Origin of the sequence: Bdellovibrio sp. NC01, assembly GCF_006874625.1 — a bacterium.
GTDB lineage: Bacteria > Bdellovibrionota > Bdellovibrionia > Bdellovibrionales > Bdellovibrionaceae > Bdellovibrio.
In genome coordinates this window covers 57,672-114,984 of sequence record NZ_CP030034.1, presented here as the reverse complement: position 1 = coordinate 114,984, position 57,313 = coordinate 57,672, and the positions used below count along the sequence as shown (strand labels likewise).

At 44.1% G+C, this 57,313-nt stretch carries 59 protein-coding genes and 4 tRNA genes (2 of these 63 only partly in view); 23 read left to right on the top strand and 40 right to left on the bottom strand.

Annotation, left to right across the window (positions count from 1 at the left end):
• From DOE51_RS00605 to DOE51_RS00535, 15 genes are all read left to right on the top strand, one after another.
• Window positions 1-1,260, top strand: the 3' portion of a protein-coding gene (locus DOE51_RS00605) for a methyl-accepting chemotaxis protein (RefSeq protein ID WP_142694679.1). Its footprint begins 207 nt before the window's first position; only the last 1,260 of its 1,467 coding nucleotides appear in the window; its start codon lies beyond the left edge, outside the window; the stop codon is at window positions 1,258-1,260.
• A 26-nt stretch (window positions 1,261-1,286) separates the two neighbouring features.
• Window positions 1,287-1,592: a hypothetical protein gene (locus DOE51_RS00600; RefSeq protein ID WP_142694678.1), complete on the top strand. Its 306-nt coding sequence runs from the start codon at window positions 1,287-1,289 to the stop codon at window positions 1,590-1,592.
• A 145-nt stretch (window positions 1,593-1,737) separates the two neighbouring features.
• Entirely contained in the window at window positions 1,738-1,926 is a 189-nt protein-coding gene (locus tag DOE51_RS00595) for a Flp1 family type IVb pilin (protein ID WP_142694677.1), read from the top strand.
• A gap of 31 nt (window positions 1,927-1,957) precedes the next feature.
• A complete protein-coding gene (locus DOE51_RS00590; protein ID WP_142694676.1) occupies window positions 1,958-2,140 on the top strand; it encodes a hypothetical protein in 183 nt (60 codons plus the stop codon).
• 1 nt (window position 2,141) lies between these two features.
• Window positions 2,142-2,390, top strand: coding sequence for a hypothetical protein (locus DOE51_RS00585; RefSeq protein WP_142694675.1), 249 nt, complete (start codon window positions 2,142-2,144; stop codon window positions 2,388-2,390).
• Between the two features lie 61 nt (window positions 2,391-2,451).
• The gene (locus DOE51_RS00580) at window positions 2,452-3,084 is read left to right on the top strand and encodes a hypothetical protein (protein WP_142694674.1); all 633 of its coding nucleotides are present in this window, start codon (window positions 2,452-2,454) and stop codon (window positions 3,082-3,084) included.
• The gene (locus DOE51_RS00575; protein WP_246845208.1) at window positions 3,078-3,593 is read left to right on the top strand and encodes a hypothetical protein; all 516 of its coding nucleotides are present in this window, start codon (window positions 3,078-3,080) and stop codon (window positions 3,591-3,593) included. The genes DOE51_RS00580 and DOE51_RS00575 overlap by 7 nt, the downstream gene beginning before the upstream one ends.
• A 7-nt stretch (window positions 3,594-3,600) precedes the next feature.
• Window positions 3,601-4,530: a Flp pilus assembly protein CpaB gene (gene cpaB, locus DOE51_RS00570; RefSeq protein WP_142694673.1), complete on the top strand. Its 930-nt coding sequence runs from the start codon at window positions 3,601-3,603 to the stop codon at window positions 4,528-4,530.
• A gap of 45 nt (window positions 4,531-4,575) precedes the next feature.
• Entirely contained in the window at window positions 4,576-6,093 is a 1,518-nt protein-coding gene (locus DOE51_RS00565; protein WP_142694672.1) for a BON domain-containing protein, read from the top strand.
• 119 nt (window positions 6,094-6,212) lie between these two features.
• Window positions 6,213-8,429, top strand: a complete 2,217-nt coding sequence (locus DOE51_RS00560) for an ATPase, T2SS/T4P/T4SS family (protein ID WP_142694671.1) — start codon at window positions 6,213-6,215, stop codon at window positions 8,427-8,429.
• Between the two features lie 3 nt (window positions 8,430-8,432).
• Window positions 8,433-9,308 (top strand): type II secretion system F family protein, encoded by an 876-nt coding sequence (locus tag DOE51_RS00555; protein ID WP_142694670.1) that lies wholly within the window; start codon window positions 8,433-8,435, stop codon window positions 9,306-9,308.
• Between the two features lie 31 nt (window positions 9,309-9,339).
• Complete coding sequence (locus tag DOE51_RS00550) at window positions 9,340-10,992, top strand: DUF6531 domain-containing protein (protein ID WP_142694669.1); 1,653 nt, start codon at window positions 9,340-9,342, stop codon at window positions 10,990-10,992.
• A gap of 13 nt (window positions 10,993-11,005) precedes the next feature.
• Window positions 11,006-11,287 carry a hypothetical protein gene (locus DOE51_RS00545; protein WP_142694668.1) on the top strand — a complete coding sequence of 94 codons (282 nt, stop codon included), beginning with the start codon at window positions 11,006-11,008 and terminating at the stop codon, window positions 11,285-11,287.
• A gap of 175 nt (window positions 11,288-11,462) precedes the next feature.
• Entirely contained in the window at window positions 11,463-11,657 is a 195-nt protein-coding gene (locus tag DOE51_RS00540) for a hypothetical protein (protein ID WP_142694667.1), read from the top strand.
• Window positions 11,658-11,904: 247 nt separating this feature from the next.
• Window positions 11,905-12,099 carry a hypothetical protein gene (locus DOE51_RS00535; RefSeq protein WP_142694666.1) on the top strand — a complete coding sequence of 65 codons (195 nt, stop codon included), beginning with the start codon at window positions 11,905-11,907 and terminating at the stop codon, window positions 12,097-12,099.
• A gap of 21 nt (window positions 12,100-12,120) precedes the next feature.
• Here DOE51_RS00535 and DOE51_RS00530 read toward each other — a convergent pair whose 3' ends face one another.
• The 3 genes from DOE51_RS00530 to DOE51_RS00520 are packed head-to-tail and all read right to left on the bottom strand — an operon-like array spanning window position 12,121 to window position 13,988.
• On the bottom strand, window positions 12,121-12,381 hold the full coding sequence (locus DOE51_RS00530; protein WP_142694665.1) for a hypothetical protein: 261 nt from the start codon (window positions 12,379-12,381) through the stop codon (window positions 12,121-12,123).
• Window positions 12,368-12,760 (bottom strand): response regulator, encoded by a 393-nt coding sequence (locus tag DOE51_RS00525; RefSeq protein ID WP_142694664.1) that lies wholly within the window; start codon window positions 12,758-12,760, stop codon window positions 12,368-12,370. Before DOE51_RS00525 ends, DOE51_RS00530 begins: the two co-directional genes overlap by 14 nt.
• 43 nt (window positions 12,761-12,803) lie before the next feature.
• A complete protein-coding gene (locus tag DOE51_RS00520) occupies window positions 12,804-13,988 on the bottom strand; it encodes a hypothetical protein (protein ID WP_142694663.1) in 1,185 nt (394 codons plus the stop codon).
• Between the two features lie 78 nt (window positions 13,989-14,066).
• On the opposite strand from DOE51_RS00520, the gene DOE51_RS00515 reads away from it, so the two are divergent.
• Window positions 14,067-15,683, top strand: a complete 1,617-nt coding sequence (locus DOE51_RS00515) for a hypothetical protein (protein ID WP_246845207.1) — start codon at window positions 14,067-14,069, stop codon at window positions 15,681-15,683.
• Between the two features lie 3 nt (window positions 15,684-15,686).
• Here the strand turns inward: DOE51_RS00515 and DOE51_RS00510 are convergent, their stop codons facing one another.
• The 9 genes from DOE51_RS00510 to DOE51_RS00470 all read right to left on the bottom strand — a co-directional run bounded on the left by DOE51_RS00510 (window position 15,687) and on the right by DOE51_RS00470 (window position 22,445).
• Window positions 15,687-16,937: a hypothetical protein gene (locus DOE51_RS00510; protein WP_142694662.1), complete on the bottom strand. Its 1,251-nt coding sequence runs from the start codon at window positions 16,935-16,937 to the stop codon at window positions 15,687-15,689.
• Window positions 16,938-17,127: 190 nt separating this feature from the next.
• A complete protein-coding gene (gene groL / locus DOE51_RS00505; protein ID WP_142694661.1) occupies window positions 17,128-18,774 on the bottom strand; it encodes a chaperonin GroEL in 1,647 nt (548 codons plus the stop codon).
• A 36-nt stretch (window positions 18,775-18,810) separates the two neighbouring features.
• Window positions 18,811-19,098, bottom strand: coding sequence for a co-chaperone GroES (gene groES / locus DOE51_RS00500; RefSeq protein WP_168196500.1), 288 nt, complete (start codon window positions 19,096-19,098; stop codon window positions 18,811-18,813).
• 218 nt (window positions 19,099-19,316) lie between these two features.
• The gene (locus DOE51_RS00495) at window positions 19,317-19,877 is read right to left on the bottom strand and encodes a hypothetical protein (protein ID WP_142694659.1); all 561 of its coding nucleotides are present in this window, start codon (window positions 19,875-19,877) and stop codon (window positions 19,317-19,319) included.
• Between the two features lie 115 nt (window positions 19,878-19,992).
• Window positions 19,993-20,568 (bottom strand): hypothetical protein, encoded by a 576-nt coding sequence (locus DOE51_RS00490; protein ID WP_142694658.1) that lies wholly within the window; start codon window positions 20,566-20,568, stop codon window positions 19,993-19,995.
• Between the two features lie 131 nt (window positions 20,569-20,699).
• Window positions 20,700-20,775 (bottom strand) — tRNA-Asn (locus tag DOE51_RS00485).
• Between the two features lie 69 nt (window positions 20,776-20,844).
• Window positions 20,845-21,306 (bottom strand): hypothetical protein, encoded by a 462-nt coding sequence (locus tag DOE51_RS00480; protein WP_142694657.1) that lies wholly within the window; start codon window positions 21,304-21,306, stop codon window positions 20,845-20,847.
• 145 nt (window positions 21,307-21,451) lie between these two features.
• Window positions 21,452-22,147 (bottom strand): hypothetical protein, encoded by a 696-nt coding sequence (locus tag DOE51_RS00475; RefSeq protein ID WP_142694656.1) that lies wholly within the window; start codon window positions 22,145-22,147, stop codon window positions 21,452-21,454.
• Window positions 22,148-22,368: 221 nt separating this feature from the next.
• Window positions 22,369-22,445: transfer RNA gene (locus DOE51_RS00470), tRNA-Arg, on the bottom strand.
• A 165-nt stretch (window positions 22,446-22,610) separates the two neighbouring features.
• On the opposite strand from DOE51_RS00470, the gene DOE51_RS00465 reads away from it, so the two are divergent.
• Window positions 22,611-22,703: transfer RNA gene (locus tag DOE51_RS00465), tRNA-Ser, on the top strand.
• Between the two features lie 141 nt (window positions 22,704-22,844).
• Entirely contained in the window at window positions 22,845-23,642 is a 798-nt protein-coding gene (locus DOE51_RS00460; protein WP_142694655.1) for an alpha/beta fold hydrolase, read from the top strand.
• Between the two features lie 105 nt (window positions 23,643-23,747).
• On the opposite strand, the gene DOE51_RS00455 is transcribed toward DOE51_RS00460, so the two are convergent.
• The 14 genes from DOE51_RS00455 to DOE51_RS00390 all read right to left on the bottom strand — a co-directional run bounded on the left by DOE51_RS00455 (window position 23,748) and on the right by DOE51_RS00390 (window position 37,468).
• On the bottom strand, window positions 23,748-24,242 hold the full coding sequence (locus DOE51_RS00455) for a YdeI/OmpD-associated family protein (protein WP_142694654.1): 495 nt from the start codon (window positions 24,240-24,242) through the stop codon (window positions 23,748-23,750).
• An 87-nt stretch (window positions 24,243-24,329) separates the two neighbouring features.
• Entirely contained in the window at window positions 24,330-24,710 is a 381-nt protein-coding gene (locus DOE51_RS00450; RefSeq protein ID WP_142694653.1) for a hypothetical protein, read from the bottom strand.
• Between the two features lie 191 nt (window positions 24,711-24,901).
• Window positions 24,902-25,273: a DUF4180 domain-containing protein gene (locus DOE51_RS00445; protein ID WP_142694652.1), complete on the bottom strand. Its 372-nt coding sequence runs from the start codon at window positions 25,271-25,273 to the stop codon at window positions 24,902-24,904.
• Window positions 25,274-25,366: 93 nt separating this feature from the next.
• Window positions 25,367-25,732 carry a hypothetical protein gene (locus DOE51_RS00440; protein WP_142694651.1) on the bottom strand — a complete coding sequence of 122 codons (366 nt, stop codon included), beginning with the start codon at window positions 25,730-25,732 and terminating at the stop codon, window positions 25,367-25,369.
• Between the two features lie 139 nt (window positions 25,733-25,871).
• Window positions 25,872-27,215, bottom strand: coding sequence for an isocitrate lyase (gene aceA / locus DOE51_RS00435; protein ID WP_142694650.1), 1,344 nt, complete (start codon window positions 27,213-27,215; stop codon window positions 25,872-25,874).
• Window positions 27,172-28,779, bottom strand: coding sequence for a malate synthase A (aceB, locus tag DOE51_RS00430; RefSeq protein ID WP_142694649.1), 1,608 nt, complete (start codon window positions 28,777-28,779; stop codon window positions 27,172-27,174). The genes aceA and aceB overlap by 44 nt, the downstream gene beginning before the upstream one ends.
• A 171-nt stretch (window positions 28,780-28,950) precedes the next feature.
• Window positions 28,951-31,290, bottom strand: a complete 2,340-nt coding sequence (locus DOE51_RS00425; protein ID WP_142694648.1) for a phosphoenolpyruvate carboxylase — start codon at window positions 31,288-31,290, stop codon at window positions 28,951-28,953.
• Between the two features lie 8 nt (window positions 31,291-31,298).
• Entirely contained in the window at window positions 31,299-31,817 is a 519-nt protein-coding gene (gene queF / locus DOE51_RS00420; RefSeq protein ID WP_142694647.1) for a preQ(1) synthase, read from the bottom strand.
• A 43-nt stretch (window positions 31,818-31,860) separates the two neighbouring features.
• The gene (locus DOE51_RS00415) at window positions 31,861-33,900 is read right to left on the bottom strand and encodes a hypothetical protein (protein ID WP_142694646.1); all 2,040 of its coding nucleotides are present in this window, start codon (window positions 33,898-33,900) and stop codon (window positions 31,861-31,863) included.
• A gap of 57 nt (window positions 33,901-33,957) precedes the next feature.
• Window positions 33,958-34,425, bottom strand: coding sequence for a nucleoside deaminase (locus tag DOE51_RS00410; protein ID WP_142694645.1), 468 nt, complete (start codon window positions 34,423-34,425; stop codon window positions 33,958-33,960).
• A 91-nt stretch (window positions 34,426-34,516) separates the two neighbouring features.
• Window positions 34,517-35,560 carry a 3D domain-containing protein gene (locus DOE51_RS00405; RefSeq protein ID WP_142694644.1) on the bottom strand — a complete coding sequence of 348 codons (1,044 nt, stop codon included), beginning with the start codon at window positions 35,558-35,560 and terminating at the stop codon, window positions 34,517-34,519.
• Window positions 35,561-35,666: 106 nt separating this feature from the next.
• A complete protein-coding gene (locus tag DOE51_RS00400) occupies window positions 35,667-36,302 on the bottom strand; it encodes a DedA family protein (protein WP_142694643.1) in 636 nt (211 codons plus the stop codon).
• Window positions 36,303-36,336: 34 nt separating this feature from the next.
• Complete coding sequence (locus DOE51_RS00395; protein WP_142694642.1) at window positions 36,337-36,999, bottom strand: hypothetical protein; 663 nt, start codon at window positions 36,997-36,999, stop codon at window positions 36,337-36,339.
• A 70-nt stretch (window positions 37,000-37,069) separates the two neighbouring features.
• Complete coding sequence (locus tag DOE51_RS00390; RefSeq protein WP_142694641.1) at window positions 37,070-37,468, bottom strand: hypothetical protein; 399 nt, start codon at window positions 37,466-37,468, stop codon at window positions 37,070-37,072.
• A gap of 241 nt (window positions 37,469-37,709) precedes the next feature.
• Here DOE51_RS00390 and DOE51_RS00385 point away from each other — a divergent pair, with 241 nt between their 5' ends.
• On the top strand, window positions 37,710-38,312 hold the full coding sequence (locus DOE51_RS00385; protein ID WP_142694640.1) for a hypothetical protein: 603 nt from the start codon (window positions 37,710-37,712) through the stop codon (window positions 38,310-38,312).
• 72 nt (window positions 38,313-38,384) lie between these two features.
• Here the strand turns inward: DOE51_RS00385 and DOE51_RS00380 are convergent.
• The 4 genes from DOE51_RS00380 to DOE51_RS00365 all read right to left on the bottom strand — a co-directional run bounded on the left by DOE51_RS00380 (window position 38,385) and on the right by DOE51_RS00365 (window position 43,068).
• Window positions 38,385-38,474 (bottom strand) — tRNA-Ser (locus DOE51_RS00380).
• 87 nt (window positions 38,475-38,561) lie between these two features.
• Window positions 38,562-39,854 (bottom strand): serine--tRNA ligase, encoded by a 1,293-nt coding sequence (gene serS / locus DOE51_RS00375; protein WP_142694639.1) that lies wholly within the window; start codon window positions 39,852-39,854, stop codon window positions 38,562-38,564.
• A 17-nt stretch (window positions 39,855-39,871) separates the two neighbouring features.
• Window positions 39,872-40,180, bottom strand: coding sequence for a hypothetical protein (locus DOE51_RS00370; RefSeq protein ID WP_142694638.1), 309 nt, complete (start codon window positions 40,178-40,180; stop codon window positions 39,872-39,874).
• A 23-nt stretch (window positions 40,181-40,203) separates the two neighbouring features.
• Window positions 40,204-43,068, bottom strand: coding sequence for a tetratricopeptide repeat protein (locus DOE51_RS00365; protein ID WP_246845206.1), 2,865 nt, complete (start codon window positions 43,066-43,068; stop codon window positions 40,204-40,206).
• 296 nt (window positions 43,069-43,364) lie between these two features.
• On the opposite strand from DOE51_RS00365, the gene DOE51_RS00360 reads away from it, so the two are divergent.
• Entirely contained in the window at window positions 43,365-43,760 is a 396-nt protein-coding gene (locus tag DOE51_RS00360) for a hypothetical protein (RefSeq protein WP_142694636.1), read from the top strand.
• A 494-nt stretch (window positions 43,761-44,254) separates the two neighbouring features.
• Here the strand turns inward: DOE51_RS00360 and murA are convergent, their stop codons facing one another.
• From murA to DOE51_RS00340, 4 genes are all read right to left on the bottom strand, one after another.
• Window positions 44,255-45,508, bottom strand: a complete 1,254-nt coding sequence (murA, locus tag DOE51_RS00355; protein WP_142694635.1) for a UDP-N-acetylglucosamine 1-carboxyvinyltransferase — start codon at window positions 45,506-45,508, stop codon at window positions 44,255-44,257.
• Window positions 45,501-46,385 (bottom strand): peptide chain release factor N(5)-glutamine methyltransferase, encoded by an 885-nt coding sequence (prmC, locus tag DOE51_RS00350; RefSeq protein ID WP_142694634.1) that lies wholly within the window; start codon window positions 46,383-46,385, stop codon window positions 45,501-45,503. Before prmC ends, murA begins: the two co-directional genes overlap by 8 nt.
• Window positions 46,386-46,390: 5 nt before the next feature.
• Entirely contained in the window at window positions 46,391-47,464 is a 1,074-nt protein-coding gene (gene prfA, locus DOE51_RS00345) for a peptide chain release factor 1 (RefSeq protein ID WP_142694633.1), read from the bottom strand.
• Window positions 47,465-47,572: 108 nt separating this feature from the next.
• Window positions 47,573-47,818, bottom strand: a complete 246-nt coding sequence (locus tag DOE51_RS00340; RefSeq protein ID WP_063205867.1) for a type B 50S ribosomal protein L31 — start codon at window positions 47,816-47,818, stop codon at window positions 47,573-47,575.
• 197 nt (window positions 47,819-48,015) lie between these two features.
• On the opposite strand from DOE51_RS00340, the gene DOE51_RS00335 reads away from it, so the two are divergent.
• Both DOE51_RS00335 and DOE51_RS00330 read left to right on the top strand, forming a co-directional pair.
• Entirely contained in the window at window positions 48,016-48,723 is a 708-nt protein-coding gene (locus DOE51_RS00335; protein WP_168196355.1) for a DUF2461 domain-containing protein, read from the top strand.
• A 195-nt stretch (window positions 48,724-48,918) separates the two neighbouring features.
• A complete protein-coding gene (locus tag DOE51_RS00330; protein ID WP_142694631.1) occupies window positions 48,919-49,329 on the top strand; it encodes a hypothetical protein in 411 nt (136 codons plus the stop codon).
• 147 nt (window positions 49,330-49,476) lie between these two features.
• On the opposite strand, the gene rho is transcribed toward DOE51_RS00330, so the two are convergent.
• Window positions 49,477-50,730 (bottom strand): transcription termination factor Rho, encoded by a 1,254-nt coding sequence (rho, locus tag DOE51_RS00325; RefSeq protein ID WP_246845546.1) that lies wholly within the window; start codon window positions 50,728-50,730, stop codon window positions 49,477-49,479.
• A 1,096-nt stretch (window positions 50,731-51,826) separates the two neighbouring features.
• On the opposite strand from rho, the gene DOE51_RS00320 reads away from it, so the two are divergent.
• Complete coding sequence (locus DOE51_RS00320) at window positions 51,827-52,195, top strand: PilZ domain-containing protein (RefSeq protein ID WP_246845205.1); 369 nt, start codon at window positions 51,827-51,829, stop codon at window positions 52,193-52,195.
• 83 nt (window positions 52,196-52,278) lie between these two features.
• Here DOE51_RS00320 and DOE51_RS00315 read toward each other — a convergent pair whose 3' ends face one another.
• From DOE51_RS00315 to gatA, 5 genes are all read right to left on the bottom strand, one after another.
• On the bottom strand, window positions 52,279-53,640 hold the full coding sequence (locus DOE51_RS00315; protein ID WP_142694629.1) for a LysM domain-containing protein: 1,362 nt from the start codon (window positions 53,638-53,640) through the stop codon (window positions 52,279-52,281).
• Window positions 53,641-53,783: 143 nt separating this feature from the next.
• Window positions 53,784-54,230, bottom strand: a complete 447-nt coding sequence (locus DOE51_RS00310) for a DUF192 domain-containing protein (RefSeq protein WP_142694628.1) — start codon at window positions 54,228-54,230, stop codon at window positions 53,784-53,786.
• The gene (locus DOE51_RS00305) at window positions 54,187-55,107 is read right to left on the bottom strand and encodes a Ppx/GppA phosphatase family protein (RefSeq protein WP_142694627.1); all 921 of its coding nucleotides are present in this window, start codon (window positions 55,105-55,107) and stop codon (window positions 54,187-54,189) included. Before DOE51_RS00305 ends, DOE51_RS00310 begins: the two co-directional genes overlap by 44 nt.
• Window position 55,108: 1 nt before the next feature.
• Window positions 55,109-56,542, bottom strand: coding sequence for an Asp-tRNA(Asn)/Glu-tRNA(Gln) amidotransferase subunit GatB (gene gatB, locus DOE51_RS00300; protein WP_142694626.1), 1,434 nt, complete (start codon window positions 56,540-56,542; stop codon window positions 55,109-55,111).
• Window positions 56,532-57,313: the 3' portion of an Asp-tRNA(Asn)/Glu-tRNA(Gln) amidotransferase subunit GatA gene (gatA, locus tag DOE51_RS00295; RefSeq protein ID WP_142694625.1), read on the bottom strand. The gene runs 691 nt beyond the window's last position; 782 of the gene's 1,473 nt are visible here — the last part of the coding sequence; its start codon lies beyond the right edge, outside the window; it ends in the stop codon at window positions 56,532-56,534. Before gatA ends, gatB begins: the two co-directional genes overlap by 11 nt.

The window sequence follows — 57,313 nt, the reverse complement described above, 5'->3', positions numbered from 1 at the left end:
TTGTTGGCAACACAAAGCACGGATGAACGCAAAAGCATCCTTGAAGAGATGGACAGCCTTAACGGCAATATCATGATCTATTCAAAGACTTTAGATCCATTGCTGGCAACGGACGCGCTTAAAAAATCTTTCGAGGACTTCCAAGCCTCATGGGATTCGTATCAATCTGAAAGCGATAAGTTTAAAGCCGCTGTTGATAAAGAAAATGCGACTTTAGCAGAACAAATTCTGCGCGGTGATTCGGACAAATTTTATTTAAAAAGTTATCAGGCCTTGAAAAGCTTAACTGACGCCAGTTACCTGGCCGGCGTTGAAAAGTCAGAAAACGTCAGTAAATCATTTAAGATGACGTTGATCGTTCTGATCTCGATCGTCTCTGTCTGTATTCTTATTGGTATGGCAGCAAGTTGGCTTAATATCCGTTCCGTACAAAAATCATTGCGTTCAGTTGCTGATGGTTTGGATTCTTCTTCGCAAGTGGTGCGCACTCGTTCATTGGAACTTGTCGACTCTAGCGAAAAGATTTCTTCTAACACGACGTCGACAGCAGCTTCGCTTGAAGAAATCGTGGCTTCAATGGAAGAGTTGACTGCGACGGTTCGCCAGAATTCTTTAAGTTCCAGCGAAGCCGCTAATCTTTCTAAGGACGGTCAATCTGCTGTGGTCGATGGCCAACGCAAAATGCAAGGCATGATCACAGTCATGAACGATATTTCTTCGAACGCTAAAAAGATCGAAGAAATTTTGACTATGATTGATGACATTGCCTTTCAAACAAACTTGCTTGCGCTGAATGCTGCGGTTGAAGCTGCAAGAGCAGGCGAACAAGGTAAAGGCTTTGCTGTTGTCGCTGATGCGGTTCGCGCTTTGGCGCAAAAAAGTGCTGGGGCCGCAAAGGAAATTAGTACTTTGATCGTCGAAGCGAATGAAAAAAGCACTTTGGGCGTGAAGTTAGCAGCTGAAAGCGAAAGCTCGTTGCAGACAATCGTTTCTAACACGCAAAAAGTATCGGAACTAATTCAGCAGGTCGCACAAGGTTCGCAGGAGCAATCTCAAGGTATCGAACAAATGAACAAAGCTCTGACGGAAATCGATCAAAGCTTGCAAGGTGTAGCGTCTTCTATGAGCACGGTCAGCAACTCTACCGGAGAGATGCAGGACCAATCAGAAGAACTAAACAAAATGATGTATGCACTACATCAATTAGTTGGTAAAAAAGAATCTAATGAAAATAACGAAGAGGAATCTTCAGCAGCATAATCAAAAGTATTAAGAAGGAGATCTAAATGAAAAAAATCACCCTATTTGTAGCCGCATCACTTTTTGCGCACATGGCTTTCGCTGGCGATTGCACGATCACTGTTGATCGCAAAGCTTGCCCTGGCAAAGAAGTTGACGCCCTAAAACCATACAATGGTAAGAACCCGACAGACGAAAGCAAAAAATTAGACAGTGCTGATGCATGCGAAAAATTCGCTGAAAAAAGCGCTAAAATCGTTCGTAAAGGCACGTTGAGCGAAAAGAAGGTCACTGTCAAATTTGATGGCAAAGACCTTGGCAAGACTTTCGACGAGAAATCTGAGTGTAAATAAGTTATCCAAAATTGGAAAACATCAAAGGGAGCCTGGCTCCCTTTTTTTATTCTCATCTTGAGACGCAGACATCCTCATAATCCCCTCTGTCCACCCTTTAGAGAATCCCCGTTTGAGCCGATAAAAACCCAAAGGGGGAAACATCATGAAAAAGTTTAAGAACTTTTCTAAAAATCTTTTTAAAAATCAATCAGGTCAAGGTGCGACTGAGTACATCCTATTGCTAGTGGTTGTAGTTAGCCTTGTGATGATTTTCAAAAAAGACATTCAGTCTGCTGTGCAAGATAAAATTGGTCAGCTTAAAGACGGCATGGGCCAAGTTACTGTTCAGTAGTTTCGCTAGCTTAAGAAGGGCTTAGAACGAAATGACAGTTGAATATGTCTTGTTGCTTTTCGCAGTGTTCTTCATTGGGCTGAAAGTTTTCATTTCAGCTCCAGCGAAAGCATTTAAAGAATCTGGTCCCCGCATGGGTGCCAGAGTCGAAATGCAACTTGAGACAGGCGGCGGTTTCCAAACCAAAGGCAAAGTTCAACAGTGGGGGGAATAACATGTTACGCACAGTTAGGAACCAACGCGGTCAATTCGTAATCGAAGGCGTTCTGCTCATGATCGTCATGGTGTCGATATTCATCGCCAGCATGAAGACTCTTCGCGAGGGCAAATACCTTGCGAACATGATCGAACGTCCTTGGGCCGAAGTTTCGGGGATGCTTGAATGCGGAAGCTGGGGTTCACCCGCTACTGCATGCAAGAACCACCCGAATCAAAGTCAACGAAGTGTGTCTTTGAAACCTTAGTAAGGGTGAAGTTGTGAAAAGGAATGCGGCAAGCAAAATCATAATTGGAAACTCCCGAGGTATGATCTCGGCAGATTTCATTTTTTCGCTCACGTTGTGTGCGGGGCTTTGCATTGTTTTGTTCTCTTTGACGTTCACATTGTCAATGGCAGAAGTTGGCCAATACATTGCCTTCTCTGCTTCGCGTGCTCACGCGGCTGCACACGTGGATCCTGCGATGCAAGCCAAAATGGGTACTGACAAATTCAACGAACTATTAAGCAAACCTGTTCTTCAAGATCTATTCGCGAAAAAAGGCGGCGGTAGTTGGTTCCTGCTTGGTGCAGAAACTGATGGCTCTGCTCCGAAGATCGATATTAAGGGCGGTTATAACGGAGAAGATTTTTCTAACATCTACTCCATTCCGAAGGCGGCTGTTGAAGCAGCGACGGTACCGATCACTGGTGTTCGTGTTGCATTCGTTCCGCGCATTCTGAATTTAAAAATCGCATTCTTGGGTACGACGGCATCTGATTCCGATTCTGGATTCAAATCCTATCTTACAGCGTTCATGATTCGTGAACCTTCCCAACAAGAATGTCTGGTGCAAATGAAAGCACGTAACGAAGCGATTCTAAATCTGTCTTCTCGTTATAAAACTTTGGGAAGCTCTGGCAACAGCAAATACGTACCACTGGAGGATAACGGATGTTAAAGTCTAAAAAATCTTCCAGATTAAATAATGAAAAAGGTATGGCCATGTTCGAGATGATTCCCGTCATGGTTGTTGTCGTTTTATTTATTAACTTCGCATTGGGTTTCTTTGGCGCCATTCACACCGGCATCATGAATTCAATGTCTGCTCGAAACTATGCGATGGGAAGTTTCTCTCACCGAGCGAACCTTACCTATTTCCGTAAAACTGATAGCGGCAATCTTCACTACAACGATTATAAAATGCGCGTACACGGTACACGTGACGAATCTGGTGGTGAAGCGAAATGGGCCGCTTCAACTCGTAAGATCGACTTCTTCGATTTCGGTAATCGTCCTGAAGTTGATATGAAAAGTAAAGACTTCCATCAAAAGCAAGTCAGTACTGTGTGTGACTACGACGTTAAAGGTAAAGATTGCAGCAACCCTCGTAATGAGAATGTTAGCGTGAACCCCATCTGGATTAAAACTTCATACGGCATCTGCTTGAATGCAGCTTGTGGAACTTAGGAGCGCTATGGGACCGAATGATACTAGAAACCTATGGTTATCGATTGGCGCAGGAGTCTTCGCGACATTCCTTCTGTACAGCTATTCTCAAGAGAAAAAAGCAGAGTACGACAAACGCTTCGGTTCAACGAAACGTGTAGTTATCGCCAAAGACGATATCGCTGAAATGCAAACGATCTACGATACGATGGTAGAAACAAAAGAACTTCCTGCTGACTTCATTCAGCCAGATGCGATCACAGTTCCTGATGAAATCATCGGTAACGTGGCTGCGGTTCCTATTCGTAAAGGTCAGATGGTTTTGAAAAATAACTTATTAACACCGGGTCCTGACACAGGGATCTCGTTGCAAGTGGCTCCAAGTAAACGTGCGGTAACGATTCCAGTGGATGAAGTCCGTGCGGTTGCAAAGCTAATCCGTCCGGGTGACCGCGTGGATATCTATGCAGCAGTTGATAACGGTAAAGGTGTGAATCAACGTCGTGAAGTCTTCACTATGATGAATGACGTTGTTGTCCTAGCGACAGGCGTGAGTGTTGTAAATAACATTCCACGTATGTTCGAATTGGACTCTTCAGGTAAAAACTTAAGTCAGATCGCTTTAACTGGTGACACGAAATATACGACGATCACGATTGAGGCGACTCCGAAAGAAGCACAAGATTTATTTTATATCTTGTCAACGGCACCGGGTAACTTGTTCTTCGCTTTAAGAAATCCAAGCGACAGAACAATTCCACCGCGTATGCCAAGCTCTACTTCTGATTCAGTAGCGGGTAAGCCTGTTGTTTCTTTGGATGGACCAGCGCCGGCGTCAGTAGCGCCACCGACGATCCTTCCACAGCAGCAAATGCCGGCTCGCCCAAGTATTGCTCCGCCTATGCAACAACGTACGGCACCTCCGCAACAGCGACCTGGTGGCTTCCATACATTGTAGTTCGTTCGGGTTTTGTTAAGGGGAATTGTTAGTTAAGGGGGAATTATGAAATATCAACTGCTCACTCTAAGCTTACTATTAAGCATGAGTGGATACGTTCGCGCAGAAGACGATCTGTCTGCCGATCCATCTGTATCGGTTGAAGATAGTGGCGCTTATCGCTCGCGTAAGTTCGTCAGCCTGACTTTAGGCATCGAACACGACGAAAAACTTCCTCCTATTCCTGAAGGCGTAGAATTCAAAGGTGATTTCCGCCGTATCGTAACAGCCTCTTTCGCTAAAGACTTGAACGTTATCCGCTTCGCCCCTAAAGCGGAAGGTTTTGCGACACTAACAATTCACGATAAGAAAAACGGCAAGATCGTTGCCGAATACCGTATTGACGTTAAGAAAAGTAAGCTTGATAAAGTCGTTCGCGAAATGCGTGCACTTCTTGGTGATATCGAAGGTATCAACATCAAGATCGTAAATAATAAAGTTGTCGTCGATGGTCAGATCCTTCTTCCGAAAGATCTTGCTCGTATCTACAACGTCGTTCAGCAGTTCGGCGATCAAGCTTCATCGCTTGTGACACTCAGCCCATTAGCACAAAAGAAAATCGCAGAGTTCATTACGCGCGATATCAACAATCCAGAAATCGAAGTTCGCGCCGTGAATGACAAAATCATTCTTCAAGGTTGGGCGAACAGTGACGATGAAAAAGTTCGTGCAGAGATCATCGCGAAAACATATCTACCAGATATCGTGATCGAAGCTGCCGAAGAAAAAGGTGTGATCAAAAAGCGTAAGCCTGCCAATGACGGTGTCATTAACTTGATCCAAGTCAAAGAGGCTGCACCAAAACCACCTTCTAAGATGATTCAACTTGTCGTGCATTACGTTGAGTTGAATAAAAACTACTCGAAGGCGTTCAAATTCCAATTCACTCCTGAATTGGGTGACAACTCGCAATTGACTGTGACTGGTGGTGGCAGCACTCCAGGCGGTATCGTCAGTTCTATCACAGGCACAGTTTCAAACTTGTTGCCGAAATTAAACTGGGCGAAACAACACGGTCATGCTCGCGTACTTGAAAGTACTAGCTTGATTGTTGAAGACGGTAAAAAAGGTGAAATCAAACAGGTAACCAACCAACCTTACGCGGTTATCGGTAAAGATAACGTTCAAGGTACTGCGTTTGCGGAAGTTGGTATCGTAAGTACGATCACACCAATGCTTCTTGGTGAAAAATCAGGAAGCGTGCACATGGATCTGTCATTCAAAGTGACAAGCATGGTGGGTCGTTCTGGTGGTGCGCCAATCACAAGCTCGAATGAAATGAATTCGTCAGTGATCGTGCGTGACCGTCAAAGTGCTGCAGTCGGTGGTTTGATCCGTAATACTGCAACAACGGACTATAATAAAATGCCTGACAACGTGAAGAACCCAATCATCAGTCTTTACGCTTCGAAGGACTTCTCGAAAGATCAAAGCCAGTTCGTGGTGTTTGTGACTCCAGTCGTTAAGACTTCAGCCAGCGCCGGTGCTGAGCAAATCAAGAAGAAGTTCCGCCTACGCGATTAGGACGCTGGTCTGCACTCCTGCTTGCGCAGGAGTAGGACTTTAGCCGGGTCCCTTAATTGGGACCTTCATCTCGTAAAAAGGTTCGACATGTTGGCCGATAAGGATGACGGAGGTCCGCATTGGCTATTAATCCTAACTGTAATCTCATCGCTGTTGTTGGTGGTAAAGGTGGCGTCGGTAAGAGCGTCTTTGCCGCGAATTTTGCCTGCGCCCTTATGACAGAGCTACGTACTCAGGTTTTGCTTGTCGATGCAGACTCTAAATCAGTCGGCGATCAAAACGTGATCATGGGGCTTAAGCCAGTCAAAACTTTGAAAGAACTATCTTCTTTCCAAGGTTCTTTAAATTCTCAACCAATGAATACTCTTGTAACGATGCATGCTTCTGGCCTTGGCTATGTCGGTGCCGTGCGTGGACCTGAAGAAAGCATGAACATTTCGCCTGATATGTTGGGCAAGTTGATGGACTTCTTCAGTCGTGCATTTAAATTCGTAGTGGTCGACGTGGGTAATGACTTGGGTCCTGCGCAAATGGCTGTTCTTCAAGAAGCCACAGCCATCATGATCGTGACAACTCCAGAAGTTCTTGTCGTCACTCAAACGCAACGCTTGGTGAATGAACTTTTATCAGCGACATTCCCTAAAGACATGTTCCAATTGGTGATCAATAAAGCTTCACCAACAGGTTTGTCTCCGCAAGCGATTTCAAATCAATTGCAACTTCCTTTCTTGGGAATCGTGCCAGCCGATGAAGCCACTTCAATGATGGCGTTACAAAAATATCAGCCGTTTGTGTTGTCAGCTCCAAAAGCTCCAGTCACAGCGGCTTACTTTGACGTTGCTAGAAAACTAACTGGCGGCGTCCTACAAAGACTTAAAACATTGGCCCGTCCTAAGCCTGTGGCTCCAGCAGCGACTGAAGGCGGCGGTAACGCTGCGGTTGTTTCTGGTTCTTCAGGCATGGACCCGCGTACGTTGACTAAAATCCGCGTGCATAACGAATTGATTCGTACTGTGGATTTGAAAAAGCTTTTGATGGATACGAAGCAGGACGAAAATAAAGAAAAAGAGATTCGCGAAAAAACAAAACGTGAAATCACTTTGATCGTCGATAAAGAAGCTCCGGATCTTTCACGTGAAGAGCGTTCAAAAATTATCAAAGAAGTTTTAGAAGAAGCATTAGGCTTGGGTCCTCTTGAAGACTTACTTGCCGATGCTGCCGTGTCAGAGATCATGGTCAATGGTTTCAAAAAGATCTTCGTCGAGAAAAGCGGTAAGGTGCAATTAAGCCCTGTGCATTTCACTTCGAATGATCACCTACGCCGTATCATCGAACGTATCGTGACTCCACTGGGTCGTCAGATCAATGACTCGACTCCTTACGTGGATGCGCGTTTAAAAGACGGTTCGCGTGTGAACGCCGTGATTGAACCACTGGCGATCGACGGACCTGCTTTGACTATTCGTAAATTTAAAAAAGGTGGTATCACACCTGAAAAGTATATCGAGTACGGAAGTATCACGAAAAACATGATCGACTTCCTTCGTATCTGTGCAGAGAACGGTTTAAACATCGTGATCTCTGGTGGTACTGGTTCCGGTAAAACATCCTTACTGAATATGATGTCATCATTCATTCCTTCGAATGAACGTGTTATCACAGTCGAGGACGCGGCCGAGTTGCAATTGCAACAGGAACACGTCGTGCGTTTAGAAACTCGTCCTTCTTCGATGGAAGGAACTCACTCTGTCACAATTCGTGACTTGATTAAGAATGCCCTGCGTATGCGTCCTGACCGTATCATCGTCGGTGAGTGTCGTGACGGCGCCGCTCTTGATATGTTGCAAGCGATGAATACAGGTCATGATGGCTCAATGACGACAACTCACGCCAACAGTCCTCGTGAATGTATCGCGCGTCTTGAAACTCTTTGTATGATGTCTGGTATGGATCTTCCAGTTCGTGCGATCCGTGAACAAATTGCGGGCGCGGTTAACTTGATCGTTCAGATTTCTCGTCTATCAGATGGTAGCCGTAAAATTTTGAGCATCACTGAAGTTGCGGGCATGCAAGGTGAGATCGTAACTCTTGCAGAGATCTTCCGTTTCAAAGAAACGGGCTACGATAAAAATCGTAAGATCCAAGGTGTGTTCCAAGCAACCGGTACAATTCCAAGCTTTATCCAAAAACTGAGCGATAAAGGTGTTGTGATTCCTCGTGAAATTTTCGCGAACGATCCAGCAGCGGCCAACCCTGCTCCGGCAGCGAAGCCAGCAGCACCAAATATCGCGGCTCCAAAAATGCCTGGAGTTATTCCTCCGAAGAAAACGGGGTAGATTATGCATTTCTTATATAACGAATGGATCATGATTCCTATATTCGGTATTTGCATCTTCGTCATCGTTCTGATGTGGGCGGAGAAAGCAATTACGTGGTTGCATGCACGCAGTCTTGGACAAAGAGAAGAAGTCGTAAAACTTCTTCGTGTGATGGGTAACGATGTTGATGAAAAGAAGATCACGATCATCATTTTATTGATGAGCTTCGGTGTGGGCGCCCTTGCCTTCTTGGCATTCTGGCCGAACGTGCTTATCGGTTCCGTCTTTGGCGCGGCCTTGACTGTCGGTGGCTGGCAGTTGCCTTTGCTGTTAGTAAAATTGATTTATGAAAAACGTTGTTCAACATTCACCGATCAAATGGTGGACGGTCTTACTATCATGGCGAACGGTATTAAAGCCGGATCGAATCCACAGGAATCGATGAAGCGCGTGGTAGAGATCATGGGCAATCCGATCAGCCAAGAGTTCTCGCAAGTTCTTTATCAAATGCAAGTCGGTGATAGTTTTGAAAGCGCATTGAATGACTTAGGCAATCGCATTCCTCGCCCTGACGTGCAGATGTTCGTAACGTCGATCAACATCTTAAAAGAGACCGGCGGTAACTTGGCCGAAACTTTTACAACGATCGTGACTGTTATCCGTGAACGTCAAAAGGTAGAGAAAAAAATTCAGGCCCTTACCGCGCAAGGCCTGATGCAAGGGATTATCGTGACTTTGATCCCGTTTATTTTGATGGGCGTATTTATGATGGTAGATCCGAACTTCATTAAACCTATGTTTACTACAACCCTTGGTCTAGTGTTGTTGTTCGTGATGCTTGCTCTTCAAATTATCGGTGGCGTCGTAATTAAAAAGCTTGTTACCATTAAAGTGTAGTTTGTCAGTTTCAAGGAAGAGGTAAGAAATAATGAAGAAAACTCTCTTGGCAATCGCAGTTCTTTTTTCTGCGCAGGCGCACGCGCTTGTCGACATGAAAAATGCCAACTATTCCAATACATGGATCGATATGGATGTTCCAGGTAGTGGTTATGATTTGAAAATCGTTAGAACTTATAACAGCCGTTCACTCTTCAACGGTATGTTCGGCTTCGGCTGGTGTTCTGACTTCGAAACAAGCATGGAAATCACGGCTGAAGGTAACTTGAAAGTGAAAGAGTGCGGTGGCGGTCTTGAAGTCACGTTCTCTCCTCGCGAAGTAAGCCGTAAAGACGTTGATAACACAATCAATGCCATCGTAGCGAAAATGAAAGCCGAGAAAAAAGTCGGCGTGACTGAAGCTTACATCAACAGCTTGAAAACTCAGTTGGTTGAAGATGACAACGCTCGTTCTGAACTAGCTGCGAAATACGGTTTGACGGCTCCAGTTAAGGAAGGCACTAAGTTCTTCGCTAACGGTCGTGAAGTTGAACACTTCGTATTCAATAAGACTTACTACACTCGTAATCTTCCAGACGGAAGCGCACAACGCTTCAGCACTCAAGGTAAACTGACTCACATCTACGATAAAAATGGTAACTTCCTGAAATTTACTTACGACAAAGACGTTATCGCGCAAATCGAAGATAACAACGGTCGTCGTCTTGGTTTCAAATATTTCCAAAACAAAAAAGTTAAATCGATCACGGGTCCAAATGGTTTGATGGCTGAATACAAGTTCGCAAACCTGGACGATCTTGCATCAGTAAAGAATGCTTGGTTGAAGACTTATACGTACGAGTACGATGATCTTCACAACTTAACGAAAGCTTCTTGGCCAGATAAAACATTCATCGCTTTGAAATACGATAAAAAGAATGACTGGGTTATCGGTTTTGCGGATCGTGACAAGTGTGTGGAGTCGTATAAATACGAATTCGCGACGAACGATCCTAAAAATCACTACTGGTCTACAGTTAAGAAAGTCTGCGGCAAAGAAACGATCGCTGATAACAAATACGAATTCTGGCATCAACAACGCGCTGATGGTCAGTTCTATTTGCAACGTGTAGCTACGACTGTAAACGGTAACGTAACTGATATCACTTACCATGAAGTATTCGGCAAACCGACTTCCATCCGTCGCAACACTGATCGTATCTCTTACGAGTACTATCCAGATGGTCTTGTAAAAGTAAAAGCAACAGCGGCAATGCGCATGGCTTACGAATATGATCCAAAAATCAAAAAAGTAAGCGAAGTGACTTCAACATTCTTCAATGCGAAGGGTGCAAAAGTTGCGACGAAACAAACGCAGTTTAAATACGATGCAAAAGGTAACTTAGCGTTCGCACAAAACTCTGATGGCCAAAAAATCTCTATGACTTATGATAACCGCGGACGTATCGCGACTATCACGGATCAAGCGAAAAAGGTTGTTAAGATTGAGTACGAAGAACGCTATGGTAAACCAGCTGTTGTAACTCGCCCAGGTCTTGGAACTATCCAAGTATCTTATAAACAGAATGGCGACATCAATAAAGTGGACAGTAAAGAAGGTCCTTCAGTGGCAATGCAAGTGGCCAGCACATTTAATAACTTGCTAGATATTATCGCTCCAGCTACAGCTGAGCTTTATCTGTAAGAGAGGTGAATGTATGAAGAAGATTTTAGTCGCTACAACGATCTTGATTTCTCTAGGTTCAGCTTTCTCTGCATTTGCACAGGACGATTCTAAACGCACTGTAAATCCAGGCGAAGACCCAAATGAAGCGATGACTTCACAAGGTGCTTCGGTGGCTTCAGTAGGCGAGTGTAAGGAATGTTTGGCTCGTCTTAAACATATGCGTATGCAAGACCCTACTGCCGCTCAACCACGCAGTGGTTCTGGCTCGAATCCTTCTTCGGGTTCAGGCGCAGGCAAAGACGGCGTAGAATAACTGTCTAGTTAGTTTTCACAGGAAGAACGAAAAAGGCTCTGGTCACCCAGGGCCTTTTTATTTTCGCCTCACACCTGCTTATATCGGCTAATTGTCTCAGTCTGATACAGATTTCATGGCATGACCGCTGCAATAGACTCCTTATGAAGGATTAATTCATGTAAAGGAGTCCCCTATGAAACTTGCGAAAATTCTAATGGCCGCTGTTGTTCTTGCGACTGCATCTATGGCGTCAGCAGATCCTAAATGCGCTCACAAGGAAAATGGCTCTTTGTTCGCTTCGACGAATCCAGTAAGAAAGGCGAAAACTTCGTCTACGGGTCCAACAAACCCAGTTGCTCCTGGAACTTCGAACGGCGCAATCAACTAACATAATATTATTGCCCCCAAGGAGAGTGGTTTCCCCCCAGCCGCTCTCCTTCCCCTTTTGTTCAAAGCTTTTTCAACAGCGGAACAAAAAAGGCGCGTCTTTGCGCAGGCAATCTCATTCTAAGAATCCCCTTGGCTAAGTCCTTGATTCAAGGTCGGCCCTATCTCATTGTGAGTCGAAAAATCTGGCACGCGTGATGCAATACCTCTTTGTGTACGACGAATTAATGAACACAAAGGAGTACCAAATGAAAGCAGCAACAATCATCATCACAGCAGCAGTAATGACAATCTCTTCAACTTCTTTTGCTGGTTCAAAATGCAAACACATGATGAGTTCACAAGGTAACAGCTTGTTTGCTCACACAGTAGCTCCTTCATCAAATACGCAAGGTACGACGACAACTGCTACTGCAGCGACTTCAAATCAAGCTATCAAATAATTTAAATCAGACGGGTGCGCTTTAGCGAACAGCTTTTTCGTGAGCGCCTTCTTGGAATCCGTCAACAGTGCTAGCCACGCCATCTTTCACGTGACCACCCAAATTTCTTAAAGCCATTGCTCCACCAGCGGCAGCGCTTTGAATCCACTGCGACACTGTTGAGTGTTGCAACCATCTGAATGAATATGATTCGATAGTTGCGCCACCAACCTTCACTTGCATCAAAACGATCATCAAGCATGTAAAGGCAAAGGTTTTAAGAACGAACTTAAGTTCTTCCATGGGTCGATTCCCCTTGTTGCGGTAATACTTTGGAAATTGTTTTTAAAATTTGATCTTTAGTAAACGGTTTCGTCAGATACGCATCGAATCCCGCTTGATGTGCTTGTTCAATCAATGCTTCATTGTCGATTGTCGAACAGCCAATGATTTTCACTTCAGGCATCAGCTCTTTCAATGCCTTCGCAGTTTCAATTCCGTTTCGCAACGGCATCACCATATCAAGGAAAACAAGATCGGGCAGAGTCGCTTGAGCAAGCTTAATGGCATCATCGCCATTTTCAGCTTCGCCAACACAAATGCCACCAGCGGAACTCACGATATTTTTTATGAGTTCTCTAAGAAAGGCGGCATCATCTACAACAGCGAAACGTATCTTCATCCAAAACAGTATATGAAGATATCAGGCGTTTGATGAGGGGATTTTAGTGACCCCAACGATAGCCTAGGTTGAACATATACAAAGAGTTGGTAACGCTAACACTTGAAGGCGTTACACCTGTCGTGGGATCTGGCAAAGACGCAGAACCTGTGAACAAATTCTTTTCCGTCGTTAAGCCCAAGTTCCACAGCATTTGACTGTGACGTGAAAATTTCCATTCTCCCCCAACATCAAAACCAATACGGATGTTTTCATCCGAAGAACCAGAGCTGACGTTAACTGCCGTCGCCGATTCTGAATGCGACAATCTTGGGAAGAACGTTCCACCAACAGTCCACGCATAAGAATCTGAAGTTGGAAAGCGACCTTTTAAGCCCACACCAAACCCCGAAGATTTCGAGCGCGGATGGGAAACGCTGTCGTTTGATACTTTAAAGTTGTTGTCGCTGTACAAAACTGCAAATTCCAAAGAATTTGCTTTACGGGAAAGGCCAAAGAACTTCCTAAAGTTCAAAGCCAAATCCATCATTTCGTACTTAGTGGAAACCTTGGATGAATTGCCATCATCAATATCAGCGCCAAAAGAAAACATGAATTGGCCCGACACACCAATCAACGGAGTCAGCCATACGTTCGCTTTCAATTTCATCGCTTCAAAGAAACTTTGATAATCGCGGAAAGAGTAATTAGATTTTGAATCGTTATAGGCCACTACCGGAGAAAACTCGACCTCGACCTTGTTGTTGCGAATGTCGTCTGGGTGAATTTCTTGGCGATAGTAATCGTAAACTTTTTCTGGGTTTGCAGAAAACAAAGACTCTGCTTGTTCAGAGATACTTGGTTCTTCCACCGACTTTTCCACAGGGGCTGGATTTGGATTTGCTTGTGCCACAAGAACTGCTTTGCTTGCAGCTTCCTCTTGTGCCTTTTTGTCAGCCGCAGCTTTTTCTTCCGCTGCTTTCTTAAGAGCGATCTGTTTTTGCTCTTCGGCCTTTTCTGCCGCCAATTGACTTGGGGTTAACACACGAACCTGCACACCATCTGCATCCGTCACAGGTTTTTGGGATTCTTCTTCTGAGGTTGGCTTACGGTTTTTCTTCGTCGACTTAGTCGTCTTGTGAAGCTCGTAACGTCCTGAAGAGAAGCCTTCTAGACTAGACTGTGCTAGCGCCGATGAGCTTCCCATGATTGCAGCAATTAACAATGAAAATGAAATAGTCGACTTCATAAAATTTCTTTCGGCACTCGGTCTGAATTTCTTGATGTCAAATTGACCAGTTTTCACTCTCAAGGCAGAATAAAAAATATGAAATCATTCCTTCTTTGTTCCTTCAGCGTGTTCGTCGGTTTTTTTCATATTCAGTTTGCTTATGCACAGGCAAATTCCCAGCCGATTGCCCAGCAAACACAGAATGTTTACGTCAGCGCTGTTGACCAAGATCTAGCTATCAAATCAATTGTACTGGTTCCGACGACAGATAACGTTGGTGGTATCTACGCAAAACCATTGGATGAAGAACTGCGCAAAGTTTTGAATGATGATAAACAGTGGTCACTAACCGATTATCCAAAAGATTTAAAAATCAAATCGGAACTTTTGGATGAACACCCTGAAGACGTTAAAAAAATTCTGCAAGCCGGAAAATCAGAAGCCGCTTTAACTACAAAACTTATCAAAGGCCCGCGTGGCATTTCAATCACGATGACTTTGTTCGTCGGTCGCGACGGTTTACCCCTTTTGCAAGAAACGCTTACTGATTACAAAGGTTTTGAAATCAACGACATCAAGTCACAAGCCGCTCGGTTGTTTGAAAATATCAAAAACCGCATGCCATTCCGTGCGACGATCTTAAGTCGCCGCGGTCAGCAAGTGACTTTGAATTTAGGTAGTAACTATGGTTTAAAACCTGGCAGCTTTGTGTCGATCGTGCAAATCATCAAAGTAAATCGTCATCCAAAATTGAAATTCATGGTTAGCACGGAAAAAGAAGTTTTAGGTCGCGTGAAACTGTTCAAGGTCGAACAGTATCTAAGCTTCGGTTACATTGAACTTGAAAAAGAAAATGGTGTGATCGCGGTTGGCTCTAAGGTAATGCCGGATGAATTCGTGAAGTATTCTACACCTGTGGTGACTCCCTCTGGGAAAGTGATGACCGATATCACTCAACGCCCAGATAAAGACGTGGCCTTTGGTGAAAATCCGCAAGAGTGGGTTCCGGAATCGGCTCCCCAATTCGGTAAAGTGGAATTGTTAGCGGGATTTTCTTCATACACACAAAATGCGAACTTAAGAACTGCGGGATCAATCAGCGGCAGCAGCAACTTTGCACCTAACATTTTAGTGCGTGGTGAAATCTGGTTGAATCCAGAATGGTTTATCGGTTTAACATTACGCCAATCGGTGTTCTCGATTGATAACGATCTTGCTGGTTCATCACCAGGCAAATTGAACATGTCGATGAGCCAATACGGCATCAACGGTGGATACAATTTCTTACTAACGAGTGATTTCTTCGGTCCAAAAATCCGCATCAACGCCGGTTACGCAGTGACTGATTTCAAAGTCGACGACAGCACACCAACGGCCTTCACATCGATGAAATACGGTGGTTTGCTTCTAGGTATCGAAGGTCAGTTCCCATTGTCCGATGAAATTCCCATCGACTTGGGCGGTAAGTTCGATTTGTACGTGAATCCAAGTCTTAGCGAAAGCAGTTCAAGCGGCGGATCTTCAGATAATAAGATCAACGCCTTTAGTTTCTTCATGGATTATAGAATGAAAACCAGATTCAAGATTCGCGGGGAATTGCTGTTTGAAAATTACAGCTCTGACTTTAGCGGAACCGGTCAAAGAACCGATCCCGCTTCTAGCATCAGTCACAAGATGACGACGCTGATGGGTGGTGTTCAGTATCTGTTCTAGTTCTTAGATCGAACCAACACTCAACATTTGAGTTTGGCCTTCAAGAACCTTTTCCATCGCTCTTAAAACTTCACTCCACTGAGGGTCTTTGTTCGGACTTAATAAGTACATGAACAAGACCTTCAAGCTAGGAAGCTCTGCCCAGAAATAACTCTGCAAACCTTGAGTCAAAATATCGATCTTGCCTTTAGATTTCTGCGCTTCAAACGTACTTAAATAATAAGAATAGCTTGAGCATGAATCGAAGAAGAACAACTGACGTTTCTTCGGATCAAAAGTAATCTTGCCAGCTTTTTCTTCAAGCGCTGGAATATCCAAATTGCCACCCAAACCAGAATGACCTTCATAGATAACCACGTCTGCTTTTTCCAAAGCATTTTTAAAGAACTTCGCGAACGTCACGTTCTTATATTCAATGCCTGTTTCCGCAAGAAGGCGAGTCACACGTACTTTAATGATTTTGCCATCAGCTTTTTTCAAATCTTTCGTGAACTCGATCACTGGGCGATTTTGGTATTTAGCAACCATGCGCTCTTGGAAACCAAGGCTGCGCAACCATTCGTTACCTTCTTCCCAATTTTGACGACCGATATCTTCACTGTCTTTCGCACTGTCAGAAAAGCCATTGATCGTCGCGATATCAAACAAATCACCGTTGCCATTGTCGCCACGAAGATCAGCAAAATGCGCTGACGTGTCTTCGACTTTCGCAACCGGAGCTATCTTTACGACAACTTGTTTTGCCATTGGTTCTTGTTGCAAAAATCCACAACCTTTACGGAATGGATCATAGAAATACCAGAAGTCACCGAACGAGCTATAGTGTTCGTCTGTACATTTCTCTGCATAGAAATTATCAAGGTCGTAGGGCAAAGTGATATGCCATTCTTTTTGTTCAGTCAGTTGTGCTTCAGCCAATTTATTCAGAATCATCAAGCCACTGACTTTATATGAAATTGTGCGCACACCCTTTGTTTTTTTATCTGAAATAATTTGGAAGTTCAGGGGCATCTTCGGCGCACCGATACCCAGTGTTTGTGAATCAATACCGAAACTTCCAGTTACAGAAGGTGATTGTAAGTAGCCGAATAAATGTTGCGCGTGAGAATAAGAAAGATTAACGGCATCTTCTTCAGTTTGCGAAGTTTGGAATTCCGCTTTGTAGTTAAAGCGTACTTCTTTAGAAGATACTGACAAAATCCCCGCGAAACTTTGCGAAGCAAAAAGCATTGAAAGCAAAAGGACGAATTTCACTTTAATAACCCCTGTTTAGATCAATAGAGGTTGATTTATAGGTGACACACTCATGTTTCGCAAATTTCCGGAATGTAAGAGGAAATTAGTTCATGGATGTCACAAGAAATGACACTGATCAGATCAAATAAAAAAAGCCCAGGGGTTACCTGGGCTTTATAAGCCTTTATAGCAAAGCTTAGGCGATGAATTACATCATGTCGCCCATGCCACCCATACCCCCCATGCCATGGCCGCCTGGAGCTGCCATTGGAGCGTCTTTCTTAGGTGCTTCAGCGATCATAGTCTCTGTAGTAAGCATCAAAGAAGATACAGATGCTGCGTTAGTTAGAGCGCAACGAACAACTTTAACTGGATCGATAACACCGTCTTTGATTAGGTCAGTGTATTCGTCAGAGTATGCGTTGAAACCCCAAGAAGCAGATTTGTTTTGAAGGATACGATCCAAAACGATCGCGCCATCCAAACCAGCATTTGCAGAGATTTGACGAATTGGCTCTTCACAAGCGCGTTTGATGATAGTTGCACCGAAAGACTCTTCTTCAGAGAATTTTGATTTATCAACTTTTTGAGAAGCGCGAAGCAAAGCAGTACCACCACCAGCTACGATACCTTCTTCAACCGCAGCGCGAGTCGCGTTCAAAGCGTCTTCTACGCGGTGTTTTTTCTCTTTCATCTCTACTTCAGAAGGAGCACCAACGTGGATGACAGCTACGCCGCCAGCCAATTTAGCCAAACGCTCTTTCAATTTTTCTTTATCGTAGTCAGAAGAAGTTTCTTCGATTTGAGCTTTGATAGCAGAAACACGGCCAGTGATGTCAGCTTTTTTACCAGCGCCATCGATGATTGTTGTGTTGTCTTTATCTACAACGATACGTTTCGCGATACCAAGATCAGCGATAGTAGCTTGCTCAAGTTTGCGACCGATGTCTTCAGAGATCACTTTCGCGCCAGTCAAGATCGCGATGTCTTCAAGCATAGCTTTACGACGGTCACCGAAGCCAGGAGCTTTAACAGCACAGATGTGAAGAGTGCCGCGCAATTTATTAACAACCAAAGTTGCTAGTGCTTCACCGTCAACATCTTCAGCGATGATCAACAATTGACGACCTTGCTTAGCAACGCCTTCAAGAATAGAGATCATGTCTTTCATTGAAGAGATTTTTTTGTCGTAAACTAGAACGTAAGCGTTTTCTAGAACTGCTTCCATTCTTTCTGCGTTAGTTACGAAGTATGGAGACAAGTAACCACGATCGAATTGCATACCTTCAACTACAGTCACTTCAGTTTTTGCAGTTTTAGATTCTTCGATAGTGATAACGCCTTCTTTACCAACTTTGTCCATAGCGTCTGCCAACATTTGACCGATTTCTTTGTCATTGTTTGCAGAGATCGCACCAACTTGTGCAACTTCGTTAGAACCTTTTACTGGTTTAGACATTGCTTTCAATTCGTCGATAACGATAGCTACTGCTTTGTCGATACCGCGTTTGATAGACATTGGGTTGTGACCTGCAGAAACAAGTTTAGCACCTTCGCGGTAGATCGCTTGAGCCAAAACAGTTGCAGTCGTAGTACCGTCACCAGCCTCATCATTAGTTTTAGAAGCAACTTCTTTAACCATTTGAGCGCCCATGTTTTCGAATTTGTTTTCCAATTCGATTTCTTTAGCAACAGTTACACCGTCTTTAGTGATCAATGGTGAACCGAAAGATTTGTCGATAACAACGTTACGACCTTTTGGTCCCAAAGTTACTTTTACTGCGTTCGCAAGAGTGTTCACACCTTTCAAGATGTGCGCGCGAGCGTCTTCTGAGAATGTTAATACCTTAGACATGATTTACTCCGTTTAGTTTCTTATTAGAAAAGAGAATTATTGGAAAACACCCAAGATGTCTTCTTCGCGCATCATCAAGTATTCAGCGCCTTCAAGTTTCAACTCAGTTCCTGCGTATTTAGAGAAAAGAACTTTGTCGCCAACTTTCACTTCAAGAGGAAGAACTTTTCCGTCTTCAGTGATACGGCCTTTACCAGTTGCGATGATTTCACCTTTTTGTGGTTTTTCTTTTGCTGTGTCTGGGATGAATAGACCGCCAGCAGTTTTTTCTTCTTCCGCCATTCTGCGAACAAGAATTCTGTCGTGAAGTGGACGTACGCCAATTTCACTCTTAGCCATAGTAATGCCTCCGTTAGTTTATATAGAAAATTTGAACGAAACTAATATGAATCGGTGGCGTTTTAAGTCAAGGTCGGCTGCCCCAAATTTTATTAAAAAAATGAAGCACAGAAAGGCCTAGAAGGCCTGACGCAAAGAGCAAAGACGGGGATTTTAAGAGGGATTTTTAAAACTGCTTCAACACGAAGCCAGAGTACGTATGATTACTTACCTGGTTCTTTAGAAATATTCGCAGCACTTGCTGGCAAATCAGCCGCATGCGCACCGAAAACAGAGTTCGCATAAGCGGTCATAAGCTCTGCCACTTCCTCTGGAGAAAGCTTGCCTGCGACTTCTTGGAATGCGGCCTTCTTGTTTTGAACCTTCGTCAAATAACCTACGAAATAATCAGTCACAGTCAGATCGTTCGCAACATCAAGGTCGTATTGCTCTTCACGAAGGTCTTTTTCCAATTTCTCTAAAGCCAAATCACGAGACGCCACGGCCTCAAGACCACGTGTGCGCGCCATATTAGGATCAACGCCCATAGCGGCCGTACGCAAAGCTTTGCGAGTTTCGATTTGAGTTTTGATAATAGTAACGCGGTTTTGTGCATCTAGAACAAGCTCATGCTTCCATTCGCGGTAGCTTTTTACGTGAGCTGCCTGGGCAGTCGTTGCCACTGGAACTTGGGTTTGAGTCATAGAGGACTGCGCTTGCGCTTTCATTGTGAAAGCGGTCATCGCGATAAATGCGATTAATGGCAGATGTTTAACAGGGTTCATGAGTCCTCCAACAGACGTGAGCTATTCGGAGCCATGTGTTACAAAGCTCGTGCCCGTCAATTTATGACTCATTTGCAATATATTGGGTTTGAGGGCCTCAGTAAGCCCTTTTGTGTCAGTTTGAGGCGCGTTTTGATTCACAGAAAGGAACATCGAAGTTCCCGATAACTTCCGTGCGACCGACAGAGCTTGAGCGGAAATTCCCCTGAACCGCGCCCACCACTCGGCCATTTGCCATGCTTTGCACGTGGATCACGCCTTCGCTTGCGACCATGTTGTTGCGATAGTCGCCACTCGAAGTTAAGTCAGAAAAAATGATTGTTGGAATCAAGTTGAAGGGATCACCTGGATCGATTTTTCCCTCACCAACTTTGTTTTCCGCATACAGGCGAATTTGATAAGTCGAACCGAAATACTGATTGCAAGGATCGCTGTAAACTTCATTCCACAGCTTTACTTCTAAATAGAATTTCCCATTGCGCTTAAAGAGACTTGCTTTACCCGAAACGAATTTCCACGATCGGCCATTCACTAAGCCTTCCGCAATATTATTGTAGACAGGTTTCTGAGCAGCAGAATTATTATCGGGAGCAGCCGGCGCCGGATTCGAATAGTCTGAGCTTGAACAAGCAAGCAAAGAACAAAAGGCAAAGAAAATAAGATATTTAGAAACGCACTTAGAGTATTTCATCTAAGAAAAATCCTACAGATCTATGCGTTCGCGGACAACATGTATCTTAAAACGAGCTTACCTTTGGTTTGGATTTGTCCGCAGAAAATAAAAAACCCCAAGGGTTACTTGGGGTTGAATTTCGAAAAAAATGGCTCAGGAGGAGGGACTCGAACCCCCGACCCAGCGGTTAACAGCCGCTTGCTCTACCGACTGAGCTACTCCTGAACATCGGTGAGAGGCTAAATTAGTGGACCCGATCTTTCTTGTCAAACAGAAATCCGGCCGAATCTAGGGTCATTTTGTTTCTTCCAGGCGGTTTAGGGCTTTTTCCAGCATTGGCGAGCTGAAAGGCATCCCTTGAACCCTAAAAATGATGGCTCCGGAAGCTCCCGGGACCTGTTCCAAAACTCTTTCATCGCCGCCCGAACCCGTTGCAACTGCACGTTTCACGAAACGAGCCTTTTCTAACTGATCCGCCGTCACCCCGCCGATCATGATTTCACAAAGCGACGTCAGATCCTTGGCTTCACTTAAATTCTTACGCACTTCTGACGACATCATGACTTCAATTTTTTGGACCTGAGCAGGACACCAGTTCAACGGTCTTACATCTGCACCTAACAACGCTGAAATTGCACTGTTCGGATCTTGCGAGTTCGTTGCGAACTCTGGAGAGTTTAAATTTTTAATTCCATAGATCACTGCTGCCAGAGCAATAACCAGAATCACTGTCTTAACTAATAATTTCGGATTCACTGCGAAGCCTCCGCCTTATCTGAAAAGATACTGTAAGGTCAGACCCGAAGACATCGAATATTTTCAAGCACAAAAAAAAGACCTCGTGCGGGGAAGAGAGAAAACCGCACGAGGTCTTAAATTTTTAAATCACTTTAGATTTTAATTACTGTCCAAGGAACGACTTACAAGAATCCATCGTTTGGAAAGTTTCAGAACTATTGCGACTATAGCCCGTCACAATGTTCAATTCTGTCGTAACGAATGGAGCGTGACCGTCGCTATCACGAGATGTACAGAAAACCGCATTGCCAGTGATGTCTGGTTGCAGACTGCGCAACATATCTTCACACATCCCTTTTGAGCCGTTTGTTCTAGGATAACGTTGCACGTCCTTGCCTCGCAAAGTCGCCATAACATAAGGCTCATAGCCATCAAAATCACGAGACACGCACAGCATAGCCTGACCATTAACGTAACGAACTCTACCAATCGTAGTTTCGCAGTCTGCAATTGTTTGGAAAGTGATCTTCGTACGAGTCACATTTAAACCTTCACGAACACCAATAACATAAGGAGCCTTGCCATCGTTATCACGCGCAACGCACGTGTAGCTGCTTGTCGGAGCAGGCGGCGCCGGAGGTGGTGGAGGCAATGGAATTTCTGCTCCACCTCTATTAACGACTCGGCGAATCTCTTGAAGCTTTCTACTGATTTCCGCTTTTTCGGCCATCGACAACGTATACGCTTTTTGCTGAATTTCATTGGCTACCGTCTGAGCTAAACGCTCGACACTAACTTGCTGAGCAAATACCGAAGTTGAAAGCATACAGCCCGCAACTAAAACTGCTAAAGACTTCATAAAAGATCCTTTCCCATTCCAGGGGATTAAAAATGAGTTTCGTAGTATGTACCGGAAAGTTCTTTAGCCAGATTTGTGCCCGCTAAAAATGAATTAAAATGAAGTCGACGGCGAACTAACTGTCTAAACAGAAATTCGATGACGAAAATACGTCTCATCCCGTTGGTTTTAACGGCTGCGTCATTTTATTTGCGAACATCAGGAATAAAAAGGGGAAAAAATGGTGCACTCGAGAGGATTCGAACCTCTGACCACTTGATTCGTAGTCAAGTACTCTATCCAGCTGAGCTACGAGTGCACTGTGAAAGAGACGTATTTCTAAGCCGCGGACATGGAAAAATCAAGCATTCTTGCAGCTTTCTTATAGAAAATTGCAAAAAGCACCTGGCCAAACCCTTCCCAATCCTTGCTTTGGGGACTCGGCTATGGCACTTTTACGTTTCTAGTCGCTTATAACGACCGCGGGAAGGTGGGTGAGTGGCTGAAACCAAGCGTTTGCTAAACGCTCGTACACTCAAAAGGTGTACCGCGGGTTCAAATCCCGCCCTTTCCGCCATTTAAATTTTGTTTTTTAAAAAAGCCGCCGTTCTGCGGCTTTTTTATTTTAACCACCCGTTTTTAAAAGATTATTTTTCAACATTCAGCTGCTTCATTGCGGCTGTTTTTGTTTCCAGGTGGAAACAGAAAGGGTTCCCTCATGCCTTTTGCACAGCAAAGCGGTGTTAATATCTATTTTGAAACTTATGGAAGCGGCACACCTGTGGTGTTGCTGCATCCATTTTCAACCAACCGTTATTTTTGGAGTCGTCAGATTTTTACTCTGGCGCAAAAGCATCGGGTTATTGTGATAGATCTTCGTGGTCACGGTCTTTCAGATAAGCCCGCGAGTGGTTATTCAATTCCAAAACTTGCTCTTGATGTTGAAGCTGTTCTGAAAGCAGTAGGTGACGAAAAAGCTGTAGTTGTTGGAGTTTCCGTTGGTGGAATGATTGCTATGCAGCTTGCATTGCAATCACCACAGTATGTGAAGGCTTTGGTATTGATAAGCTGTGGAACCAATCTGGCACCTTATGTTCCTGCAGTGGCCTTGCAAGCGTATCAAGAGCGCTTCGAAGCCGCTTTTGGATTTATGCTTCAAGGATCTCTTTCAGAAAGAACGAAAACAGAGAAACCAGAAATATTTGAATACCTAAATTCAGTCTTTCGCACACAAGACAACTTCACTAAGGAAAGTTACTTGGCGAGCCTTCGCGACTCTGAAGGAATCTTCAACTGGAATATTTTAGATTCACTTAAAGAGATCCAAGTTCCTACGTTCGTTTTTGCCGGGGCTTCAGACCAAGCTGTTCCCCTGGAAGCCGTCCGTACCTTGAGTCACGCGATACCTCACGCGAGCTTTAAGATTGTGCCCGACGTCGGTCACTATTACCCACTTGAACAAGCGGATCAATTCAATCGGGACTTAGTTTCTATCTTAGAAACTCCTGAAATATAGAAATTGAGAAATTGAGAAATTGAGAATTATGAATCTTTACAAAAGAAAACTTAATTCAAAAAAGAGAGGGAGCATTGCTATCTCTCTTTTCTTATTATCAAGTTATTATTTTGCGCGGTCTCTTTTTTTCTCGGCTTCTTGTAACGCCAACTCAACTGCCTCATTGATACGTTTTTTGCGGGTTTCTGGTTTTGCGACGTCGTTAATTTTTCTGACGGCGTAATTCTTTTTCCCGGGCGTCAAAGCATTGAAGTCTTTCAACGCGCCTTCAGCTTTTAAAGCTGCAATTAAATCTTGAGGCAAATCAACGTCAGCTCGGTCTTGAACAACGATTTGTACTTTAACTTTATCGCCTTCATGAAGATCCATTTGTTTGCGAACCTTCGCACGCACACGAATATAGTGCTGACCACCGCCGGCAGGAAACAAACTCACTTGAAAGGGCTCGCCCCCGTTTAAAGAAGCCATAACAAGAACGGCCTTCGTCGTACCAAGAGTTTTCGTGATCTTGGCGGGAACCGCGATGGCACAATAATCCATGCCCTCGGCCCAGTTTTCTAATTTCGCTTGAAAGGAAAGTTTTGTACCTGCTTTTGTCATCTCAATAATTATGACGAGAAAATTTCAAAGGCGCAGCTTTTAATTCTGCGCCTTTGATGAATTTAACAGGTTCTTAAGCGCTGGTTCTTAGTAACCCCAAACGCAATCAACGCCGTTGTCGAATGTAGCACCACAATCTTGAGCATTGTCGATTTCGCGGCAAACATGTTCAAATTGCCCCACAGGTTGACGGCTATGGCAAGAGGCCGCTCCGCATGTAAACACCGCATGAACTTGAGCGGTACCGTAGTTTACAACCTGAACAGTCCAATCTGTTATTTGCTCTGCTTTGCCTGGCGAGCAAGTGCCATTTGCTTTTGCGATTGCTTCAGCTTTCGCATCCGCCACAGCAACAGCGCAGTCCGTGTCACAATCACGTCGAGCGGCCACCGTAAAAGCGGTTGTTGCCGCTTGCGCAGAAACTTGAACCGTAAGAGCCATCACCGCTAGTACAAAAAACTTTTTCATTTGAATCTCCATGTTTTGAATTGGTTTTGTTTCGTTCTGACAAAAACAACGTTAGACCCAAGATCCGCACAGGTAAAACTGGTAGATGCCTAACTGTGACTTAAGGAAATACTTATGAAAATTCTTGAACTAGGAAGCTTTTTGGAACACCCACAAAGAAAAGCCCGCGCATTTCACGCGGGCACAAAAGACTAGAAAGGATTTCTGCTCAAAAGAAGCGACTGCGCCGTAGACAAATCATTCACAAAGAAGTTTTGTTTGCCTCGGTTGGATTCAATAATGAATGCTTTCAGACTTTCACTTTTGACGTCAGTGAAATCACCGACGATCGCGACTTGAATAGAATAATTAACAAACTTTTGCAGGATCTCGCCGGCTAGACGGCTTTTTAGATCAAAGAATTCTGGCGCAAGATTTTTTTGATGAAGAATGATTTTACGGGAACCTTGGGCAGCTATATCCATCATGATCTGAACAGCGTCACTCGGAGTGTGTATCAAAACTCCATCTCCAATAACTTCAAATATTTTTATACCGTTCACTTCATGAATTGCTGTCTTCATAATTATCCTTACCGAACAAGGGCGCCTCTTATGTTTAACTAAGAAGACGCCTTTGTCAGGCGGATAATTATAGCGAGATAAGAAACCGCTCTATTAACGAGCTAGTTTAACATCAGAAACTTCAAGAACTACGAACACAGTTCTTTTCACTGTTGGATTTGGGAATACACCACGAACCGTGTAGTAACCTTTCACAGTGAATGGAGCCGTTTGCTTCATTTTGTGAAATTGAGCATTGCCGATCAACGTGTTGATTGTTTGCTCTGCTGCACGAGAATCTTCATCAACTGCCAAGGCAGTCTTTTTACCATCCAAGTTAATCGTATGTGCACAACCCACGATATCTTTAGGGCATACATTCAAAGACGCATCTTTAAATGTATTTACAGGGATAATGCTTCTTGCCGAAGCAGAGAAAGAAACAAACGAAATCAATAAGGCAGATACAAGCGCTTTCATTTTAACTCCTCGTTAATTTTTAATTGATGAGCGGTTATAACGAATGTTCGAAAATACTTCGCGCTACTATTCTGTAATGGAAATTTTTAGGTGGGTGTCTAAAAGAACGACGCCTGCACGTCACAGGCGTCGTAAATTTCTAATGAGATAGCGGTTGTTGAACAGGATCGCGATCCCGAACGTGGTCATGGCTATGATCGTGGAATTGCTCTTCAGTAGAGCCTTTCAGGGCGCCCGTTGAAGCCTTGCCTTCCATGATGGTTTGCAGGACTTCATCGAAGTAACCCGTGCCCACTTCTGCCTGGTGTTTCACCGCTGTGTAACCGCGTGAGGCTGCTGCGAATTCTTCCTCTTGCAGGCGCACATAAGCCGACATCCCTTCGTTTGCATAGTGGTGGGCCAGATCGAAGCTGTGATAATTCAACAAGTGCCAGCCCGCTAAAGTGATAAATTGGAATTTGTATCCCAATTTGCCTAAGCGTCCTTGGAATTGTGCGATCTCGCTTTCGGAAAGATGCATTTTCCAATTAAAAGATGGCGAACAGTTGTAAGCCAAGATTTTACCTGGATATTTTTTATGAATCTCTTCTGCGAAAATTTCGGCTTCTTTCATATCGGGTTTTGAAGTTTCGAACCACAATACATCAGCCCATGGAGCATACGCCAACGCACGTGCAATTGCGTAATCAAGACCGCCACGAATCGTATAATAACCTTCTGGCGTTCTTTCACCTGTAAGGAAGGGGCGATCGGCAGGATCAATGTCAGAAGTCATCAACGTCGCACTTAAAGCATCGGTGCGGGCAATAATCACAGTCGGTACATCTAAAACATCAGACGCCAATCTAGCCGCTTGCAAAGTGCGCACAAAATTAGATGTAGGCACCAAGACTTTTCCAGCAAGATGTCCACATTTCTTTTCCGCAGCTAATTGATCTTCGAAGTGAACACCCGAAGCACCTGCTTCAATCATCGACTTCATCAATTCAAACGCATGCAGTGGCCCACCAAAACCTGCTTCGGCATCAGCAACAATCGGTGCATACCAATCAAGACCACGCACATCTTTATTCGTCTGATTTGCAATCTGATCTGTGCGAGCTAGAGCATTATTAATTCTTCTAACCACAGCTGGGACTGAGTTCGATGGATACAAGCTTTGATCAGGATACGTTTGTCCCGCCAAATTCGCATCAGCCGCCACTTGCCAACCGCTTAAATAAATCGATTGCAAACCAGCCTTCACCATTTGCACGGCTTGAGCACCCGTCATCGCACCGAATGTATTCAAGTATCCTTCAGAGGTTAAACCTTTCCAAAGTTTACGAGCTCCATGATCAGCGATCGTATATTTCACAGGTAGTGAGGAACGCAATTTCACAACATCCGTTGACGTATAATTACGTTGTACGCCACCCCAGCGTTTGTCCGTTGTCCAATTATAATCCAGCTGGCGCGATTGCAGCTCTAAACTCAAGATCATCGTTATCTCCCTTGTCGATTTGGTTTAAAATTTCATAAGCACTTAAAGTTAAAAATTCTTGGAAGTGATTCGAAAGAACCAACGAGTTCAAAAGACTGATGGCCTTATCTAAATAAGGAAGTCTTTGTGGAATAAGTTTCTGAACTTCGTCGCGCAAAATTTCGTGATACAGTTCTGGCGAAAAAATCCTTCCGTCCGCGAGCGGTACTGAGTGGTGCAACCATTGCCATAATTGACTGCGCGAAATCTCTGCCGTCGCTGCATCTTCCATCAAATTATGTAAGGCCGCAGCGCCAACTCCATCGAGCCAACGATCCAGATATAAAAGACTGACATTGATGTTTAAGCGTACTCCCTCTTCAGTGATCAGACCCAATGCTGGTGCCACATCAAGAAGTTCATCTTCAGTGACAGCAATAAGAGGTATGACTGATTTCTGATTTTGTTCTTCACCAAACACGCGATCGAATTGTTCTTTCGCCGTATGAATAAGACCTGGATGAGCCACCCATGAACCGTCAAAGCCCATGCGCGCTTCACGATGTTTGTCTTTCGCAACTTTTTCTAAAGCAGCCGCGTTCAGTTCAGGATCAAATTTATTTGGAATAAACGCCGCCATTCCACCGATGGCGTGGGCATTTCGTTTGTGACAACTTTGTACCAGCAAGCGCGAATAAGCGTTCATGAATGATGTATTCATAGTCACCAGCGCACGATCGGGAAGTAAGAAACGTTTTTGAGTATGAAATTTTTTGATCAAACTAAAAATATAATCCCAGCGTCCTGCATTTAATCCCGAAGCATGATCTTTTAAGACATACAGAATCTCTTCCATCTCAAAAGCTGCCGTGATGGTTTCAATCAACACTGTGGCGCGAATCGTTCCGCGAGGAATTTTCAAGCGGTCTTGTGTGAAATTGAAGACGTCATTCCACCAGCCAGCCTCTTCATGATTTTCTAGTTTTGGTAAATAGAAATAAGGACCGCTGCCTCGACGAATGAGTTCTTTTGCGTTATGGAAGAAATAAAGACCGAAATCAAAAAGCGATGCCGAAATCGCCTGGCCACGAATCAGAAAATTCTTTTCCTCTAGATGTAAACCACGTGGTCGAACCACTAACGTCGCAAGTTCTTCATTTAATGAATAGATTTTTCCGTTATCACCTTCGTGAACCAATGTGCGACGAACGGCTTTACGAAGCGTATCTTGCGCAAGCAAGACATTTTCCCATGACGGCGACAAAGAATCCTCAATATCCGCCATGAACACCTTTGCGCCCGAATTCAATGCATTAATAAGCATCTTAGGTTCAGCGGGACCTGTGATTTCCACACGACGATCACGTAAGTCGGCTGGCGCATCGGCCACTTTCCAATCACCTTCACGAATGGATCTGGTTTCTCCTAAAAATTTTGGCAGACGTCCCTGTGCGAACTCTCCTGCTAAAGTTCTTCTTTTAATAAGAAAATGACGACGAAGATTATCGAACTTCGCGTGAAGAGAAATTAAAAACTCTGCCGCTTCAGGCGTGACAATTTCTTGTTTCAACTTTTCGGTGATCATCCATGGCTCCCTTGAGTGCTTCTTCCAAGAAATCGGAAGTAAGATTTAATAAGGGTGCCTGCATGACGGCTTGAACTTCAAATGACGTTGTTGAAATTAATTGTGTGATTTCACGGTCTTAGAGTTGGTACTCAAGAGCAAAAATTCTAAAGATGTCAGTGCACAGCGAATTCAACCAGTAGTTAACATTCCACTAGCAACTCCGGTTACAGTTTCACGAAGCAAATGGATATTTTTTGTTTCCAGTGCAATTAGCTGAAGAATATTTAATGGATGAATCAGGGGGGATCGCAATGCAATGCTTGTCTCTAGCCATGGGCGATACCACAGCAAACTACGCTCCCCGGAAATTTCACGAACACATTTTTTGCAAAGTTCAAATTCTTGTCGAAAGCGGAGATCAAATTCATCCACCACTTGCTTAGAAAGTTTTGATGAATGCAAGTACAGACTGAAGATATCGAGTTCGATTTTTTCTAGAGTAAATCCCAGCACCTTAATATACGAGCGCAACAGTGCCGAGTCTTTGAAAGCTCTTTTTAATTGAGCCTTCTGAGCGCGTGACAGTGTTGACCAGTAATGACCGACACCCCACCAACTTGGGAACAACGCCCGCGTCTGTGTCCAACACAATACCCACGGAATCGCACGTAAGTTCTTTAGCTGCAAATTGCCCTGGCGTTTTGAGGGGCGAGACCCCAAACGCAGATCTTTCATAAACATATACGGTGTTGCGTGTTCAATCAGATCTAAGAACTCTGGCTCTGACAAAATATCCTGATAACTATGACGAACATAGGTCGCAAGATCTTCCATCGCTTTCACGCTATCCTTACGCAGACGAACATTGCCTTTATGCTCTTCTCGAGTTTGCGTTAGCAACTGCAAATGGCGTGATAATAACTCTTTGGCAGTGTAATTACGATAAATCACTTCACCTTGTATCGTCATTTTAACAGTCGTCAAAGCAGACTGTGGCCACCATTCTGTTTGTTCCTGGATGGAACCACCACCACGCTCAACACTTCCCCCAGAGCCATGGAAGAAAATCGGCGTTAAGCCTTTTTTAGAAATAAGTTTTTCTAAATCCAGAACTGCGGATTGAATTAAGAAGCGCGAAGGGAACGAACCATTTTCTTTCGCCGAATCCGAATAACCCAGCATCACTTCCAATTGCGATGACCACTGCCTTTTAATCAAAGGCAGGATCGCTTTTTTTGACAGCAGTTCTTCAATGATTGATACGCAGTTTTCCAACGAATGTGCACTTTCAAAAAGCGGCACAACTGGAAGGCTTGCTTTACCAAGATATTTGCGTGTGAGATCTATTCCTGCCTGAATATCTGCCGCGGATTCACACTGACTTAAAACGAATCCACGCACATAAAAACGGGGATCGTGTTCTAAGCTTAACTGCGACAACTTCTTAAGCATGCGCTCGATATTCGTATCGGAACGCTGAGTTTTTAAAGCTTCATGTACAAGAGCAGAATCTTCGCGCAGTTCAAGTGGCACAACCAATCCGGGAAAAACCTTAAATAGATCATTGAGCTGATTTAAGATTTCCGAACGTGAACCAACGGTCCAATCGTAGCTTTCGGAAACCTCAAGTAACAGTTCTTGAAGTGTCCGAATTTTTTTAGCGTCACCGTTCTTTAAAATTTTGATAGCACGAGCCCGTGCCTGCACAAGGCGCACACCTTTCACAAGCTTGATAAGATGCTTGCGTTCGCTTGTGGAAGACTTCAGGGCCGGTTGAAGTTCTGCGATCAATTTACGACATTTCTGATCAAACCAGTGCTGCAGGTGCTTACGCGACAGCTGTAAACTTCCATGCATCGTTATTTCATTCACTCCGGGATGACCGTCTTTATCGCCCCCAACCCAGGTACGAATATAAAAAGACTGCGCTTTCTGTTTTTGCTCTAAATACAAATCAATGATGTCGGGATGAAGTGAAAGAGAATAAATATATTCCGCTTCGTCCATCACTGAAGGTTTGCGCTGTTTCGATAGCGGTAAAACCCACGCCAAACAAATGCTTTCGAATAGCTCTTGGGTATCTTTGCTTTCTGGCTTTTCTAAATGTTTTTCCAGCAGATTCTGAATCTTCTTAAGATACACGATGATTTCGGGATTACGTGACTCTGTCGGGTGCGCAGTCAGCACGTGAATAATACGACCTGAATGATCTTCCACTTCGACTTCAAGTGGTTCTGACTGGCGCAGGCGAAAAACGCGATAGGCCGCTTCACAGGAATTGATTATTTCTAACATCAAACCGAAAGCGTGGGCGATATCGTATTGTTCTTCAGCGGAAAGTTTTGAAAGATCTTTTTTAAGTTTAAGAAGGCCTTGCAAGCTGCCGCCATCCGCGGTCTTAACGTAGCGGCGAATCTTTTCGATTCTATTGAAAGCCGCTTTCCCCAATTTCAACTCGATCACTTGGCCCAGAATGGATACCGACCAATCAACAAGATGCGTGAATATTGGGGAAAGTTCTTTTTGCATGTAAGCCTCTAGTACAGCTTACTAAGCTCCATCGAATACTTGCCAGGAGCAAATTCAGACATGCGTTTTTGCCAAAGATCTTGGAAGAACTTTTCTTTGTTCCCATAACTTGCGTAAGGGAAGATTGCGATGCCACCACGTGGAGTAAATTCACCAATGACCTCTAAATACTTAGGCTTCAAAAGTGCCACAAGATCATCACAAATTGTTTGAACACAGTCTTCGTGGAAATCGCCGTGATTACGGAAGCTGAACAGATACAACTTCGCCGATTTTGATTCGACCATTTTTTTATCAGCGATGTAGTTGATAAAAATCTTAGCGAAATCCGGTTGGCCTGTTTTAGGACACAATGAAGTAAATTCTGTGCAAACGAAAGTGGTCCAAGCGATCTTGCCTGGATTTTTGTTATCAAATGCTTCTAGAACTTCAGGTGCATAAGTCTGTGGATAATCGGTTTTAACTTCGCCCAAGGCGAAATCTTTTAGCTCTTTTACGTCGCGACCGTTTTTCTTTTTCGTTTTCATAGGCGGTTTTCTATCTGATTGAAATGTGAATAGCAATCCGTTGTTAGTTCAAGTTAGGTACTTTCGAATAACGAGCCAGCCAATAGCCATATAAATAATCTATACCGCCGTACTCAATACCTTTAGAACGGCCCCCTTTGTAAAGGAAGGCGCCTTCTTTCCAAATAAAGTTGCTATCAATGCCGGCTTTTTCAAAAACCGGGTAGTCATAAAGACCTTGATAGAAGAATTCCATCGGCGGAATCGGTTTATTGACCGCCTTCCAGAACATGCGTGGAATAGGTGATACGGACCACTCACGATCTAACGAGTGATCATATTGAATGTCCAAATTCGGACGAGGGAATGGGATTTCACGCAAACCCCAAACAGCTTGAGTCAATGCCGCCTGGAATTTTTCATCACTGCTATCGGATCTAAAGTTATCCCCACGCGTTCCGTGAGAATAAGCAAAGCCATAAGCCGCTAGCGTCACGAGGTGTCGCTGTGCCGGGGCATACGTCACCCATGAATCCATCAAACGTTCACGCAAGCGATCGCGTATTTTAGTTTCACCTAAACGATCGGCAACTGTGATTGCCGTGATATCACCAACAATGCCCAAATTAATACCGCTCCAATCAGCAACGCCATGCCAATAGAAACTTGTATCGAAAGAATATCCCGAGAATTTCACCGGAAGAGAGTTATACGCCTTTACATAACGTTCGCGGAATCCTGACTGCTTTGTGATTAAGGCAGCAAGGCCCAATGCTAATGGACGATTCTGAGGTTTATCATCCATCACATTCAAATCGATCAAACGAGCAGACTTCTCTTTAAGATGACCCCAGATCTCTGTTTCGCTTTCTGGAATAACAATCGATGCCCACAAGAAACCGTGCATGATCCCTTTGACCATGTCGTTGTTGCCACCTTCTTGCCAAATAATATTTTGGAATGGAGCTGCACCTTGATGCCACTTTTCAGGAATTGGCTGGCCAGGAACATATGTCGCCAGAGTGCGCGCAAATTCGCCCTTGTTGCCGGTGATATCCATCAAAATGAAAAGGCCCTTTAAAGATTTTCTTACATTAGCAAGAGCCGCTTGATCTTTCGTCGCTAGATAGCGCATTGCTTGTGAACCGATATACATTCCTGTCCACAATGCTGAATCACCATCGTTTTCATAACGAACTAAGCGACCGCGCTCATCAACAGTTGCCACCGCCGACATACCTTGATCATTGATGTGATGATCAACCGTATTCTTTTCATAACCCCGTTGTTTTTCCTCAAGCGATGGAGCGTAAGCATTACGTTTAATTGAAGCTTCCGTAATGCTAATGTCATCAGTGATTTTGTTAACAACGCGAATCACATCTTTATTTTCGCGATAAAAAGCAAAGTCGGTTGGATCAAAAACGATATAAGGTCTTTCGTCTTCAAACTCTTTACGATTTTTGTAGGACTTCACTAAAGGATCTTTATCATATCCAATTTTTGCTTTGAACGCTGCAATCACAGCACGAACGGGTACTGGAATGCGTGGGCCTTTGGCGTCGATGTTTCTGCGTTCATCTTGCCACAACGGACGAGCTTCTAAATCACGACGAGTCGTCAACCATTCCGTGTAATTGGAAGCTTTTCTATCTGTGAATGCCGTGGTTAAACCTTTTTCAGACGGGGCAAAGCGCTCTAGCACATTGATTGTATTTTTAAATTCAACGACATCGCGACTTTGTCCACCCAGTTTGGTGATGAAGTCCGCTTGTTTCAAGTCATAACTAACGGTTAATAGATTTCCTTCGGCAACTGCTTTACCAGTCCACACTTCTTGAACTTTCAATCCGTCATAAAAGTAATTGATATACGTCACAACACGAACGACGTTGTAAGTGCCGTCGCTGCTTTTTCTTAATTCAAGTTCACCGTTATAGGGTCCACGCGAAGAACTCGTACCTTGAAGGAACCAAATGCCTTCAACAGCGTTATTCATCTGCAAAGAAGCGATGTCGCGTGGGAGTTTTTTTTCTTTTGTAGAGCAAGCTGAGAAAACTAAAACGCCCAAAAATAAAAAGAGGAATGAAATTAAATTTCTCATCCCTCTATTCTCTCTAACAAAACCAACGCCTTGGAGTCCTGATATGTTTACTAGGCCTTAGTAGTGTATCTTATCTGCTTTGTTTAACCACTCTTTGAAAACTTCGTAAGCCTCTGTGTGTCCACATTGCTCCATGGGGATTTTGCGGTCTTTTATTTCTTTGGGAATTTCCTGATAGATAAAATCATCGTCGAATTTTATGAACGCAGCATCGCCGCGTGTGTTTGCGTAATAAATCTTATCGATACGCGCCCAATAAATCGCTGCTAAGCACATTGGACATGGTTCGCAGCTCGTATAAATTTCTGAACCTTCCAAAGAAAAATTTTGAGCTCTGTCGCAAGCATCGCGAATCGCAACAACTTCAGCGTGCGCGGTGGGATCATTGGTCGAAGTCACTTTGTTCCAGCCTTCGCCAATAATTTTTCCGTCTTTAACGATAACAGAGCCGAAGGGTCCACCAGCTCCATTGTGCATATTGATTTTGGAAAGCTCGATGGCTCTCATCATGAAGTCTTTGTTCATAAGAAAGCCACGGTAGGTAGGCCCACTGCGGGAGTCAAGGCATGGATCACTCGCTTAAAAAGACTTAAGGTTCGAGTGATCCAAAGTAATTTTAATTGCTTTGTTTCAATGGAGGCATTGGGATTTTTGGGTAAGCTCGGCTCTTACGAACGGCTTCCGCTTTGTCACCAATCACTTTCCAATAAGTGACTGACGTTTTAACGTCTTCGAACTTAACTTTACGGAAAGGATTTTTTGTATCTTTCCAGTTTAAGAAACCAGAATAGAAATCGAAACGACCTTTACCGTTAATACCACGGCCTTGATCGCGCACGATGAAATAACCATTGTGTACAGTTCCGTCTGGCAATTTCAAACCAACGATTGATGGAATAAAAATAACGTCGCCTGGCTTATACACATCAAGATCCGCAGCCACAGTAAAGAATGGATCAAGACACGAGCTTCTGACGCCATAACCGAAAGGACATTCTTTATTCGTCATTTCAAAATAGCGGTCTTGGCCGCTTACGCGATCAGAAATATTGAAACTACGGCGAACACCTTTTTGAATGATCGCACACGAACCTTGAATACCACATGACAGTAACGTCGTCGGACAAACGTTGATAATTTTCTCGCCGCTTACTCCGTGCAAAGTTTTAACTTCGTCTTTATCACACCCATTTTTATCTTCGTTGAATACCGGGAAATAATAAACTGTCGGTTTGGTTTTTCCGGCCTCAGCAATGTCATCATTTGTAGGCTTCGGCAACGTTACCGATGGTGTTGCAGGTTTTGTATCATCTTCAGCAGGAGCTGGTTGTTGTGGTTGTGGCGCAGGATTTTTTTGCGGAGTCTCTCCTAAACCCGGAGTCTTCGCTTCCGTATCATCGTCGTTTTGCGCAGGTAATTGCACCGGAGATTGCGGGGTAGAATCCACCGTCTCTTCGACGAAGTATTCCGTCATCGCTTCATCAGTGGAACCACCCATATCGTGAAGTGGGATCGTTTGTACCGAGTCTTGCGTTTGTTGCTGTTGTTTCGCCTGCAAAGAACCATTCGTCGTAATACTACTAGAGATATTTCCGCAGCCAGCAAGTAGCGCGAAGGAAAGAAAAGCTGAGATTTTACATGTGTTTTTCAGTGCCTTCATAAGGATCCTTTTCGACCTTAAGAAGATACCAATACTTAGCTCGTTTTCAGAGGGGGATGAGGGGCCTTGGAAAATTGGAAAAATCCAGGGCCCAAGAACGTCACTTTTACGTTTTCTTGCCAAGGTGGGATTTAATCCACGGCATGATCATTGGAATCAGCGAAAGGAAGATCACCGCGAAAATCACGATATGGAAATTACGTTTCACAACCGGCAAATTTCCAAAGAAATGACCCGCCAAAACGAATAAAAACACCCATGCGATCGCACCCACGACATTATATGAAAGAAACTTCTTATAGTGCATGTTCCCGATACCAGCCACGAAGGGCGCAAACGTTCTGACAATTGGAGCAAAGCGTGCTGCCACAATCGTAAAAGCTCCCCATTTCGAATAGAAAGCTTGAGTATCTTCCAAATATTTCTTCTTAAAAAAGCGACTGTTATCGTCGAAAACCTTAGGACCTAAATATTTACCGATATGGTAGTTAGCCGTATCCCCAAGCACCCCAGCCACTGTCAAAGAAGTTAACAGTACCCATAGGTTCAGACCGCCCTCAACACTCGTCAAAGCACCCAGCGCGAATAGAAGCGAATCACCCGGCAAAAATGGCGTTACCACCAAACCTGTTTCGCAGAAAATAATAAGGAACATGATCACGTAAGTCCACGGACCGAAGTAAGCAAGCCAATCCGCCAAGTGTTGATCAAGGTGAAGAATAATATCCATAACCATCGCCATAGTTGCCGATCCTTTATAACGTTATGGAGGGAGTCTAATTTACTCCAGGTGACTTGTCTTTGCGCTCTGCCGCTTTTTCCTTACGATTTGTTGATTGAGTGAACTCAGATGTTAACAAATCACAAGTTTTTCCGAAATTTTTGACAGTCTTTTCAGAGAAATCATTGAAGTAAGAGCATTTGCTTTTTAGTTTTGCGGCCGTTGCCGGTTCCACATCAAGGCAGTCGGTTCTTTTTAGGTAGCAGCGCGCTCCATCCAATATCATTGTTGCTTGTTCAATCGAACAATCTGGCTTGAAAGCAAAGATACTTAAACCTTTTCCCGACTTAATTGAAAATCCCTGAAGAGTTTTTGTTTTTAAATTATCAAACACGCGCAGAGTTTTATTCGCATCAGAGTATTCACGAATTTGCGTGAAATGTTTTTTATCCATCATAAATAGATCGATGTCTTCAGGAAGATCGAAGATATCTCCATACACAGGATCTGGCTTGATGTTGTAGATGGCATTGGCTTGATAGTACTCGCGCTTTTTTTGAATAGCGGCCGAATCCATTGCCATTTTTTTTGTTTTGATGCCTTTTGTTTTTTCAGACAGCGATTCCTTTTCTTGAATCGCCGTCATCACAGAATCACAATTAGCCGCAAAAGAACGCCCCGAAAAAAGAATCATGACCAAAAGAAATGCTGTTTTCATATGTTAAGCATATCGCAGGCATTTTCATTTTACCGCGGGAATACGGCTTACCTAGCCCTAAAGCCAGTGTTTAACGAGCTGGAGCGATACCCATGAAACCTTGAACGATCCAAGAATTTCCTGGTGCTGAATTCGCATAGATACCTTGTTCACATTGTTGTGAAAAATGAATCTGGTGAGTGATCACGTATTTACCACCGAAATAAGCTTTCGCGTTGGAAAGCGCTTCTGCGAATGTTTTTTTATGCGCTTGTTTAAGTGCGATTTGCAGATCCGCAGGATCACAATCTGGAGACGCCACTTCTGCGTAACCAATCACAGTCATGCTTCTATCAACCGGAGCAGGAATTCCACCACCACCATCTTCTGGAGGACAGTTGCCCATACCAGGACCGCACGCGATCGCCGCGAATGCATTTACACCAGCAACCAAAGAAACAGTAAATACCAAAGCTTTAATAAGTTTCATAAGTTCTCTCCTTCTATGCAGATTAATTAGCAGGATTGCACCAAAGAGACTGTTGATATTTCGTCAGCTTAAAAGCGCTCTAAATCAACACCCTGGCAAGACCAGCTGCCCACGCTTTTGACAGGATTGTAATTAAAATCCGACGTTACATCTATGCATCGGAAAAATATCAAGTTTCCATTTTCGAAAGAATCTTTTGTTAATGGCTGTGGTACAAGCTCTCTCGATTTAAGGAGTTCACATGAACAAGTTCTGCTTTTCAGCATTGATGTTTTCTTTACTAACAAGTGCTTTCGCAAATGCAGGGGCAAAGACTGTTTTGCACATTCCTCTATTTGTCGAAGTCACTTCAGGCGCACAGCCGAATCCTAAATACACATACGTGCCGGTTGCAGAGTTCAATAAAGTGCTCATTCAAAAAGGCCAAAAAGCTCAACCAGAAGCTCTTGAAATTTCTGATGCTTCAAACATTGATACTTATGCAATTCGCGATGCTTTAGATACTGCCATTCAAGCAGCGGGTATTAAGAACGCACAGGCGATGGGTGAGTACTATCCCGGTCAATGGAGCACTAAAAAAGCTTACACCTGCTATCGTGGCGACGCGAAAGGTGTTGTTGAATTAGCAGCTTCACTTGCGGACCGCGTTTATTCAGATCAATACACAGTGATGGCGTGGAGATTGGGACAAGATAAAGACTTGGGCAGCGCTGAAAACGAATCTGATTTTGCGTCAAAAGCCTGGGACAATTACAACGTTAAATCGAACACAGTATTAATGCTTGGTTCGGTGGGCGATGACGGGACTGATGTAAATGAATCGTTGATTCCGGCTTGTAAGTAAATCGATAGGGCCAGAAATAAAAAAAGCGACCTCATTGGGTCGCTTTTTTGTTTTTTATTAGCCGAAGCTAAATGGCGGAGAGTGAGGGATTCGAACCCTCGAGCCCCGCGAAGGGCTGCCAGTTTTCAAGACTGGTGTATTCAACCACTCTACCAACTCTCCGTCGACCGTTTTATGGGTTTTGAGGAGAGACATCAAGCAGTTATCCACAATGACGCGGTGTGGTTGTAAAAAAGAAGCAGGCACCCTTTATCTGATTTCGGTTTTGCCGCCCATGTAGTTTTGAAGAGCTTTCGGAATCGCCACAGAGCCATCTTCACGTTGGTAGTTTTCAAGAATGGCTACCAATGTTCTTCCCACGGCTAGTGCTGAACCATTCAATGTGTGTACGAATTGAGGTTTTCCACCCGCTGTGCGGAAACGGATATTTGCGCGACGAGCTTGGAAGTCCTCGAAATTAGAACATGAACTGATTTCACGATACATATTTTGTCCCGGCAACCAAACCTCAAGGTCATGGGTTCTGGCAGATCCAAATCCCATGTCTCCTGTACACAAAAGCATGCGACGGAATGGCAACTCCAAATCCATCAATACCTGTTCTGCATGAGATGTCAGGGCCTCGTGAATTTCATAAGACTTATCCGGATGACAGAACGTCATCAATTCAACTTTATCGAACTGATGCTGACGAATAAGACCCTTCGTATCGCGACCCGCACTTCCAGCTTCAGAACGGAAGCACGGAGAATATGCGCAGAAGCTTTGTGGCAGATCTTTTTCATCCAAGATTTCGCCATTGTAGTAATTCGTCACCGGAACTTCCGCTGTTGGAATCAAAAACAAATCCGAACCTTCAAGATGGAAAACGTCTTCTTTGAACTTTGGAAAATTTCCTGTTCCCAACAAGCTGTTCGAGTTCACCATGAATGGCGGAATCATTTCCGTATAACCATGACGAGACGAGTGCATGTCCATCATGAATTGAATCAAAGCACGTTCCATCTGTGCCGCTGCACCTTTTAAAAACGCAAAGCGTGTGCCTGTCGTTTTACCAGCGCGTTCGAAATCGATGATGTTTAGTTTTTCACCCAACTCCCAGTGCTCTTTAGCTTTGAAAGAGAACTTCGTCGGAGTTCCTACGATCTTAAGTTCTTTATTCTCATCAGCAGATGCACCCACTGGCACAGAAGAATGTGGTTTGTTCGGCATCACCAGCGCTAAGTTCATAACTTGCTGATCTGCTTCCGCCGCTTTCGCTTCAAGGTCCTTCACGGCACCTTTAAGTTTTTCCACTTCTGCTAAAATTTCAGAAGCATCTTTGCCTTCACGCTTTAATTTGCCAATTTCACCAGAAAGTTTATTTTGATTGGCTTTTGCTGACTCAGCTTGGGCAATCATTTCTTTACGTTTCTTATTCAGATCCATGATTTGCTCAAGAATCTCTGGCGTACCACCACGATTGATCAACGCCTGCTTATATTCGTCGTAATAAGAAGGTCCGTTTTCTGCTTTTTTCTCAAGAAGTTTAATATCGATCATTTTTCAAAATCCCAAATTTAAGGTGCGACCAGAATATACATTCTTAGCAGCATACCGACAAGAACGACGATCAAATCAAAAATAAGAATTTGACCGAAGGACCAATTCGACAAGAGCTTCATGATGACCGCAAGAACCACAACCGTTGCAAAAATGAGAGCAAATGTTCCATAGCCGATCAACTCTTGACCGATCAAAGCCAAAGTCAAACCAACTAAAAAACCTGTAATCAAGCGGAGCATGATGTGCATGAATGAAAGCGTGGATGATTTCACGCCATCTTGAACATTGGTTGCTAAACCTCTCATTTTATCGCCGATTCCCATGGCTGCTTTCCCTTCGAAACGTTCTAATTACCTAAACGATTAATCCTGGCCTCTATTTCAGCACGATCCGGTGCATTTGGGGAGAGGCCAATATATTTATTGTATGCTGTTGCCGCAGAGCGAGTATCGCCCTTCATTTCATAAATCGCGCCCTGTTCGCGGTAAATATCCGCGTAACCACTTTCGCGTGCCGCCGCCAGTGCTAACATGTCTTCTGCCACATCTATTGCACCCGATTGGCGATAACACTGCGCTGATTTCACGTAAATATCCGCACCTTGCGGACGAAGTTTCATTGCTTGCGAATACTCCCCAGCACACTCTTGATATTGACGACGAGCCGTATAGATCTCTGCCGCCAAAATGTAAGAATCCGCCACATTTGGATTCAAACGCTTTTCCGCTTTCGCTGCTTCCATCGCGCCGTTGAAGTCCCCTGATGCAAAGGCCGCTTTACCGATATAATAATTCGTTCGCGGATAATTTGGATTCAAACGCTGCACACGACGGAATTGTTGAATCGCTTCATCAAAACGACTTGTTTCCAAATACAACTGACCCGCACGGAAAAGTGCCTCACCATCCGTTGGATCGAGTACTGCCGCTTGCAAGAATGCCTTCAACGCTTTGTCATTCATACCCAAAGCTTTGCTACCTTCACCAAGTCCCAGCCACGCTTTTTTATTACGCGGATCTGCTTCAACAACTTTTTCGTAAATATCACGCGCCTGAGTATAACGATCTTCAGATTTATAAACTTCAGCAAGCGCGACACGATAATCCAACGTGTACGAGAAGCGTTTAATCAATTCATTAAGATAAGTAATCCCCGCATCCACACCTTGAGTTGCCGCCAAAGTTTTTGCGTAAGTAATTTGTGCTTCTGGATTTGTCGCATCGATCTCTACCGCTTTGGTTGCGTAGCGAACAGCGTCTTTTCCGGCATTTTCTTTTCTTTCAATTTCTTTTTTATTCAATGGCACAATTGACTGCGCCAAGATTGCATTTGCTTTCGAAAGCAGAATGAAAGTTTCAATATCACCGTCGTAAATTTTTGCCGCACGAGTTCCGTAACTGATCGCACCGATCATGTTATTTTTACGGAATTCTAAAAGCGCTAAACCACGTTGCACTTCATAGTTATTTGGCGAGATGCGTGTCGCGTTTGTTAATGCCATCATTGCGCCATTAAAATCAAAACGTTGCGACATGTAGTCCGCTTGAAGTACGTAGGCAGAAATTAATTTCGGCTCTGCACGCATGGCTTTCGATAACCACTCGATCGCTTCAAAGCTTTGATTCAGTTGCCACAATGCTTTAGCTGCTTTCATCGCGGCCGTTCCATTTTTTGGATCTGCTTCAAAGGCGGCTTTAAATTCGGCTTGCGCTGCTAAATTGTCACCTTGTCTGACGTATTGATCCCCCAAGAACAACATTTCGTTATTCTGATTTTTATCGGCCTTCACTTTGTCAGAACCACCCAAACGCACGACCAATTGACGAAGATCGCTGTTGTTTGGATTTAATGAAAATGCCTTTTGAGCCGTTTCTAACGCTTTTCTTTTTTCGTTACGAAGAACATAAATTTCCGCTAAAGCATGAAGACCTTGCGCTTCAATCAATGAAGGTACGCGCATCTTCGAATCCGCAGCTGAAGATAAAAGGGTGAACGCTGAATCGGATTTTTTGTAACCACGATACTCAACCACACCTAATAAGAATTTGGCTTCACGATGTCTTGGATTTTTCTTTAACACCTCTTGAAACATCCGAGATGCATCTGCAAAACTTTGTTGCTCCATGTACAAGACGCCCAATTGCACTTGCGGATGCAACCACTTGTCCCACAACTGAATCGATTTTTCATAGTAGGGAACAGCATTCAGATAATCTTTTTCACCTTGCAGAAGTTCCGCTTTGTAGCCGTATAAAACCGGCAACAATGAAAACGGCTCTGTCGATTCAAGGGTGGCCTCAACCGTACCGCGCGCTTCACGATAACGACCTGAAGTCATAAGCTTCACAGATTCACACACTTGTCCCAATGGACTGACGACATTCAACGCACGCGTTGCTTGCGTCACCATCGTGATCGTCTTTACGTCTTGCGCATCTTGTTTGGCATACGGCCACAGCTCGCGATAGACCACACACAGCAATGCACGAACTTCGATATTCGAAGGCGCACCTTCAATGATACCGACCAGTTTATTTTGTGCATCCAAGTATGAATCAAAAGTATCTTGTTCAATTGAAAACAAGGCTTCGTTCAACTTGTCTTTCACTTGCGTTTCAGAAAGTGAAGCACCAGCTTTGCCGGGAGCTAACAAGTGAATCTTGTCACCTTTCGCAGGTCCCGTATCCCACAACAAAAACACAGCAACTAAAATCACAACTACGAGAACCGCAGCAGGGCCGCGCAATGCTTTAAACAACTCGCCCTTTTCCATGTTCTTCAAATTCGAAAGCTCGATAACTTTGTCTTTGCCTTCATTTGAAGAAATGTTCGGAACGGGGATAGAGGCCGGAGCGATTTGCGCTGGCTGTTGATAAATATCTACCGTCGGAAGTTTTGAATTCGCTGGTGGCGCGATGTTTTCAAAATTCAGAGGCTTCGGTGCTTCTTGTTTTGGTTGCTGAGTTGGCGGCGGACGCATGATCACAGTTTCCGCTTCCATCTTCTGCGCTTTTTTTGGATCGACTTCGACAACACCTTCGAGTGCTTCTAAAAGTTTGTCGTAAAACGCAGGCTCTTTTGAAATCAATGTCCATTGCCCATCAGGCAATTTTGAAATCATCTCTTGGCCCGAAAACACACCCTCACCAATCATGCGAAGAATGGCTTCAGTAGAGTAAGGTCCTTTGACCTGACCCGTTCGTGTTTTCACAACCCAAGTGACTTGTATGCGCGACATAGACACTTGATTGTACTGAGCTTTTTTCTGAAGAACTATGTGCGTGAGTGTGCAATCACAAGGTCTGTGCTTTAGTCCAAGCAAGTGCCACTTCAGTGGTTCCAGGGTGGAACCCCCGTTCCATTCTGGAATTACCTAAAAGTTCCGGAATGGGTTCTCGCTCCGAATCCCAAGCCTTAAATCCAATATATTAGATCTGACCTTTGTCTCAAATTGGCACAGCCATTGCTTATAGGGAAAGTGTCTTTGGAATTTAGGAGAAGCAGACAGTGATTAGAAACGCCTTGATAGCAATTTACATCTTAGTAGTTCTTGCGATTTCCGCAGTAGCTCGTGCAGGTGTACTACCTAACAACGCAATCGAAGGTGAAGAGATCACAGCGTCTGAACTTCAAAACTATAATTTCAAAACACACGTAGGTGAAGTTGTGGCTTTGGCTGATGGTTCGCTAGTTCTAGTGACTGCTCAGCAAAATGTTTTCGTTCTTAAAGCACAATCGGATCTTACAGGTTATGTTGGTTCTAAAGTTATGATTAGCGGTATTGAACTTGATCAGCAACTTGCTCCCTCTTACGGGCTTGATTCTGTGGACCCCCTCCCTGGAATCAACTCTGGGAACAACTCGGTTATTTTCTTCGTGTTCGGTATCTCTGAGGTTAGATAATAACCTGTATCATTGGGTCTCAGCCCCAATCCCCTCCGTGGGCTGAGACTTTTCTTTTTAAAATTTCTAAAAGGTCAGCGGATCCCCTCCTTGCTGGCCTTTTTCTTTTTCTCCCCTTCGTGATTTGAGTCTTTCGCTTCCTGCGGGGATTTTCTATTTATAAAAAGATCTGCTCACTTCGTTCGGCACGGCTTCCTGCCTCGTCGCTTCACCACTTCGTGGTGAGGGCCATCCAGGCCCCGCGAAGGGCTCTCTTCGGATCAGCTCTTTTTATAAACAGAAAATTTCGTAGATTTGATGATTCAACTTCTAACAGAAAAAAGAAAAGAGGACCTCTTGACCTCCCTGGGTTCTTTCTAAAAAAAGGGTGCCTGGCACTTTTTTAGGTCTATGGTGCGTTAGGCGAGAAAAGGTGTCTGTCGTTTTTTTGGGAATAAAAAAGGGAAGCTTTTGTAGAGCTTCCCTTTTTTGTTTTTTTGGATTTGGTTTGGTTGCTATTCCGTGCGGCGGATTGTTGCGCCTAATGATGATAGCTTGTCTTCTAGTTTTTCGTAGCCGCGGTCCAAGTGGTAGATGCGGTTTACTACTGTTTCGCCTTCGGCGATCAAACCAGTTAGTACCAATGAAGCGCTGGCTCTTAGGTCTGTTGCCATAACTGGGGCGCCTGTTAGTTTTCCTGGGTTGCCGCGGATTACTGCGACTCTTGTTTTTGGTGTGATGTCTGCGCCCAAACGAGTCAGTTCAGTCACGTGCATGAAGCGGTTTTCGAAAACTGTTTCTGTAATGACGCTTGTGCCTTGAGCAACCGTCATCAATGCCATGAACTGCGCTTGAAGATCTGTTGGGAACAATGGGTGAGGAGCTGTTGTTACGTCAACCGCTTCCCATTTGTCTGCTGGATAGACTGTCATTGAATCAGCAGTCGTTTCGATTTTGAAACCTGATTCACGCATTTTTAAAATCAAAGCTTCCAAGTGTGATGGTACACATTTAGTCACAGTGACTTGGCCTTTTGTGATTGCGCCTGCGATCAACAACGTACCTGCTTCGATACGATCTGGCATGATTGAGTGTTCTGCTGGGTGAAGTTTTTTAACACCTTCAATACGAATCACACTTGTACCGTGACCAGTGATCTTCGCGCCCATTTTATTTAAGTACTCTGCAAGATCTACGATCTCCGGTTCCTTTGCGGCGTTTTCTAAAACCGTCACGCCTTCAGCAAGAGTTGCCGCCATCATCACGTTTTCAGTTCCGCCGACAGTCACTGTCTCGAACAAGAAAGTGGAACCTTTCAATTTCGGAGAAGCCGCGTGAACGTAACCTTCTTTTTGTGTGATCGTTGCACCCAAAGCTTTGAAGCCTTCAAGATGCAAGTCGATAGGACGAGAACCAATTGCACAACCGCCTGGCTGAGACACAACGGCTTCGCCATACTTCGCAAGCATAGGTCCCATGCACAAGAAGCTTGCGCGCATTTTACGAACAAGGTCATAAGACGCTTCGTAAGATTGAAGCGGACTTACTGTGACAGTGAAAGCATCGCCTTCCCATTTCGTCACACAACCCAAGCTTTCAAGAAGCTCTGCAGTTGATTCGATATCTTTTAGTTTTGGAACGTTTTTGAAAACGTGTCGGCCTTCTGCTAACAGAGTTGAGAAAAGAATCGGAAGAGCCGCGTTTTTCGCGCCACTTGCCGCAACTGTTCCACGCAAAGGGCCATTGCCTGTTACTACCATTTTATCCATGCTTCACCCCGTAGATCACTCTATCGTGTCCGGAAAGATCTTTAACTACACGAACATTATTGAATAAATTCAAGCTCTCAAATTGGTTCTGCATAGCAGAACCTTGACTCATACCCATCTCCATCAGCATCACACTGTTCGGAGACAAAAATGGTGCGTATGCTTGCGACCATTTTTTCAGAAGAGCCAAACCTTCATCGTCCGCAAAAAGAGCACTTGCGGGTTCAAATTTTTTTACGTTCTCTTCAACTGCCGGATCGTTGTTCGCGATATAGGGCGGATTCGAGACTAATACGTCCACATTGTCATGTCTCATGAAGTCTTTGAAAGCTGACATTACAAGATCGACATTACCTGCGTCGGCATGAACGAACTGCACACGATCGGCAACTTCAAGCGCAACCGCATTACGTTTCGCAACTTCAAGTGCACCTTCCGATACGTCGACCGAAAGCAATTTTGCCTGAGGCAGCTCCTTCAACAAACTCAAACCAATGCAACCCGTGCCTGCGCCCAAGTCGATGATTCTGTATTCCTTGTCCTTATCATCTGCCCACTTCGTGACTTCTTCAACGATGTGTTCAGTTTCTGGACGAGGAATCAAAGTAGAAGAGTTCACTTCAAAGCGATGACCATAAAAATCACGATAGCCAAGAATGTACGCCACCGGTTCACCTTGAACACGACGACGAACCAATTCACGCAGAGTTGTAAGCTCCGCTTCAGATAAAGGCTGATCGAATTTTAAATAAAGTTGGATGCGCTCAGTAAGCTTCAGTCCGTGTGCGAACAAAAGCTCAGCATCGAGGCGTGGTGTCTCTATTTTCTTTTCTTTGAAAAAAGCGGTGGTCTTATCGAGTACTTCTTTGAGTTTCATTCAACCTAAGCAGAGGTTTGTTTTTTAAGAGCCTCTGCTTGGAAGTTAGCAACGAGTGGGTCAATCAGCAACTCAAAAGATCCGCCCATAACTGAATCCAACTGATGAATCGTCAAACCGATACGGTGATCGGTAATACGAGTCTGAGGGAAATTGTAAGTGCGGATACGTTCTGAACGATCGCCCGTACCAATTTGCTCTAAACGTACGTCTGAAGCCTGTTGGCGTGCTTTTTCGTCTTCGATTTGTTGCAACTTAGCGTAAAGAATCTGGAAAGCGCGTTCACGGTTGGCAGATTGAGATTTACCCTCTTGGCACTTTACGTCCAAACCGGTAGGCAAATGCACAACGCGAACTGCAGATTCAGTTCTATTTACCGACTGACCGCCCGAACCTTGAGAACGCATTGTCTCGATACGAACGTCAGACATCGGGATTTTTACTTCAGTGATTTCTACTTCGGGGATCACAGCAACTGTCACTGTTGAGGTATGGATACGACCTGCAGCTTCAGTTTTTGGAACACGTTGCACGCGGTGAACGCCTGATTCGTATTTCAACTTACTGTAAACAGAGTCGCCAGTGATGCTTGCGATAATTTCTTTAGCACCGCCCACGTTACCTTCCGAGAACGAAAGCATTTCTACTTTCCAACCTTGAGTGGAAGCATAGTGAACGTAACCACGGAACAATTCATCAGCGAACAAAGAAGCTTCGTCACCACCGGCACCCGCACGGATCTCCAAGATAATATTCTTGTCGTCGTTTGGATCTTTCGGGATCAACGCAATCTTAAGCTGCTGTTCAAGCTCTGGCAGTGCTGCCTCAAGCTCTTTCACTTCTTCACGGATCATTTCACGCATTTCTGGGTCTTGTTCCGCAGTCAGAAGTTCTTTGCTAGCTTTAAGATTTTCAGTTTTCTTTTTGTAGTCGCGATAAACGATGACGATCTTTTCTAGATTTCCCAATTCTTTCATTAGCGCGCGATACTGCGTCTGATTAGAAGCAATATCAGGCCTTTGAAGAGACATATTGACTTCTTCATAGCGAGATTCAACTTCAGCTAATTTTGAGAACATGGGAATAGCTCCTGAGATCGAAAAATCGTGATGCGCTAAAATGAAAATGCGGTTCGAGTATTGAACCGCATTTCAAGCAAGATGTTCCTCCAGATGGAGGTCTGCAATTTACTTTTTGCCGTAACGTTTTTTGAAACGATCGATACGACCTTCAGTATCCATCACACGTTGCTTACCAGTGAAGAACGGGTGAGATGCAGAAGAGATCTCAACTTTAATAAGTGGATATTCTTTACCGTCTTCCCATTTAACAGTCTCGTTAGAGTGCAAAGTGGAAGTACCCAAGAATGAGAAATCACAAGAGATATCTTTGAATACCACTGTGTTTACTTTTGGATGCAAGTTTTGTTTCATGACCTGGTTTCCTTCTAAAAAATCAAATCTATTTGGTCTGTAAGCTAAAAGGGTTTAACACAGGGGGTCCCCCATGTCGAGCATTAATCGCTGCTTTTTTTGGCAACAATCAGCTTGCGGTTTGGCGGTCCCGGTTTGATAATAATCTTGTATTTTCAATGGCTTAAACAAAACCATCCATGAGGAAGTTTCGTTTTATGGCAGGCAAAACGACTATCGAAATTCCGGACTTTCAGGGTTTCTCCCCGAAGGCGGCAAGCTTTCTAAAGGCCCTTAAACGCAACAATCGCCGCGAGTGGTTTCAACCCCGCAAAGACGATTATGAACAGCTTCTGCACCTACCGATGATGGCTTTGGTGTGTGAACTGGCGGAAGAATGCAAAAGTTTTGCCCCCGAAATTCGCTTTGATCCCCGCAAGTCTTTGTTGCGCATTTATCGCGACACACGTTTTAGTAAAGACAAAACTCCGTACAAAGATTTTGTCGCCGCGAAATTTCCATTCGGCACAGCAACCAAAGATGTCGATAGCTTAGGCTTCTACATTCACTTCGAACCCGGAGAATTTTTTATCGGCGGAGGAATTTATAAACCCTCCACTGAACAACTCAGAAAAATTCGCGAAATGATTTTACAAAATCCCGACGCCTTTAGCGATATCGTCGATAATCGCGTTTTCAAAAAACACTTCGGCGAAATTCAAGGCGAGAAACTTAAAAAAGTTCCCGCGGGAATTTCTGCAGATCACGAGTTGGCGGAATATTTTAAATTGAAACAATTCTTCGTCTCTATTTCTTTTCCCGAAGAAGCAGCTTACAAAAAAGATCTTCCGAAAAAGATCGCAAAAGAATTTAAAGAGATGATGGTCTTCGCCCGCTGGCTGAATAAATCGCAAAGTCTGTGGTAGAAGCAAAACCGCACCAGAGGCCTATTTCCAAAGTGCACCAGTGTCGAAGCAACACTGTTCGTGAAATTTTGAAAGGCATTATGGACAATTTGTGGAAGCTTTTTGAAATTTTCGCAAAGTGAATCTTAGTATCGCGCCTCGAAGAAAAAATTATGCAATAAGGTCTCCTCTTTATTAACTCGGGGGAGTTTCAATATGCTTCGTTTATTAATTGTGATGACTGTTGCTGCGTTCATGGCTGTCGGTTGCGGAAAAAGTTCTAACAATGGCAGTGATACAACGACTGCGACAACTTCGCTTCCATATTCAGTTTCAACAAATGGTCAGTGCTACAATCAAGCAGGACAAATCGTCGATACATATTATTGTCAGAATGTGACGAACGCCTATTCTGTGAATGGTTATTGTTATAACAACGCCGGTGTGCGCATTGATGCTTCCTACTGCGCGAATAATTACAGACCATTGTATTTGCAACCGCGCCAGTGCGAAGGCCAATACTACGCTCCTTACCAAGGCAAGCGTCGCGAGATTCGCTGTTACAATAGAAGCTGTAATGGCAATTTAGTATTCGACCGTGACGGCCGCGCGATCAATTGTCGCTAGTGAAGTTCGGAATAAATCATCGCGGCCGCAAGCAAAACCGCGAACAATATCAGTGCAATGGTTGTGAGTTTAGACATCATGGCCTCGCAAATAAAAAGGGGAAGCTACAAACTTCCCCTTTTATTTTTTCTGAATTTTCAGTCAGCCCTAGCCTGGGCCTGACATCGCTTTCAAGAAGTCAGTATTTGATTTCGTGTTAGATACTTTATCCAACAAGAAGTCCATCGCATCGACAACGTTCATCGGTGCTAATACTTTTCTTAGGATCCACAGACGGTTCAAATCTGCTTTATCAATCAACAAGTCCTCTTTACGAGTTCCTGATTTGTTGATGTCCATGCAAGGGAAGATACGTTTTTCCATAAGCTTACGATCCAAGTGGATCTCGGCGTTACCAGTACCTTTAAATTCCTCGAAGATAACTTCATCCATACGCGAACCTGTGTCGATCAATGCTGTTGCGATGATCGTCAAAGAACCACCCTCTTCGATGTTACGAGCGGCACCGAAGAAACGTTTTGGTTTGTGAAGGGCGTTGGAATCCACACCACCTGACAAGATTTTACCAGAAGGCGGAACAACCGTATTGTAAGCACGAGCCAAACGAGTGATAGAGTCGAGCAAGATTACAACGTCGTGTTTGTGTTCAACCAAACGTTTTGCTTTCTCGATAACCATTTCTGCAACTTGAACGTGACGAGTTGGTGGCTCATCGAATGTAGACGATACAACTTCACCTTTTACAGTACGTTGCATGTCAGTCACCTCTTCCGGACGTTCATCGATCAATAGAACGATCAACTTCACTTCAGGGTGATTTGTTGTAATCGCGTTAGCGATTTGTTGCATAAGAACTGTTTTACCTGTTCTTGGTGGAGCAACGATCAAAGCACGTTGACCTTTACCAAGTGGCGCCATCAAGTCCACAACGCGAGTCGTGTAATCGCCTGGGTTGTGTTCAAGTTTCAAGCGCTGATTTGGGTAAAGCGGCGTCAAGTTGTCGAATAGGATTTTGTCTTTACCTTTTTCAGTCGTCTCGAAGTTCAGAGAATCAACTTTCAAAAGTGCGAAGTAACGTTCACCCTCTTTTGGAGGACGAACTGTTCCCGTCACAGTATCACCGGTTCTTAAACCGAAGCGGCGAATTTGTGATGGAGAAACGTAGATATCATCCGGACCTGGCAAGTAGTTAAAGTCTGGAGAACGCAAGAAACCGTAACCATCAGGCAAGATTTCAAGAACACCAGAACCATAAATATCCTGACCCAATTTCGCTGCACGCTTCAAGATTTCGAAAATCATATCCTGACGACGAAGACCGGCAGCATTTTCGATTTTCAATTTTGTTGCAAGCTCAGTTAATTGAGTGATGTTTTTTGATTTAAGGTCTTTCGACGACAACCAAGATTTCTCTTCGTCTGTTAATTGGATATCTGCCAAATCAACATCTTGAGCTTGTTGTGGAACTTGTGAATGTTCGTCACCAGAAGGTTGTTGGTCTTCGTTGTTTCTTCCGTAACGGAAGTCACGACGTTGGTTGTTGCGATCATTGCGATCATTGCGGTCGTTGCGATCGCCTCTGTCATTTCTGTCTCTGTCGCGGTCATTACGATCGTTACGATCATGGCGGTGGCCACCACGGTCATTGCGATTATCTCTATTATTCGGGCGGAATTCGCGACGTTGATTTTGGTGTTGAGGACGATCTTGTCTTTGTTGTTGTTGCTCAGGGGCTGCGGCGCCATCGGCTTTCGCTTCTGGTGCGGGAGCAGTTGGAGCTGCTGCTGGAGCTTCGGGAGCTGGTGCAGGTGCGGCTGGAGCGGCTTCCGGTGCAGAGGCTGCTGCTTGAGGTGTCTCTTCAGATGTAGCTTTAGTGCGCGTGCGCTTTTTAACTACCTCAACGCCTGGTTGATCTTTGGGTTCAGACAAACGAACTCTCCTTGTGGGATTTAATAAAAGAAATAAAGATCGATCTTTAAGAAGTTTGATCCGACTGGAACTAAACTGTATTGCTTGCCCTCACTTTCCTAGACTTGGTGAGTTTTTGTCAACCGAAAAGCAGATCACCCCGGAAGCCTCAATACCAACCCCGCCGTAATCACGACTAAGCTATTGATATTTCTTGTAATTTTTTAGACCTAGGATGGGCCTCTACTCCATTAAATTTTCATGGTGATTTCTTCTGAGACCGAAATTCTACGTCTACTTCGTCCACCGTTTCGATGCAAAATCAGATAAGAAGTTCGACAGTTTCGCCGACTTTTTCTTGCCCAATTAAGAAGCAGTCAAAACATGGCGATATGAACTCGCATCTGCTACTCACCCCCAGGAGTTCGGAAATATTCAAGGTCTTTCAAGACGTTAAGTATCCCTTCGAGACGTCCAGTTTTCCGAGTTTTAACTCGTTTTGCGTAAAAATATGGGTCGAGGGCCGTTAATTTTTGTCCAGCCATTCCGAAAAGATAGTATCGCAATAATAAGCACAAGGAGATCAAACGTGGAGGACACTGTTAAAGTTCCGGCACCTAGAACCCCTCTAAACCTCGAAGTTTCTTTTAAACGCAATTACGCGCGCGAAGAGACAATCGGCACGCTTAAGAATATCAGCATCACGGGAGCCTTTTTAGAGTTTTCAGGTGGAGACGTACGCACCAATGAGAAGCTTAACCTTTTCTTCGTTGTAGCAGGTCGCGAACGCAAAATCGCGGCGCAGGTAATTTGGATTAACTCTGCAGGAGTTGGTATCAAGTTCATGCCGACGAATAATCGCGACGTACAAATCGTCGATGACTTAATTTACTTCGTAGAGAACGGTCGCACAGAAGCTCGCTCTGTGATGGATTCGATTTTCAAAAAAGTAGGCTAAGACAATTTTGCTAATGATGAAAAATAAAAAACCCGCGTCTGTGTAAGATGCGGGTTTTTCCATTTCTAGAATTTCAAATTCTATTAAGTGCCAACGTGCGTGTTATCCATCGCTTGTTGTTCAGCTTCTTTTTGCTTACGTTTCTTTCTCATCACGATAAGACCCGCAAGACCTGCTGCCGCAAGACCAACAACTGCCAACGCTAAAGTTGTGTCGTTGTCCATGCCACCAGCCGGAGCTTCTTCCACTTGATGTTTTTTCGGTGGAGGAGGTGGCGGATTCACAGCTTCCATTGGAGGCGGTGGTGGTGGCGCCATTTGGTTTTGTGCCATATCTGGTGGCGGAGGAGGCGGAGCCATCTCTTGAGCTGGAGGTTGTGCCTCTGGCATTGGAGGTGGAGGAGGAATATCCATTTGCGCTTGTTGTTGCGGTTGCTCAGGCATCGGCGGCGGTGGAGCTTGTTGGCCCATGTCTTGATGCTGAGGTTGCGCAATTTCACCGTGAGGCATTTCATTCATAGCTGGGGCAGCAGCAACTTGTTGGCCACCTTTCCAGTAGTGAAGTTCTGTACCTTCAGGGATCACACCTTTTGAATCTACAGAGTTAGAAGCCCAAACTTCTTTCCATGCATCAGAGTAACCCAAAAGATTTTTAGAAACTTTACGGATATTGTCGCCAGACTTAGCAATGTAAGTTTCTGGAGCCATACCGTTATCTTCATAATAAGTAACCATACGAGCTGAATCGTCTGGGCGGTGAGGAGAGTTGTAATAAACTTTATCACCTGGTTTTACTTTACGAGATTTAAGAGAAGGATTGCCTTTTTTAAGCTCTGCAGTTTTATCAGCGCCGTAAATCATTTGGCTGATACTTGCTAGAGAATCACCTGGGCGTGCGAAATAAACTGTGTTGTACCAAGTTTTACCAACTTGCCAAGGAGCCGTCGCAACTTTTTGCAAAGATGCAGCTGGTTTCTTCGGAGCTTCTTCGACAACATGTGTTTCAGTTCTAGTTGTACTTTCAACCATCGGAACTGTTTCCGGATTTGAAGTCGTACCAGAGTCTACGATTGTTGTGTTTGAATCCGCTGCTGGTGGAGGCGGCATTTCAGTCGCTGCATTTTCAGCAAATGGATCTGATGGAAGAGATTCATTTGAAGTTGATGCTGGAGGAGTTAAAGACTCCGCTGGTGCCGCAGCGATCGCTTGCGGTTCAGCTTTTGGAGCAGACTCACCCAAAGCGTCTTCAGGAAGCTGATCGCTTGCCAAAGATTGATCGTTTGTTGCTTGCAGAGCTTCTTCGCCTTCAAGTTTTTCTAGGTCGGCAGAATCTACATCTGCTGTTACTTCAGCGTCGGATTTATTTTCACTAGAGAACAAGCTACAGCCACTAAGCTGTACGGCTAGTCCACAACACGCTAGTAAAACAACGAGTTTTTTCATCATTTTTTCGTCCTTGAGTGATGCTACGAAACATACTGTTTCGGTAAAGCGTTATTAACAATCTAAAGCCAAGATAGAAGGCTGGCAAATATTTCTGAATTCACTAGACTTAGGCCAAATCTATTACGTCGGCGAAACCGAAGTAATTAGTGAATCTTAAGTTTGCTGCCTATCTTGATTTTGTTCTTATCAAACCATCCTTTATTCATCTCAAGCGCGTACTTGGCCGGTCGCGCACTTGCATAAGAAGGAAGATCTGCATCAGAAACATTTTGTCCCGATTTCATTTCTTGCACATCGACTAAAGTTTTATCTTTGTCAAAAAACCCAATCGAAAGATCAATCATCGTATTCTTCATCCAAAAGAAACGCGTCTCTTCATTTTTAAAGATGAACAGCATTCCTTCGTCTTCAGCTAATTTATTGATGAACATTAAACCGCGTTCGTGTTGTGGAGTTGATTCCGCAATTTCTACGACGAAGGTCTTGTTGCCCACGCTGATCTTCTTCTTCGCGAATTGCAAAGCAGCTTGAGCATTAAAAGAAAAACTAATGAGAGCCGTTAGAGCGAAGCATCTCAAGAGCGACACCATATCTCACTCCTTTAGTGGATACACGTAAGCCATCCATGTTAAGAGCTTCGACAACTTTTAACAAAATTGAAGCTCCAGCAAAAATGATATCGGCACGACCACCAAGTTGGTACTTCGTTCTTTTCACCTCGACGGAAGTTTGGGAAAACTCAGTGACCCAAAACTTCAAACGTTCTTTTGTAAGAATATAGCCGTCCACTTTCTTTTCGTCGAAACCACCGATTTCAACCGCAACAATAGATGTTGGGGTCCCAGCAACCGCAAGAATCTGATCAGGTTTGCACTTCTTGATTTCAGGAAGAATCTTTTCAACTTGCTCATTAATATAGTTATTGAGCTTAGTAATTTCGTTATCCGCAATCGGCTGTGCAGTGACAAATTTTTCAGTCAAACGGACAGCACCGATATTCAAGCTTTCGCCGAAAAGAATTTTTTCACCGCGTCCTACGATAAATTCAGTCGAGCCCCCGCCAACGTCCAAAACCAAGTTCGTGACAGTGTTGTCGATAATACCACCCGTGGCACCTTGATAACTGATGCGGGCTTCATCTTCACCGGGAATCACCTGAATAGGGATACCAAGTTCTTTGCCTATATCAAAAAGTTCTTGTCCATTCTTCGCGTCGCGCGCAGCCGATGTTGCCATCGCTAAAATTTTGTCGACATTATGTTTATCGATTTCTTTTTTGAACTCCGTCAGACATTTTTTTGCGCGCACCAAAGCTTCAGGATGAAGTTCACCCGTTTTGTCGACGTCTTGACCTAGGCGAACCACTTCAACAAGGTCTTTATGAACCTTTGTGATTCCTTTTTGATCGCCTTCAGCGATCAGGCATAAAAAAGTGTTCGTTCCTAAATCAAGTGCAGCGACTTTCATACTACTTCAATTTCTCCTGAAGAATTTTATTTACTAAATCTGGATTCGCTTGGCCTTTGGATGCTTTCATGACGGCACCGACAAAGAAACCAAGAAGGTTTTTCTTCTTACCGGATTTATGATCTTCGACATTCTGTGCGTTTGCAGCCAAAACTTCATCAACGATTTTTTCAATCGCAGACGGATCGGTAATTTGCACCAAACCTTTTTCTTTAATGATCGCTTCAGGATCTTTTCCTGATTGCCACATTTCTTGAAAAACTGTTTTGGCAATTTTTCCAGAAATAGTGCCGTTATCAATCAAGGTAATCATCTTACCTAACTGTTCTGGCTTGATTGGCGACGTCGCGATAGTTTTATTCGCCGTATTCAGTTCACGCAGAAGCTCTGTCATGATCCAGTTTGCAGATGACTTAAAGTTTTTTGAAACTTTCGCCGTCTCTTCATAAAAGTCAGCCAGGTCTTTTTCCGTCGTCAAGACCAAGGCATCTGATTCAGGCAGACCTTGTTCGTCTTGGAAACGTTTAGCTCGAGCAATTGGCAGCTCTGGCAATTCCTTGCGATACTTTTCAATCATTTCGTCGGTCACGATCAGTGGCAACAAATCGGGATCTGGGAAGTAACGATAATCTTGCGCATCTTCTTTGGAGCGCATTGAAAAGGTACGATTTTTATCTGGGTCCCACAGACGTGTTTCCTGAATAATCTTTTCACCGCGCTCAACCGCATCGATTTGACGTTCGATTTCGTATTCGATCGCTTTTTCGACGAAACGGAATGAATTGATGTTTTTAATTTCAACTTTCGTTCCGAATTGTGTGGCACCTTCTTTACGAACTGAAACGTTACAGTCACAACGCATAGAACCTTCTTCAAGGTTGCCATCGCAAACATCAAGATAGCGCACGATTTGGCGAATCGTACGACCGTATTCAGCAGCTTCGGCTGGCGATCTTAAATCGGGGCCTGTTACGACTTCTAAAAGTGGAATACCCGCACGATTCAAATTGATCAGAGTGTATTCACCCGAGTGTGTCGATTTACCAGCATCTTCTTCAAGATGCGCACGGGCGATGGAAATCGTTTTATCAACGCCGTCGACCTTAAAAGACACCGAACCATGTTCACAGATCGGTTGATCGTATTGGGAAATTTGATAACCCTTTGGCAAATCGGGATAGAAATAATTCTTACGCGCAAAAATAGATTTCTTACGAATATTGCAGCCAAGTGCCAAGCCCGTCTTAATTGCATATTCGACGGCGCGGGAATTCATGACCGGCAACGTGCCCGGCATACCTGCACTGACCGGAGATACATGTTCATTATCACTGCCATTGAATTCTGTTGAATCCGCACAGAAGATTTTACTTTTTGTCGAAAGTTGAACGTGAATTTCGATACCGATGACGGCTTCATAACCTCTATATGACATGGGGTTTTTGTCCTTTCACCGGTGAAGCACTTTCCAAAGCGGCCGCGATGTTTAACATTTTTTGTTCTTCAAAATGTCCCGCAGTCAGCTGTACGCCGATAGGCAATCCTGATTGCGACATTCCAAATGGCACACTCATCCCAGGTAAGCCTGCAAGATTTGTCGATGTCGTAAAGATATCATTCAAATACATCGTCAAAGGATCATTGATAAGCTCGCCAATTTTAAATGCAGGTGATGTTGTCACAGGCGACAGAATCACATCGCATTTTTTGAAAGCTTCCAGGTATTGATTCGTTAATAAGCGACGAACCTGTCCCGCTTTATTGTAGTAGGCATCATAGTAACCGCTTGAAAGGCAGTAAGTGCCAAGCATGATACGACGTTTTACTTCTTTGCCGAAACCCTCGCCGCGAGTTTTGCCATAGAAATCTTCAAGATCGATGGCCGACAGGTTTTTAAAATCAGAACGATAGCCATAACGAACACCATCATAACGAGCAAGATTTGATGAAGCTTCGCTTGTCGCCACCAGATAATAAATTGGAACCGCAAATTCAGTCATTGAAACAGAGACTTCAACAATTTCAGCGCCCATTTGTTTGAGCGTTGCAAGTGATTGATCAAAAGTTTTTTGAACGTCAGCATCAAGGCCACCTTTCATGTATTCCTTGATGATACCGATCTTCATGCCTTTGACGTTTGTCGAAATATTTTTGCTCCACTGCGGAACTGGTTTTTGTGAGGATGTTGAATCCATTGGATCGTGAC

Bases quoted from the DNA above. Each gene is read 5' to 3' on its own strand.
- DOE51_RS00600 (WP_142694678.1), top strand. From the start codon at position 1,287: ATGAAAAAAATCACCCTATTTGTAGCCGCATCACTTTTTGCGCACATG.
- DOE51_RS00595 (WP_142694677.1), top strand. From the start codon at position 1,738: ATGAAAAAGTTTAAGAACTTTTCTAAAAATCTTTTTAAAAATCAATCA.
- DOE51_RS00590 (WP_142694676.1), top strand. From the start codon at position 1,958: ATGACAGTTGAATATGTCTTGTTGCTTTTCGCAGTGTTCTTCATTGGG.
- DOE51_RS00585 (WP_142694675.1), top strand. From the start codon at position 2,142: ATGTTACGCACAGTTAGGAACCAACGCGGTCAATTCGTAATCGAAGGC.
- DOE51_RS00580 (WP_142694674.1), top strand. From the start codon at position 2,452: ATGATCTCGGCAGATTTCATTTTTTCGCTCACGTTGTGTGCGGGGCTT.
- DOE51_RS00575 (WP_246845208.1), top strand. From the start codon at position 3,078: ATGTTAAAGTCTAAAAAATCTTCCAGATTAAATAATGAAAAAGGTATG.
- cpaB (WP_142694673.1), top strand. From the start codon at position 3,601: ATGGGACCGAATGATACTAGAAACCTATGGTTATCGATTGGCGCAGGA.
- DOE51_RS00565 (WP_142694672.1), top strand. From the start codon at position 4,576: ATGAAATATCAACTGCTCACTCTAAGCTTACTATTAAGCATGAGTGGA.
- DOE51_RS00555 (WP_142694670.1), top strand. From the start codon at position 8,433: ATGCATTTCTTATATAACGAATGGATCATGATTCCTATATTCGGTATT.
- DOE51_RS00550 (WP_142694669.1), top strand. From the start codon at position 9,340: ATGAAGAAAACTCTCTTGGCAATCGCAGTTCTTTTTTCTGCGCAGGCG.
- DOE51_RS00545 (WP_142694668.1), top strand. From the start codon at position 11,006: ATGAAGAAGATTTTAGTCGCTACAACGATCTTGATTTCTCTAGGTTCA.
- DOE51_RS00540 (WP_142694667.1), top strand. From the start codon at position 11,463: ATGAAACTTGCGAAAATTCTAATGGCCGCTGTTGTTCTTGCGACTGCA.
- DOE51_RS00535 (WP_142694666.1), top strand. From the start codon at position 11,905: ATGAAAGCAGCAACAATCATCATCACAGCAGCAGTAATGACAATCTCT.
- DOE51_RS00530 (WP_142694665.1), bottom strand. From the start codon at position 12,381: ATGGAAGAACTTAAGTTCGTTCTTAAAACCTTTGCCTTTACATGCTTG.
- DOE51_RS00525 (WP_142694664.1), bottom strand. From the start codon at position 12,760: ATGAAGATACGTTTCGCTGTTGTAGATGATGCCGCCTTTCTTAGAGAA.
- DOE51_RS00520 (WP_142694663.1), bottom strand. From the start codon at position 13,988: ATGAAGTCGACTATTTCATTTTCATTGTTAATTGCTGCAATCATGGGA.
- DOE51_RS00515 (WP_246845207.1), top strand. From the start codon at position 14,067: ATGAAATCATTCCTTCTTTGTTCCTTCAGCGTGTTCGTCGGTTTTTTT.
- groL (WP_142694661.1), bottom strand. From the start codon at position 18,774: ATGTCTAAGGTATTAACATTCTCAGAAGACGCTCGCGCGCACATCTTG.
- DOE51_RS00495 (WP_142694659.1), bottom strand. From the start codon at position 19,877: ATGAACCCTGTTAAACATCTGCCATTAATCGCATTTATCGCGATGACC.
- DOE51_RS00490 (WP_142694658.1), bottom strand. From the start codon at position 20,568: ATGAAATACTCTAAGTGCGTTTCTAAATATCTTATTTTCTTTGCCTTT.
- DOE51_RS00475 (WP_142694656.1), bottom strand. From the start codon at position 22,147: ATGAAGTCTTTAGCAGTTTTAGTTGCGGGCTGTATGCTTTCAACTTCG.
- DOE51_RS00460 (WP_142694655.1), top strand. From the start codon at position 22,845: ATGCCTTTTGCACAGCAAAGCGGTGTTAATATCTATTTTGAAACTTAT.
- DOE51_RS00455 (WP_142694654.1), bottom strand. From the start codon at position 24,242: ATGACAAAAGCAGGTACAAAACTTTCCTTTCAAGCGAAATTAGAAAAC.
- DOE51_RS00450 (WP_142694653.1), bottom strand. From the start codon at position 24,710: ATGAAAAAGTTTTTTGTACTAGCGGTGATGGCTCTTACGGTTCAAGTT.
- DOE51_RS00445 (WP_142694652.1), bottom strand. From the start codon at position 25,273: ATGAAGACAGCAATTCATGAAGTGAACGGTATAAAAATATTTGAAGTT.
- DOE51_RS00440 (WP_142694651.1), bottom strand. From the start codon at position 25,732: ATGAAAGCGCTTGTATCTGCCTTATTGATTTCGTTTGTTTCTTTCTCT.
- aceA (WP_142694650.1), bottom strand. From the start codon at position 27,215: ATGATCTTGAGTTTAGAGCTGCAATCGCGCCAGCTGGATTATAATTGG.
- aceB (WP_142694649.1), bottom strand. From the start codon at position 28,779: ATGATCACCGAAAAGTTGAAACAAGAAATTGTCACGCCTGAAGCGGCA.
- DOE51_RS00425 (WP_142694648.1), bottom strand. From the start codon at position 31,290: ATGCAAAAAGAACTTTCCCCAATATTCACGCATCTTGTTGATTGGTCG.
- queF (WP_142694647.1), bottom strand. From the start codon at position 31,817: ATGAAAACGAAAAAGAAAAACGGTCGCGACGTAAAAGAGCTAAAAGAT.
- DOE51_RS00415 (WP_142694646.1), bottom strand. From the start codon at position 33,900: ATGAGAAATTTAATTTCATTCCTCTTTTTATTTTTGGGCGTTTTAGTT.
- DOE51_RS00410 (WP_142694645.1), bottom strand. From the start codon at position 34,425: ATGAACAAAGACTTCATGATGAGAGCCATCGAGCTTTCCAAAATCAAT.
- DOE51_RS00405 (WP_142694644.1), bottom strand. From the start codon at position 35,560: ATGAAGGCACTGAAAAACACATGTAAAATCTCAGCTTTTCTTTCCTTC.
- DOE51_RS00400 (WP_142694643.1), bottom strand. From the start codon at position 36,302: ATGGCGATGGTTATGGATATTATTCTTCACCTTGATCAACACTTGGCG.
- DOE51_RS00395 (WP_142694642.1), bottom strand. From the start codon at position 36,999: ATGAAAACAGCATTTCTTTTGGTCATGATTCTTTTTTCGGGGCGTTCT.
- DOE51_RS00390 (WP_142694641.1), bottom strand. From the start codon at position 37,468: ATGAAACTTATTAAAGCTTTGGTATTTACTGTTTCTTTGGTTGCTGGT.
- DOE51_RS00385 (WP_142694640.1), top strand. From the start codon at position 37,710: ATGAACAAGTTCTGCTTTTCAGCATTGATGTTTTCTTTACTAACAAGT.
- serS (WP_142694639.1), bottom strand. From the start codon at position 39,854: ATGATCGATATTAAACTTCTTGAGAAAAAAGCAGAAAACGGACCTTCT.
- DOE51_RS00370 (WP_142694638.1), bottom strand. From the start codon at position 40,180: ATGGGAATCGGCGATAAAATGAGAGGTTTAGCAACCAATGTTCAAGAT.
- murA (WP_142694635.1), bottom strand. From the start codon at position 45,508: ATGGATAAAATGGTAGTAACAGGCAATGGCCCTTTGCGTGGAACAGTT.
- prmC (WP_142694634.1), bottom strand. From the start codon at position 46,385: ATGAAACTCAAAGAAGTACTCGATAAGACCACCGCTTTTTTCAAAGAA.
- prfA (WP_142694633.1), bottom strand. From the start codon at position 47,464: ATGTTCTCAAAATTAGCTGAAGTTGAATCTCGCTATGAAGAAGTCAAT.
- DOE51_RS00340 (WP_063205867.1), bottom strand. From the start codon at position 47,818: ATGAAACAAAACTTGCATCCAAAAGTAAACACAGTGGTATTCAAAGAT.
- DOE51_RS00335 (WP_168196355.1), top strand. From the start codon at position 48,016: ATGGCAGGCAAAACGACTATCGAAATTCCGGACTTTCAGGGTTTCTCC.
- DOE51_RS00330 (WP_142694631.1), top strand. From the start codon at position 48,919: ATGCTTCGTTTATTAATTGTGATGACTGTTGCTGCGTTCATGGCTGTC.
- DOE51_RS00315 (WP_142694629.1), bottom strand. From the start codon at position 53,640: ATGATGAAAAAACTCGTTGTTTTACTAGCGTGTTGTGGACTAGCCGTA.
- DOE51_RS00310 (WP_142694628.1), bottom strand. From the start codon at position 54,230: ATGGTGTCGCTCTTGAGATGCTTCGCTCTAACGGCTCTCATTAGTTTT.
- DOE51_RS00305 (WP_142694627.1), bottom strand. From the start codon at position 55,107: ATGAAAGTCGCTGCACTTGATTTAGGAACGAACACTTTTTTATGCCTG.
- gatB (WP_142694626.1), bottom strand. From the start codon at position 56,542: ATGTCATATAGAGGTTATGAAGCCGTCATCGGTATCGAAATTCACGTT.